Annotated in this window: 32 protein-coding genes; 20 read left to right on the top strand and 12 right to left on the bottom strand. The window is 45.3% G+C overall.

Annotated features, from left to right (window positions below; translation table 11 throughout):
• Positions 1-1424 precede the first annotated feature (1424 nt).
• Positions 1425-2396, top strand: coding sequence for a solanesyl diphosphate synthase (sds, locus tag QUA33_RS19275; RefSeq protein ID WP_333056988.1), 972 nt, complete (start codon positions 1425-1427; stop codon positions 2394-2396).
• A gap of 97 nt (positions 2397-2493) precedes the next feature.
• Here sds and QUA33_RS19270 read toward each other — a convergent pair whose 3' ends face one another.
• On the bottom strand, positions 2494-2958 hold the full coding sequence (locus tag QUA33_RS19270; protein WP_333150320.1) for a hypothetical protein: 465 nt from the start codon (positions 2956-2958) through the stop codon (positions 2494-2496).
• Between the two features lie 673 nt (positions 2959-3631).
• Between QUA33_RS19270 and QUA33_RS19265 the strand changes: the two genes are divergently transcribed.
• From QUA33_RS19265 to QUA33_RS19255, 3 genes are all read left to right on the top strand, one after another.
• Positions 3632-3982, top strand: a complete 351-nt coding sequence (locus QUA33_RS19265) for a hypothetical protein (RefSeq protein WP_333150318.1) — start codon at positions 3632-3634, stop codon at positions 3980-3982.
• 107 nt (positions 3983-4089) lie between these two features.
• The gene (ycf46, locus tag QUA33_RS19260; RefSeq protein ID WP_006635782.1) at positions 4090-5610 is read left to right on the top strand and encodes a stress-responsive protein Ycf46; all 1521 of its coding nucleotides are present in this window, start codon (positions 4090-4092) and stop codon (positions 5608-5610) included.
• Between the two features lie 130 nt (positions 5611-5740).
• Entirely contained in the window at positions 5741-6094 is a 354-nt protein-coding gene (locus tag QUA33_RS19255; protein WP_006635781.1) for a DUF1257 domain-containing protein, read from the top strand.
• A gap of 410 nt (positions 6095-6504) precedes the next feature.
• Here QUA33_RS19255 and QUA33_RS19250 read toward each other — a convergent pair whose 3' ends face one another.
• From QUA33_RS19250 to QUA33_RS19230, 5 genes are all read right to left on the bottom strand, one after another.
• Positions 6505-6609: a glycosyltransferase gene (locus QUA33_RS19250; protein WP_333150316.1), complete on the bottom strand. Its 105-nt coding sequence runs from the start codon at positions 6607-6609 to the stop codon at positions 6505-6507.
• 59 nt (positions 6610-6668) lie between these two features.
• Positions 6669-7373: a hypothetical protein gene (locus QUA33_RS19245; protein WP_333150314.1), complete on the bottom strand. Its 705-nt coding sequence runs from the start codon at positions 7371-7373 to the stop codon at positions 6669-6671.
• Between the two features lie 61 nt (positions 7374-7434).
• Positions 7435-8679 (bottom strand): exopolysaccharide biosynthesis GT4 family glycosyltransferase EpsE, encoded by a 1245-nt coding sequence (epsE, locus tag QUA33_RS19240; RefSeq protein WP_333150312.1) that lies wholly within the window; start codon positions 8677-8679, stop codon positions 7435-7437.
• A gap of 49 nt (positions 8680-8728) precedes the next feature.
• On the bottom strand, positions 8729-10018 hold the full coding sequence (locus tag QUA33_RS19235; protein WP_333150310.1) for a glycosyltransferase family 4 protein: 1290 nt from the start codon (positions 10016-10018) through the stop codon (positions 8729-8731).
• A gap of 46 nt (positions 10019-10064) precedes the next feature.
• A complete protein-coding gene (locus QUA33_RS19230) occupies positions 10065-11078 on the bottom strand; it encodes a glycosyltransferase (protein WP_333150308.1) in 1014 nt (337 codons plus the stop codon).
• A 182-nt stretch (positions 11079-11260) separates the two neighbouring features.
• Here QUA33_RS19230 and QUA33_RS19225 point away from each other — a divergent pair, with 182 nt between their 5' ends.
• Positions 11261-12388: a glycosyltransferase family 4 protein gene (locus QUA33_RS19225; protein WP_333150307.1), complete on the top strand. Its 1128-nt coding sequence runs from the start codon at positions 11261-11263 to the stop codon at positions 12386-12388.
• Between the two features lie 213 nt (positions 12389-12601).
• Here the strand turns inward: QUA33_RS19225 and QUA33_RS19220 are convergent, their stop codons facing one another.
• From QUA33_RS19220 to QUA33_RS19205, 4 genes are all read right to left on the bottom strand, one after another.
• Positions 12602-13117, bottom strand: a complete 516-nt coding sequence (locus QUA33_RS19220; RefSeq protein ID WP_333150305.1) for a serine acetyltransferase — start codon at positions 13115-13117, stop codon at positions 12602-12604.
• A 137-nt stretch (positions 13118-13254) separates the two neighbouring features.
• Positions 13255-13836: a serine acetyltransferase gene (locus QUA33_RS19215; protein WP_333150303.1), complete on the bottom strand. Its 582-nt coding sequence runs from the start codon at positions 13834-13836 to the stop codon at positions 13255-13257.
• A gap of 195 nt (positions 13837-14031) precedes the next feature.
• Positions 14032-15042: a glycosyltransferase family 2 protein gene (locus QUA33_RS19210; protein ID WP_333150301.1), complete on the bottom strand. Its 1011-nt coding sequence runs from the start codon at positions 15040-15042 to the stop codon at positions 14032-14034.
• 142 nt (positions 15043-15184) lie between these two features.
• On the bottom strand, positions 15185-16102 hold the full coding sequence (locus QUA33_RS19205; RefSeq protein WP_333098360.1) for a histone deacetylase: 918 nt from the start codon (positions 16100-16102) through the stop codon (positions 15185-15187).
• A gap of 77 nt (positions 16103-16179) precedes the next feature.
• Between QUA33_RS19205 and QUA33_RS19200 the strand changes: the two genes are divergently transcribed.
• The 4 genes from QUA33_RS19200 to QUA33_RS19185 all read left to right on the top strand — a co-directional run bounded on the left by QUA33_RS19200 (position 16180) and on the right by QUA33_RS19185 (position 25291).
• Positions 16180-16689 (top strand): hypothetical protein, encoded by a 510-nt coding sequence (locus tag QUA33_RS19200; RefSeq protein ID WP_333150299.1) that lies wholly within the window; start codon positions 16180-16182, stop codon positions 16687-16689.
• Between the two features lie 774 nt (positions 16690-17463).
• Positions 17464-22164 carry a response regulator gene (locus QUA33_RS19195; RefSeq protein WP_333150297.1) on the top strand — a complete coding sequence of 1567 codons (4701 nt, stop codon included), beginning with the start codon at positions 17464-17466 and terminating at the stop codon, positions 22162-22164.
• The gene (locus QUA33_RS19190) at positions 22130-24157 is read left to right on the top strand and encodes an adenylate/guanylate cyclase domain-containing protein (RefSeq protein WP_333150323.1); all 2028 of its coding nucleotides are present in this window, start codon (positions 22130-22132) and stop codon (positions 24155-24157) included. The genes QUA33_RS19195 and QUA33_RS19190 overlap by 35 nt, the downstream gene beginning before the upstream one ends.
• 243 nt (positions 24158-24400) lie before the next feature.
• Positions 24401-25291: an alpha/beta fold hydrolase gene (locus QUA33_RS19185; RefSeq protein WP_333150295.1), complete on the top strand. Its 891-nt coding sequence runs from the start codon at positions 24401-24403 to the stop codon at positions 25289-25291.
• A gap of 561 nt (positions 25292-25852) precedes the next feature.
• On the opposite strand, the gene QUA33_RS19180 is transcribed toward QUA33_RS19185, so the two are convergent.
• Complete coding sequence (locus tag QUA33_RS19180; RefSeq protein WP_333150291.1) at positions 25853-26734, bottom strand: Cof-type HAD-IIB family hydrolase; 882 nt, start codon at positions 26732-26734, stop codon at positions 25853-25855.
• A gap of 360 nt (positions 26735-27094) precedes the next feature.
• On the opposite strand from QUA33_RS19180, the gene QUA33_RS19175 reads away from it, so the two are divergent.
• The 7 genes from QUA33_RS19175 (at position 27095) to clpP (ending at position 37171) form a co-directional block, all read left to right on the top strand.
• Positions 27095-32623, top strand: coding sequence for an ATP-binding sensor histidine kinase (locus QUA33_RS19175; RefSeq protein WP_333150289.1), 5529 nt, complete (start codon positions 27095-27097; stop codon positions 32621-32623).
• A 48-nt stretch (positions 32624-32671) separates the two neighbouring features.
• Entirely contained in the window at positions 32672-34084 is a 1413-nt protein-coding gene (locus QUA33_RS19170) for an adenylate/guanylate cyclase domain-containing protein (protein ID WP_333150287.1), read from the top strand.
• A 135-nt stretch (positions 34085-34219) separates the two neighbouring features.
• Positions 34220-35440 (top strand): heparan-alpha-glucosaminide N-acetyltransferase domain-containing protein, encoded by a 1221-nt coding sequence (locus QUA33_RS19165; RefSeq protein ID WP_333150285.1) that lies wholly within the window; start codon positions 34220-34222, stop codon positions 35438-35440.
• 106 nt (positions 35441-35546) lie between these two features.
• A complete protein-coding gene (locus tag QUA33_RS19160; RefSeq protein WP_333150284.1) occupies positions 35547-35768 on the top strand; it encodes a hypothetical protein in 222 nt (73 codons plus the stop codon).
• Positions 35768-36127, top strand: a complete 360-nt coding sequence (locus QUA33_RS19155; protein WP_333150283.1) for a type II toxin-antitoxin system PemK/MazF family toxin — start codon at positions 35768-35770, stop codon at positions 36125-36127. The genes QUA33_RS19160 and QUA33_RS19155 overlap by 1 nt, the downstream gene beginning before the upstream one ends.
• 17 nt (positions 36128-36144) lie before the next feature.
• Positions 36145-36294 (top strand): DUF433 domain-containing protein, encoded by a 150-nt coding sequence (locus QUA33_RS19150; RefSeq protein WP_333150281.1) that lies wholly within the window; start codon positions 36145-36147, stop codon positions 36292-36294.
• 268 nt (positions 36295-36562) lie between these two features.
• Entirely contained in the window at positions 36563-37171 is a 609-nt protein-coding gene (gene clpP / locus QUA33_RS19145; RefSeq protein ID WP_006635758.1) for an ATP-dependent Clp endopeptidase proteolytic subunit ClpP, read from the top strand.
• A 207-nt stretch (positions 37172-37378) separates the two neighbouring features.
• On the opposite strand, the gene QUA33_RS19140 is transcribed toward clpP, so the two are convergent.
• Positions 37379-38374: a hypothetical protein gene (locus QUA33_RS19140; protein WP_333150279.1), complete on the bottom strand. Its 996-nt coding sequence runs from the start codon at positions 38372-38374 to the stop codon at positions 37379-37381.
• An 879-nt stretch (positions 38375-39253) separates the two neighbouring features.
• Between QUA33_RS19140 and QUA33_RS19135 the strand changes: the two genes are divergently transcribed.
• From QUA33_RS19135 to QUA33_RS19120, 4 genes are all read left to right on the top strand, one after another.
• Positions 39254-41620: a ribonuclease R family protein gene (locus QUA33_RS19135; RefSeq protein ID WP_333150321.1), complete on the top strand. Its 2367-nt coding sequence runs from the start codon at positions 39254-39256 to the stop codon at positions 41618-41620.
• A 393-nt stretch (positions 41621-42013) separates the two neighbouring features.
• Entirely contained in the window at positions 42014-42649 is a 636-nt protein-coding gene (locus QUA33_RS19130) for a flavin prenyltransferase UbiX (protein ID WP_333150277.1), read from the top strand.
• A gap of 174 nt (positions 42650-42823) precedes the next feature.
• Positions 42824-43708, top strand: coding sequence for a LapA family protein (locus tag QUA33_RS19125; protein WP_333150274.1), 885 nt, complete (start codon positions 42824-42826; stop codon positions 43706-43708).
• 22 nt (positions 43709-43730) lie between these two features.
• The gene (locus QUA33_RS19120; protein WP_333150272.1) at positions 43731-44282 is read left to right on the top strand and encodes a shikimate kinase; all 552 of its coding nucleotides are present in this window, start codon (positions 43731-43733) and stop codon (positions 44280-44282) included.
• The last annotated feature ends 128 nt before the right edge of the window (positions 44283-44410 follow it).

Here is a 44410-nt window from a genome sequence, read left to right as displayed (position 1 = left end):
CAAGTTACATCATCAAATATTTTTAACTGGTTTACACACTGCTGTTATTGTACCTCATCTTTCTGAGAAAGGCTATATATCATTTTTTTAATTAAAAATTACTTTTATGGCTCTCTAGCAAATTTTGTTGAGAATATGTGAACAAATGACAGAGAATATCTGCCTGCATCAGTCATTTAAGCAGCCTTTGATGAAATATGTGATAGCCGTGCAACTTTATGGATTGCTTCTGTTGAGCAAGTAGGTTACTATATTCAGCAATTTCGCGTTTTATTTCTGTAAGTTCTTGCCCTACAAAATAGGAATATTGAGATTTTTGGCACAATAACCGATAACTTCAAACTCAGCATTTTTGAGAGCACTTTAATAGCTTTCTCGGAACACTGGTCGGGTTTCCCTGACATGAAACTTGCTGTGAGCTATACAAGCTGCTACTCAATATAATATCTTGCCTCAGAGGCTGTGGGCATTTAACCTCGATAACTGTAGCTACGTGTTGCAGTAAGTAGCAGCCCAGAAAATCACGGTGCCCGTAATTGTAAATAATAACCCTGCCTTTGCGCGCAAGCATTCCAGGCAGGGTTATTATGGAGTATTCCGAATTCTCAAGGGTGAAGCGAGGACGCTACTGCCGACTTCGGCTGCCCAGCAGTACACTACTCGCCCAATCGAGTTATTTTAGCGCTGCGTTCGGCCAACATCAGCAGTACATAAATAGTCATTACATAGCCGGCGGCCAGAATGGGAATAATTAGAGGAATATCGCGATAAATCATAATTAGAACCAAAAGTCAAGGACGAGGAGGAGCAGGACAAGTTCAAGACCTACTACATTAAGTCAGCACGCAAGACCATGCCTTGGTTCTGAAGGCTGTTTTTCCATATCAAGCCTGCGGGAACCTTTAGGCGTTCCCGGTCATCAATAATGATTTACTGCTTTACAGATGCTTAAACAGCCTAAAACCATCCACTTGAGCTGCTTTGAGCTACCGTGCACATAAGATGCGCTACTCTTAACTTCTGATAAATTTTAGCTGCGAGGAACTAAAAATCTGTACCAGAAATTTTGGCTGCGATCGACTAACAAGGCTGGCTCTACGAAACTTTTACAGGCACCTAAAAGCTACCTGCCAGTCTGGCTGTACTTAATGTATAGAATTGTTTAAATCCTTAATACCCATAATAACACAGGGTTTCTGGGATTTAGAGATTTTTTGGCAGTGTCCTTAACAATTCGATACAATAGGGGCAACCCCTCTGGCAGCCGGCGACTCGCCTCTGGCAGGCGGGTGACTCCCATCGGGTGGCAGATGACAAATAACTGCCGATCGCCTAGATTTTTCTTTTCTATTGCAGAGAATTACCTTAAAATAAAGATATGATATGTAAAATTTTGTTACTTTACGGCTTGAGTCGGCGTATCCATGATCTCTAGCACTCTCCTATTTTCCTCGGTTGAAGAAGACCTGCGACTGTTGACAGAAAACTTAAAACAGTTAGTGGGTGCCCGTCATCCCATCTTGTACGCGGCTGCAGAATACTTATTCGGCACAAAGGGAAAACGAGTGAGACCCGCAATCGTTCTGTTGATGGCCAAGGCGACTATGCCCGATCGGGAAATCACGGAAAAACACCGCCGGCTCGCTGAAATCACAGAAATGATTCACACAGCTAGTCTCGTGCACGACGACGTGGTGGACGAGTCGGATCTGCGGCGGGGAGTGCCGACGGTTCACAGTCGGTTTAACAACCGAGTGGCAGTATTGGCGGGAGATTTTCTGTTTGCTCAATCTTCCTGGCATTTGGCAAATCTAGACAACCTGCCGGTAGTCAAACTGCTTTCAGAAGTGATTATGGATTTAGCTGAGGGGGAAATTCAACAGGGACTCAATGGATTTGACACCAGCTTGTCGATCGAAGCGTACCTCGAAAAAAGTTATTACAAAACAGCGTCTTTAATTGCCAACAGTTCCAAAGCAGCGGGCTGTTTGAGCGAGGTTTCAGCGGAAATAGCAGACGATTTGTACAACTACGGTCGCAACATTGGTTTGGCATTCCAAATAGTAGATGATATATTAGATTTCACCGCTTCAACGGAAACTTTGGGGAAACCTGCAGGCTCGGATCTCAGAAGCGGTAATCTGACAGCACCCGCACTATTTGCCCTAGAAGAAAAACCTTACTTGGAAGTTCTCATAGAACGCGAATTTGCCCAAGAAGGAGATCTAGAGCAGGCCCTGGCACTGGTAGAAGATTCTAGAGGCATAGAGCGATCGCGAGAACTTGCCACCAATCACGCACAGAAAGCCGTCGAATACTTAGCTGCGCTGCCTCATTCAGAGTCCCGTCAAGCTTTGATTGATTTGGCTGAATACGTTTTGAGCAGACTTTATTAGAGGTTAAAAAGTTACACTTTATTGGTAATGGGGAATTGGTAATGGGTAATTCCCAATGCCTCATGCCCTGTTACCAATTAATAGAAAATTGAGTTGTCTAGGCAATATCCGGCGGTGGAGCCGATCGATACTGTTGCAAGTAAACATTAATTAAACTCTGTACTTGCTCGCGAGGGATTTCCGTCCCGACTTCCTGATTTCCGGGACTTTCAAAAAAAACAATGCTGTCAAGACCTTCCAGAGCTATCATCTGAAATAAAATGTGAGTGACAGGCAAAAGTATCGGTCTGAGGCGATCGCCCCCAGCCGCCGCAGCCTGCGACGCATCTTTAAGACTGTTCCAAGCATAAATCACCCTCTTCTCCCGTCCCGGTTGCTTGAGATTGCTCAAAACCACGATCGCCCAACTTTGGTCTACCGCTTGCAGGATCGAGTATTCGAGGTGCTGTAGCTGTTGGGCAATTAACACCAGTGCCGGGGCGATCGCCTTTAAGATTTGTGGCGTCGAACCGTCGGGCGGAGCTTTTTCGATCAATGCTTGAATCTGTTGGTCTAAATCCATCAGTCAGTTCTTTGATATCTAAAATTAAAAATTTCAGGTTAGCGGGTCCGCATCCAAGTATATATTACCCAGCACTGCCCTATTAAAGATAAGCTGACACCCATCTAAATTTAATATTTTGCAGCCTAGAGTCCTTGTAGCGAGCATTTGGGCAAAAAAATTAAGTGCGTAACAGCTTACACAATGTCATCCCAAAAGTCTAACGGTAGGGTGCTGAGCGCTAGCGCTGTCAAGGCGTGTTAAATCTGAGGCGGATCAAAAGCCGAAAACGGTTATTTCACGTTCGGATTTTGCACGATTAAAGCTATAAAAACTGTTTGGGGGAGTTTGGTTTCAAAATAAAAACGCCCAAAGTTAGTAACCTCATGAGCGGGCTGGGTGTTTATGGCGCACCTTACCCCAGAGGGCGGCTCAAAGGATTTGTTGGCCGTACTCCTATATATCTATTGTTCATATTTATAGTTGGTCGATCGTCCTTGACGCTACCCCAACCTGCCGCTGCACCTCGGCCTCATCAGCTACACCCCTTACTTTTTGGTTGTTAACAATCCCAGAGTTACCTCAAATGTAACGAAATATTACAAGATGACGCTAAAGCTGCATAGAGGCTTGACAGCAAAGAATTAAGCGGCTAATCTGATATACATACCCGGGTAAGTCAATTCACTGTCATATGCAAGAAAAGCAAAAAGTTACATTGTATCTTCCACCAGAACTGCATCGCCAGCTCAAAATCCGAGCCGCAGTCGAAACTGAACCGATGTCATCAATTGCAGAAAGGGCAATTGTCTTCTACCTAGGAAATCCCGAACTGGTTGACGAAGTAGAAGCCTCCTACGGACAAACCCATCGGGTATACAACTGTCCAGAATGCACGGGTTCAGTAGTAATGCGAGATGGAGAACTGGCATCCGTAACAAGTCAGCCGAGCGTATTGGCTGAACAGGAGCTTCCAGTAAAGCAGGTGTCGGGCGTCAGCGCCAGCACGGCCAAACCGGGAGAGGAAGAATTGGTTCCCTGCTAAGAATGCCTTGCTTCCCCAAAAAGCTAAAACTGAAATTTTCAGTAAGAGGGCGAAGGGCAGCATTGAGATTCAGCAAAGATAGCACCGTCTCTAGTGGGTCGAGGACTATGCAAGAAGAGATCAGTATTCTAATCCAAGCTCAATATCCTCTGATCTACCTCGTGACATCCGAGGAAGAGCGGTGTGAGCAAGCAATTTCGACAATAGCTCAAGCAAAACCACAGCGACGAGTATTTATCTGGACTGTAACTCACGGCATTGTGGAGTATGGTCAACCCCGCACCACCACCCAACACAACACCGTCTCGCCAGAGGCAGCAATAGAATGGGTGATCAGGCAGCGAGAACCCAACAGTAACGCTAGCATCTACATTTTCAAAGATTTACATCCTTTTATAGATTCTCCTCCGGTAACGAGGTGGTTGCGCGATGCGATCGCCAACTTCAAAGGAACGCAAAAGACAATTATACTGATGTCTCCTTTGCAGCAAATTCCGATCGAGCTAGAAAAGGAAGTAGTGGTATTAGACTTCGCGTTGCCAGACATGAAGGAACTAAACCAAGTATTGTCTGGTCAGTTGGAGCAAACGAAATCGCGACGCATTACCACAGAAGCGCGAGAAAAACTTTTAAAAGCAGCCTTGGGATTGACCAAGGACGAAGCTGAAAAAGTTTATCGTAAAGCCCAAGTTTCGACTGGGCGCCTCACAGAAGAAGAAGTAGACATAGTTCTTTCGGAGAAAAAGCAATTAATTCGGCGCAACGGCATTCTAGAGTTCATTGAAGAAGACGAAACCCTGGATGCAGTCGGCGGTTTAGAAGAGCTGAAGCGGTGGCTGAGACAGCGTTCCAACGCCTTTACCGAAAGGGCGAGAGAATACGGTCTGCCCCAACCTAAAGGGATGTTAATTCTCGGCGTACCAGGATGCGGAAAATCGCTGATTGCCAAGACCACCTCCCGCCTCTGGGGACTGCCCCTGCTGAGGCTAGATATGGGTAGAGTCTACGACGGCTCGATGGTGGGTCGATCGGAAGCCAACCTCCGCAATGCCCTCAAAACCGCAGAATCCATCTCTCCAGCCCTCCTCTTCATAGACGAACTAGACAAAGCCTTTGCAGGAGGCACTGGTTCGGCCGACTCAGACGGAGGCACATCCAGCCGGATTTTCGGTTCCTTCCTCACTTGGATGCAAGAAAAGACTTCCCCAGTCTTCGTAATGGCAACAGCCAACCGAATCGAGCGGTTGCCGGGAGAATTCTTGAGGAAAGGCCGATTCGACGAACTCTTCTTTGTTGATCTGCCTACCAAAGAAGAACGCCAAGATATATTTAAGATTCACCTGTCAAAGCGGCGTCGGGAAATTACTCGCTTCGATTTAGAGCAACTTTCCAATGTTTCCGAGGGCTTTTCAGGTGCAGAGATTGAGCAAGCGCTAGTAGCCGCAATGTACGAAGCCTTCGCTCAAGATCGAGAGTTTACGCAGCTAGACATCATCGCGGCCATTAAATCTACAATGCCACTGTCTAAAACAATGACCGAACAGGTCACCGCCCTTCGAGATTGGGCTAGACAGCGTGCACGGCCCGCTGCGTCTTCCGTCGCTGAATACCAGCGAATGGAATTCTAAAAGCTTTCTCCTGGTCCAAACAGGAGCAAAGGCTAGCAACAGCTAGCAGTTCGATTCAAGAGCCGCCCAGCGGCACCGTTAAATCCAGACCGTTGTTGTTTCTCTCTCAGTTTTATTAGGAGGAAATCCAATGTCTCACTTTAGCACTCTGCGTACCAAAATCACCGATGCCGAAATCCTGAAAGCTTCACTGCGCGACTTGGGCATTTCAGTCAAGTCAGAAGCTGATGTTCGTGGCTATAACGGTCAGCGCGTTCGCTCCGACATCGTAGCGATTCTCGAAGGCGAATATGACCTCGGTTGGTCTCGCAATAGCGATGGTTCCTTTGACCTGATTGCCGACCTCTGGGGCGTCGCCAAAAAACACAATCAAACTGAGTTAATCAACTCCATCAACCAGAAGTACGCAGTTAACAAGACCTTGGCCGCAGTCAAGCAGCGCGGTTTGCAAAATGCCAACGTTAAGCTGGTAGTGCAAAACTAATTGATCTGCAGGTTTCCAAGCTCGCGGGTTAACCACACAAACGGGTTAACCCGTTTTTCGATCGCTAGGATGTAGAGGGGGGTCTTTGGGCCGCCACATACTTTTTTAGCACCCCCAAGCAGCAGCTCTCCACGTGAAAGCTGCTGCTTTATGGTTTAATGGTCGGCTACTTAATGCTTCAGGCAATCGTCGATCGTTTGTTGATAAACTTCAAGTATTCGATCGACTTTGCGTTCTCAATCAAAATGCTGCCGGACTTGTTCCCGTCCCGCACAACCGATACTCTGCCGCTATTCTGGTGAATGAGCCAGCTTGAGCATTGCATCTGTCAGTCCCTGGACAAATCCTTCTTTAGAAGTGGGTTCTACTAAAATACCGCAAGTGGAATTCAGATAATCTACCGGGCCGCTTCAGTTCGTTGCTATGACTAGCAAGCCCACTGCCATTGCCTCCATCACCACTGCCCCGCCGCATTTCCGCAAACTGGGAAAAACCATTGCATCAGCTTGTTGCATTTTGAGAGCGCACTCCTCTTGAGACAGCTACCCACTAAATAGAACGCTGCTGTCGATGCCTAAACGAGCTGTTTGAGCTTCAAGTTCCTCTCGGATGTGCCCATCACCGATCGCCACACCGAGAAATCCACGCCGTTTTCCACAAGTTCAATAATTTTATCCTGCACCCCAGATGCAAGTGCCTGCTTCGTGCGATCGTTTGCCACTAACAGCGTCTCGGCTTTGATTTTACCGGGAAAAAGACGATTGAAGAAATCGACGCCCTGGTGACCGATATCGATTAAAATATCAATGGTAGGATTTTGGCGCGATCGAAAAGCCAGAGGAAATTTAACCGACGTGTTCATCGGCCCGATAACTACCGGCACTCCCAATCCGAACATAAACGAAGGAACTGTTGCCGAGACAGGTGTCGGTTCGTGTACAACATCAATCTGGTGTTCGCTCACCAGCCGCCGGACAATACGACGCTGTAGCAATTGGGTGTACAAGTGAGTGAGAAGCCCAAAAGAAAAGTCATTCACTCTTTCAGGGATAAATCGCCCGCAATTGTTAAGCAGCCGGTGCAGCCAAGTGTCGGGTACAAAGTGCATCCGATCGCGCTCTTGTGGAAACAGCTCTGTGAGTTCTGTTTGGGTGCGGGCGTGCGCCACTAACCATGTCTCTATTTGGCGCGATCGAAGTATCCGAAAGTAGTTGAGCGGCAGCAATGACTCGCCGCCGAATTTAGTTGAGGCGTTCTGAGCACCAATTAAAATTCGCATAACTTGTATGGGAATCAACTAGATTTATGTACTCTGGGATTAAATTTCTTCTTTGGAATCACTAAGACGGGTTAGTTATTCCCAGTTTTTCCAAGCACTGAGCTAAAGTTTCTGCACTGCGCCCGTGGCTAAATTTGGCGATGATTTTTTTCCGAGCTTCCTGACTGATACTCAGAGCAAGTTCTGGATTTTGGAGGAGATTGGCGATCGCATCTGCCATTTCTTCGGGTTTTTCTGATTGGACTAATACAGCATCCACGCCGTCATCTACTAGCTCAGAAGTTCCGCCTACATTAGTAACTACCGCCGGAACCTCCATCGCCATTGCTTCCATCACAGCAACCGGAACTCCTTCATTCAAACTTGCCAAAGCGAAAATGTGAGCTGCTTCTAGACCTTGGCGAATTGCCTGTTCCGAAACAGCCCCAAGTAGCTCCACGCATTCGGACATCGATTTATCTTCAATCATTTTTTGTAGCTCTTGGTGATATCCGCTGCCCCCTTGTTCATCCTCGCCTGCAATTTGCAGCCTCACGTCAAATCCCCGATTTCGCAGCAATTCTACCGCCTCAACCAAGTATTTGTGACCTTTCACCGGGTTGAGGCGACCGCAAGCAAAAATCTTGCACGGACTTCCTTCTTGCCAAGGCGTGTAAGGGCTGCTGCGTTTAATTTCTGCAAAATTAACTCCCATTGGAGCAACAGCTAATTGTTTGGGAAGAAAGTTCGCTAATTTATTTTTGACATCATTGAGAAGCAGTTGAGATATCACGATCGCAAAAGCAGCATTTTTCCATTTTTGTTCCTGATTTGACCCGTACACTTCTAGAGTAGGTCCGTGAAGAGTCATACTGTAAGTACAGCCTGTAAGAATTGAGTTAAATAAGGCTATATTGGCGGCATTGGCACAGGAATGAACGTGGATGTGAGACCAACCTTTTGTTTTTGTTAACCCTGCTAGTTTGCCAGCCACAAAAATCCATGCCAAGAGTCGCACCTTTTCAGATAAGGATGTGCCACTCGCTTTGGCAATAACTGCAAGGCATTGCCACCATGCACCGGGACCAGCTTTGAGAAGCTCTAGGAATGAGTTAATAAAATCTTTCGCAGCAAAGGGAAATAGATAAACAGTATTTTTTTGAGCTTCTTCTGCCCATACGTGAGAAGCGATCGCTCTGGGGGGCGGTTGAGTTGATACTAAATCTGTTTCAATTCCCAGATCTGCAAGAAATTGTCGCTCCCGCCACAAAAATATGTGTGTTTGGCCTGGAAATTGTGGAATAAAGTATCCAATTTTTGCCTTCATTTCGTACCTGCTTTCTATTTTTTAACTAAACAATACCGTTCTACTATGTCTATGCACTAACACTTTTCTCACCGAGCATTTTTTCGTAAATCTCGACGATTTTTATGGCTTTGCTTTCCCACGCAAATTCTCTGGCTTTTTCGATCGCCTTAGCTGACATACGTTCCCGCAGACGATCGTCTTCGACCAACAGCTTAATTTTACTTGTCAACTCCTGGGTGAGATACTCTCTAGAAATCGGCTCTATCTTAAAACCAGTTTCTTCATTCACGTATTCACCAATACCGCCATTATTGGCAACGATGCAGGGAAGCCCGCAAGCCATAGCTTCCATTACCACTGCGCCGCCGAACTCTCGGATCGAAGGGAAGCAAAAAATATCTGCTTTCCTGTAATAATCCAGAGTTTCTTGTTGATTTACCCATCCCGCAAAGCTGATTATTTCCCCTAAATTAAGTTCCTTCACTCTGTTTTCCAAGTTATTTCTTTCTGAACCCTCTCCTACTATGGTTAAGCGTATTTTATTTTGAATTGCCTCCTCTAATTTCCCGATAGACTCAATGACAATATCGGCGCATTTGTAAGGAACTAATCGACCCACAAAAAGCAAATTGATCTGGCTGACATCTTTGTCAAGGATATTTGTCGGATTTAAAAATTTCTCCGAAATGCCATTTTCGTAGAACAAAGCAATTCTTTGATCGGGGATTGCAAACAAATCCTTGAGCATATTTAAAGTATAGGTTGAACCTGCTAAGATTTTGTCTGCTTTTTTGTAAGTTTCTACATAACCTGGAATTAATGCTCGACCAACTGCTCTCAAAAAGTTGAATTGAGCAAATTCTTGTCTGGCAGTTTCTTGAAAACCTGGTGGAAAGGGAATGCCCCCATTCACAGGTCCTAGAATAAAAGGAGTCTGCTGGCACACACTGACTACCTTAAACGGATACCGCGGCATCATCGGGGTAATTGCATGAACTATGTCATAATCTCCGTTGAGGATTTTTCCTTTAAATTTTTGATATACTTGTTGATTGAATTCTTCATAAATTGGGTAACTCAATGCATTATAAAGAGGCCAATTTACGCGCCCGTTGGCGGTAATTTTTTCAACTATCTTATAATATTGTTTGGTTAACTTTCCTTCCTCAAGGTAGAATATTTTTTCGTATTCTGGATGTTTTTCAAGAGCTGGTTTATTTCTAATATGGGTAACGAGTGTTGCATCAACTAAATTGTTTATTTGTTGAAAAAAGTTGTAGCCCACCAAAGGTACTGATGCCCAGTCAGGATTGCACTGCTCTACAATTAGTAAAACTTTTAATTTTTGATCGCTCATTTGTTTACTACTCAGGGGTGGACTTTCTGGGATGTTAGCTGTAATTCTAGCTGGCTGAATTAATAGACTTGGTGGTTTTGTATTCGATTAGCTTGCTCTGCTGCCCCAGCAATCGGCGCTGGTGAAACTGGATTTGACCTTGTAGCTGGGGAAATTTTGCTAATACACATGACAAAGCGTAGATGGCTGCCTCTTTAGTTGTGAGGTACCGATGCTTTATATAATAGTTATAGGTGCGATAGGTTGCTAAGGGGTAGCCACTCAATAGTAACAAGCTCCAGCCTTTTGTCGGCCATGTCATTGCCAAGCCTAGGGCTGGCAAGACTAAGCCCCAAAACCATGTGCTGCGCGTTTCTTTGACCCAATGGCGCTCTGGTTCGCTGCCGTGGAGCCAGGAGCCTTCGGCATAGGCGTAACCCGCTCTTTGAGCCCGCTTCCACCACTGTGCGAAACTCGTCATTTGCGCGTCGTGCAGGGTCATTTCTGCGTCTAAGCGAAGGATTTTCCAACCTTTTTGGCGCAGCCGCAAGCACAGTTCGGGTTCTTCGCCGGCTATTAGTGTGGGATTGAAACCTTCGACTTGCTCAAATGCTGCTACGCGCATCAGGGAGTCGCCACCGCAGGCTTTGGTTTCGCCGATGGGCGTATCCCACTCGATGTCGCACAATTGGTTGTAGATGCTTGCCTCGGGGTATCGCTCACGCCTGCGCCCGCAGACTGCTGCTACGTCTGGTTTGGCTACGAGTTCGCTGTAGGCTCGATCGATCCATCCATCAACTACTTCGCAGTCACCGTCCACAAATTGAACAAATTCGATGTCTGGCCCTAGTTCCAGCAAGCGGGCAAAGCCTTCGTTTCTGGCACGTGCTGCGGTAAACGGTATAGATAAGTCTAGTTCTACTGTATCGGCTCCGATCGATCGGGCTAACTCTAGGCTACCGTCTGTTGAGCCGGAATCGACATAGACGACGCGGGCAACTCTGCCTGTGGCGGAGACTAGGCATTGGCGGAGGCGCTGCCCTTCATTTCGTCCGATCGCCACTAATCCCATTTGTTTCAACCTTTACCTCTTGAATTCGACTCGCGAGTTGCTATTTTAATATTTTAGTGACACTTAAGGTAAGTTTACAATATCTTTATATTGTTAACTTACCTTAATCTGCGGTTTTTGGTGTTAAACTGTCTCTAACCTATTCTGTATTAAGAGCCACACAGATCATGTTAAGTAGAGCTTAGTTAACAATGCTAAATTTAAGTTCTTTCTTCGCACTTTACTGTACGAACCTGGGAGCCAGCCATACATTTTTTTCACTCTGCGAACAGTGGAACAACCCTGACTTTAAAGTCCGCATGGTTGTTCCGAATTGCGATCCGTCATGTCGCAGACCGAATCTTGTAGAAGCTGTACCCAGATACCTCAAATGGCTGTATTACCGCAGCGCTGACGGGCCTAGAGATTTTACAGAAAAGCGTTTCCTCAGAGATATCAAGGATTTTGATGCAATTTACTTGTGGCCTAACACTTCGATCGAAACCTTTAGGAAAGTGAAGCAGCAGAGCAAACCCATTTTTTTGGAGCGGATCAACTGCTATACAAAGCAGGCAAAATCTATTATGGATGATGCTTACAGCCGCTTGGGAATCGCTCCCCAACACCAAATTACTGCTGGTATGATTCAGCAAGAGGATGAAGAAATTAGTTTGGCTGATTTCATTTTTTGTCCGAGCCCCGATGTGAAAAAATCTTTTATGGGAGCGGGAGTTCCCGAACATAAACTGATCCTTACCAGTTATGGGTGGTCTCCCAAGCGCTTCCCGCCTTTTGTGAGCGACAAGCCAGTATCAGACACGATTACTGTTATCTTTGCGGGCAGCGTTTGCGTCAGAAAAGGAGCTCATTTACTGTTGCGGGCTTGGGAAAAAGCAGGAATTAAAGGCAGACTACTGCTTTGCGGAAGTATGGAGCCAGCAATTGCTGAAACTTGCAGCAGCATTTTAGCACGCTCAGATGTAATTCATAGGGATTACACTAGCGATATTGCCCTTGCTTATCGCGAAGCTGACTTTTTTGCCTTTCCCAGTTTGGAAGAAGGCAGCCCGCTCGTTACTTATGAAGCGATGGCTAACGGTTTGCCAGTTTTAACTTCACCTATGGGAGCAGGTGGCGTTGTCCGAGATGGCAAAGATGGCATAATTGTTTCGCCTTATGATGAAGAAGCGCTAGTGACAGGCTTGCAACAGTTAGCTGGTTGTGCCGATTTGCGGCTTCGGATGAGTAAATCTGCCCGCGAGCGGGCACAGGAATTTACGTGGGAAAAAGTGGCACGGCGGCGCGCTGAGTTGGTACTCGAAAAATTGAAACCAGGTTGAAAAGTGAGGGAGAAAACTTGAGCTTTTGGACGCTCCCGCGACTGAAAGCCACGGGTTTTTTATTTAATTTTAAATCCCAAATTCTAGCTGTTCGCAATTAATCCAATTTCTTTCAAGTTTTACCTCTTGAAAGCAACTACTGAGTAGTTCGTTTTATATTTTAATAAAAGTCCAGCTAATTTCATAATTTTTCTGCGACTTCTAGAAATTTTTTCAGACTTCCTGGGGTTTTTTTTCGATGATTTTTGCGGGAATTCCCACTGCGGTTGCACCCGGTGGCACATCACAAATCACCACAGCATTAGCACCAATCAAAGCATGATCGCCGATCGTTACGGAGCGAATAATTTTAGCTCCTGCACCAATATCGACATGACCGCCGATTTTGACATCAGCAACAATTGTCACCTGCTGAAGAATCAGACAGTTAGGGCCAATGGAAGCACTGGGATGAATGACAACGCCATTAGGATGAGTCAGCAGCAGTCCTCCTTGTATTTGGCAGTTCAAAGGGATGTCTGTTGCAGTGACAACGCTCCAAAATCGATGCTGGATCACGTTCCAACGGCATAAAATATATCCTCCAATTCCACCCTGCTGCTGCCACTTTTGATAGTTGCGGATAGATTTGAGCAGTTGGCGACTGGGTTCCCACCACTTGCTAAGTTTTTCGCGGCTCCAGTCTGGTTCTGTAGCAGAAATGATTGACTTAGTGATTGACTCAACCATTGTTTGTGCAATTTTTTGATGATGTAGACAATTGTGCCTATTTGTGCAGTTTATCTTAAGATGAATCTCTAACTTGGCTAGGGAGATTTATTGAATCTCCGCAGAGTTATAGCATAAGCCATAAGGAAGAAAATGATTTAAGCGTTGTTTTCAGCAGGCCGGGATTTGATAATTTTGGCAGGGATACCAACGGCAGTTTGACCGGCTGGAATATCTGATAAAACTACAGCATTGGCACCGATATTTACGTCGTCTCCTAGGTTGACCTTGCCGAGAATTTTTGCACCAGCGCCGACGTTAACCCGATCGCCCAATTGAGGGGATTCTAGCGGTTTGTCCAAATAGCGGTTTCCCAAAGTTACACCTTGGCGGATAATGCAGTCGTCGCCGATCGTACAATATCCGTGAATAATAATAGCGTTTTGATGTTCGATCACCACGCGACGACCGAGCTTCACAGTGTAAGGCAAGTCTATCCCGTAACTATTGCGGACTTTTCGGTAGAGCGATCGATAAATAATGCTCAAAGGTGCCCGAAGTAATTTCGGTTCTATTTGCATTCTCCAGACGCCAAAACGCTGCACTGCTACGGCGCGAAATCCCGGTTTTGTCCAATCTCGACCGTGAGCAATCCAGTCTTCTTTAATTTGCTGCCACAGTCCCAAGCCGGGGTCTTCTACTTGATTTTCACTGGTGATTAAGTTTTGCTCAGTGACCATAAGCTCTAATTCACACTATTTTTTGTTTACTCTATTGCTAGATGCCGACGATATTAATGGGTCTATCAGGTTTTTGAGGAAAAAGCAATCCGGTTTTATCGATCGATAATACTAATTTCTCGGCTGCATCATAAAATATTTTGCTTGCCTAAGTTAACCTGGTTTAGTTGGCTTTGACCGATTTACCAACTCCCTTTAAAAGTTTTTGGATTTTTCAATCTTACCCCCCTTAAAAAATACACTATTTAATACAAAATCCCTCAGCATTTGTGGTGGATCGCCATCGGGTTTGCCTTGAAGTACGCGGCGCACCCTCCAGGCTGCAAAACCCGAAGCCCAGGATACATCAGTTAAGGCTGTGTAAACCAAGCCGTAGTTTTTGATAAAGTACCTGCGCCGGGAATCAAACCAATAGGTGGGCAGCCTCTTGGCGGGCTTTTTGGTGTCAGTGACGCCTGAGCTTTGCCCGACTAAGTGGACAACGCGACTTTCGGGTACGTACCAGCAACTCCAGCCAGCTTTGTTCGCTTGCATACAAAAGTCCATTTCTTCGCAGTACATGAAATAAGCTTCATCCATCAAGCCAATCTTTTCAAATACTTCGCGACGGACGATCATGCTGGCTCCAGCTACCCAATCAGTTTGACAGGTTTCTTGGGAAATGGGAGGCGCTGCGGCCCAGTTGGCTAATAACTTGGATATAAAGCCTGTCCGCCAACCAAAATCGAGTTCGGTGAAAATGTTGTGAAACCGAAAAGCTGACTCCTGGGGGGTGCCGTCGGGGTCTTCTAAACGGCTGCCGGCGATGCCGGCTTCCGGATGAGTGTCCATGAAATCGACGAGGGCTTTTAAGGCACCGGGGCGAACTATGGTGTCGGGGTTGAGCAGCAGGAAGTAAGGAGGAGGATTGGTGGATTGGAGGGCGGGACGGATCAGGGCGTTGTTGCCGAAGGCAAATCCGCCGTTGCGGTTTAGGGGAACGAAGGATGCCCATTCATTCCAGCCTTCTGAGGCGATCGCACTACTAATTTCTTCAACGGAGCGATCGCCTGAAGCATTGTCGCCAACTACAACTCGCATACCGGGCAGCGATTGAACTTCGCTAACTAGAGAGCGCAAGCAGTCAATTGTCAAACTAGAGGTTCGGTAGTTAACAATGACAACCAGCAGTGGATAGGGGTGATTGGACTCGCTGGCCTTCGACATAAGTACCGTTGTTTGTTTAACAACTTTTTAGCTCAAGTTGTACCCATCTGGCAAGCTGGAGCGATCGCTAATAGTATTTTTATTTGTTTGGGTGAGGGAGACTGTTTTTTCGGCCATATTTCGGAAATCTGGCCACTCTCGATCAAAGTCGATACTGCCTGTAGGCTTGACTGGCGGCTCGGTGCAGGAGCGAATGCCGGTAAACTAACCCCTTAGCGTCATCGGAATAGCCCCCGCCAATCACGCAGGCAACGGGATAGCCACCAGCCAAACACGCCATCAAAACTTGCATTTCCCGGCGAAATAAGCCCGTATCAGTTAAAGCTAATTTTCCCAGTTTGTCACCGTGATGAGGGTCTACTCCAGCATCGTACAAAACTAAATCAGGCTTGACACTTGAGAGCAAATCTGGTAAAAATTTATCCAATGTTTGTAAATATTCGTCGTCCTCCATACCGGCAGGCAAAGGTACATCTAAATCGCCCTTTTGTTTAGTGCCGGGAAAATTAACTTCGCAGTGCATCGAGAAAGTAAAAACGCTGCTGTCATCTTGGAATATTACAGCGGTTCCGTCTCCTTGGTGGACATCTAAATCGACAATTAAAACTTTGCGAACTAAACCATTTTTTTGCAAGACGCGAGAGGCGATCGCCAAATCATTAAAAATACAAAAACCCGACCCAAAAGCCGGGAAGGCGTGATGAGTTCCGCCCGCAGTATTGCAAGCCAAACCGCAGTCTAAAGCGAGCTTGGCAGTTAGTACAGTTCCTGCAACCGCAGTGCAAGTGCGATTAGCAAGGGCGCGACTCCAAGGCAGACCAATTCGCCGAGTCGCTTTGTTATCGAGCGTCCCGTTGCAGTAAGCTTGAACATACGAGTGGTCGTGGACTAATTCAATCCATTCTTGAGGGGGAAGTTCGGGAGCGTGAAATTGCGATTCCTCTGCTACCCCGTCCGCGAGCAGCATCTGGTAAAGCATCCGAAACTTGGCCATCGGGAAGCGGTGATTCGGTGGCAGAGGTGCAATGTAATCTTCGTGGTAAATAATTGGTAAGTCCATTAAAATTATTGTATAACGAATGAATCTCCAATTGAAAGCCTGCAATCTCAAATTTAAATTCGCTGGAGAACCTGTATATGCAACAACTAAAAACAGTCTGGCAGTCCGGTAGCAGCCACCCCGAAAATGCTGACAATCTCCATAATATCAGTGAGTGGTGGGGAAACCTCAACGGTAAAGAAATTAGCTGGGTAGAGCGACTGATTCCGCAAATCGGCGGCCTGAGCGAAATTCACTGGCACCCCCAGCGTTTTGACGAAACATTTGTGATAGTCAATCCCGAAATTCGAGAGGAAACTCTCTATTGGTACAAGCCCGATTCTCCAGTCCAACGTAACAACACTGTTGACAAACTAGAACTTGACAACTTGCAACAGCAATTGTACATCTATCCTCAGTTGGAAGCAGAACTTGTAATTCGCGTTGGAATTTCCGAAGTTAAATATCAAACACTTGAATTAAATAATCCAGAAATCGCCTTGGGCGAAGATAATATGCTGCTGTTATGGGAGGCTGACCAAGAACTAGAAATTAAAATTTACTTTAGTCAGGAAAATTTTGCTAAACTTAAGGAATTGCTGGCATAGAAAAGACCTAGAAAAGAGTTTGTTTCGTAGGCTTTGGAGGCGAGTGGATGAATCTATAGCAATCCTTGCAGGAGTCGTAAATTTTTACCCTACCCGCAACCCTCTCCGAACCCGATCGGGAGTAAGAAATTAACAAATAATTGAGGATTGCTATATACTCTTAGTTACCTAGTAAATATCTTAAGGCTGATGGGCGGGTGGGTCAAAACCGAGGTTTTTCACCGCTAGACTTTGTTGCAGCGACAAGAGTAAAAAAAACGGTTTCTTCGCCTCGCAGTATGTCCAGGTGTGTATCTCTGCTAAAACCCTTTGAATGTGTTAACAGAATATCCATAAACTTGCGTTATCCTCCTGGGAGTTTTAATGCTAAGGTCAAGTAAAAAACTGTTTTGGGCGTATCAACCGGGTTCTACGAAAATATTTTGTCCCAGCCATTGAACAAAAATAAAAAACCCGGTTGCTTTGATTTGGAGTGCCTCAGCGAGGATTGTTGTTCTGCAAAGTTAATTAGGATATCAAATAATGGGATTTGTTTGGGCAATAAGATATGGTTAAATACGGTTAATTTGAGGAGAAACCTTAAGACAAGCAACCAATTAGCTTAAAAAATAGAATGTGCGTTAGTTGATTAGTTAATATCTAAAATTAATCCTCTATTTGCGGATTTTTAAAATGTTTAAAAGAATAATTATATGATGATGGAAGTAATCGCTAAATTCATTAAATCATCAATCTGCTGCTTGCACTAAAAAATTCACAATAATCGGACAAAAGATGATATTTGACAAAGAAACTATTCACATTTTAATTATTGACGATCAGCCCCACAACCTGCGTTTTATGTCAAACATATTGACGAAAGAAGGATATAAAGTTCAGCGGGCGATTTCGGGAGAAATGGCGGTCAATGCTAATTTTACTGTTCTCCCCGACTTAATTTTGCTAGATATTGCTATGCCCAAAATGAACGGATATGAAGTCTGTACTCGACTGAAATCCAACGAGAGAACGAGGGAAATCCCGGTTATTTTCTTGAGTGTTTTTGATGAAACTTTTCACAAAGTCAAAGCTTTTGAAGTCGGCGGTGTTGACTACATTACTAAGCCTTTTCAAGTGGAAGAAGTTTTAGTGCGTATCGAAAGTCAATTGACTATACAACAGTTATCAAAACAATTAAAACAGCAGAATGCTCAACTGCAACAAGAGGTAGAATTTCGCAAGCGGACAGAAGAATCACTCCGGGAAAGCAAAGCGCGGTTGCAGAAATTGGCGGTCAATATACCGGGAGTTCTTTATCAATTTATAAAGAACTCCCAGGGGAGTTTCAAGTTTGAATATATTAGTTATGCTTGTCGAGAGGTTTACGAATTAGAGAGTGAGGAACTATTAAAAAATCCTTACTTGTGCTTCGATCAAAATTATCCAGATGACCAAGAATATCTAGTCAAACAAATTACTACTAGCGCCCAAAATTTAGAACCTTTTGCCTGTGAATGGCGGATTATTACACCGTCGGGTAAACTCAAATGGCTGCAATCTAATTCTCGGCCAGAAATGCGCGATAATGGCGATATTGTTTGGTATGGGGTACTTTATGATATCAGCGATCGCAAGCACGCAGAAATAGAAATTGCTGGAGCTAAAGCTGCTTTAGAGCGGCAAGTTCAGCGAGAATTGCTGATTGCAAAAATAACTCAAGAAATTCGCTCAAGCTTGCAGCCAGAACAAATATTTCAAATAGCTGCAACTCAAATCGGTCTGGCATTCTGCGTCAATCGCTGTTTGATTCATACTTACGTTACTACTCCCCAAGTCACTATTCCTCTGGCGGCCGAGTATCTAGAACCCGATTGCGAATCTATTCGGAACGTACCTGTTCCAATTTGGGGCAATCCTCACGTCATACAAATGATGATACAAGATCGGGCGATCGCCTCCAACAATGTTTATTCAGACCCTCTGTTGAAAGCTGTTCAACCTATTTGCCAGAAGGTTGGGTTAAAATCGATGTTGGCAATTCGCACTTCCTACCAAGGCAGGGCAAACGGCGCTATCGGTTTGCACCAGTGCGATCGTTACCGGGAATGGACTTCCGAGGAAATCGACTTATTAGAAGCTGTGGCGGCTCAAGTAGGGCTCGCTATCGCTCAAGCCAAACTGATCGAACGAGAAAAAAACCGAATTCAGCAGCTCGATCGGCAAAATAAAGTGCTGCAAGCAGAAATTCGCACCCGCGTCCGCGCCGAGCAAGCTCTGCAAGAATCTGAAACTGAATTGCGGGCGATTTTTGCGGCCATGACTGACACAGTTTTAGTGAGAAATGCAGAAGGGCGCTGTATCAAAATCGCTCCGACAGCATCAACAAATTTGGTGAAACCTCCCAGCGAAATGATTAACAAAACCGCCCATGAAGTCTTGCCGGAACCTGTAGCAGATTTAGTATTAAATGCCATCCAACAAGCTCTAAAAACCAAGCAAAGCATCAATGTAGAATATAGCTTTAAAGTCGGAGATCGTGAAGTTTGCCTCGACGCTAAAGTTTCTCCGCTTACTCCAGATTCAGTAATTATCGTAGCCAGAGATATTAGCGTTCGCAAACAAACAGAATCCGCACTCAGAGAGAGCCAGCACTTCATTCAAGCGATCGCCGATTCCAATCCCAACCTATTGTACGTTTACGATGTAATTGAACAGCGGAATGTTTATACCAACCGACAAATTTCGACGCTACTCGGATACACAGCCCAAGAAATACAAGATATGGGTACAGCAATGATGCCAATTCTGCTCCACTCCGACGACTTGCCAAAGTTTTTTGACAGCATCCAAAAAGTAGATGAAGCCAAAGACGGTGAGATCATTGAATGTCAATACCGCATGAAACACAAAAACGGTGAATGGCGGTGGATGCACAGTTGGGATACAGTATTTCTCAGAACAGCCGATGGTAAACCCAAACAAATTCTCGGCACTGCTAATGACATCACTGACCGTAAATTAGCCGAAGAGAAACTGCTAGCATCGCAGCAAAGAATCTCGTTTTTATTGCAGCAAACACCCATCGCAATTATCGAGTTAAACCTCAATTTAGAAATTATCACTTGGAATCCCGCAGCCGTGGCTATTTTTGGCTACAGTGAGCAAGAAGCGATCGGTCGAGTCGCCTCGGATTTGATCTTACCTGAAAGCTACCACCCGCAATTATCTGATATTTTCAATCATGACTTGAATGCCAAATCCAGCGGCACTACCGAAAATCTGACCAAAGACGGCAGAATTATCATCTGCGAGTGGTACAATACTCACCTAATTGACGATAACGGTACAGCGATCGGCATTGCTTTAATGGCTGTAGATATTACCGAACGCAAGCAGGCAGAAACCGAACTGCAAGAAAGTGCTTTACGACAAAGGGCGATCGCCCGCATTATTGAAAGAATGCGGCAAACTTTAGATATCCGAGAAATTTTTCACGCTACAACCAGAGAATTGCGCCAAACCATGAAGTGCGATCGAGTCGCTATTTACCGTTTCAATCCAGACTGGAGTGGCGAATTTGTAGCTGAATCCCTTGACCGCAAGTGGGTTTCTTTCATCCAAGCACAAGATACCGATTCTAACCTTACTGAAGGCGCTTTAGATAGTGAACTTTGCCTCGTCCAAAAATTAGATAGTATCTCACCAGAAGTCCACGATACCTATTTGCAACAAACCCAAGGCGGAGCATACAGCAGAGGAAAGACTTACCTTTGTGTCCCAGATATTTACAAGCAAGGTTTCGATAATTGTTACATCCAATTGCTAGAAAAATTTCAAGCTAAATCCTACATTATTGTACCAATATTTTCCGGCAAAAAGCTCTGGGGATTACTAGCATCCTATCAAAATTCGGCTCCCCGCCAGTGGAGTGAAGCTGAAATCAACGTTGCAGTTGATGTTGGTACTCAACTAGGAGTAGCATTACAGCAAGCGGAATTGCTCGCCCGCACTCAAAGGCAGTCGATGGAACTGATTAAATCCAAAGAAAACGCCGAAGTTGCCAACCGCGCCAAAAGCCAATTTCTAGCTTCCATGAGCCACGAACTCCGCACACCCCTCAACGCCATTCTCGGTTTTTCCCAAGTCATGGCGCGCAATAGTTCTATCACAGAAGAACAAAAAGAATACATAGAAATTATTAACCGCAGTGGCGAACATTTGCTAGAACTCATCAATGATGTTTTGTCAATGTCCAAAATAGAAGCAGGTCAAATTACCATCAACCCCAGCCGCTTCAATCTCTACAACCTTCTCAACAGTCTCAAAGAAATGCTGCAACTAAAAGCCAACTCCAAAGGTTTGCACCTTATCTTTGAAAATGCCGAGGATTTGCCGCAGTACATTCAAACAGACGAAGCTAAATTGCGGCAAGTTTTAATTAACCTACTCGGCAATGCGATTAAATTTACTCAGCAGGGAACCGTTACTTTGCGCGTCAGCAGCCAAGCTAAACAAGACGCCACCGAAGAAAACAAATCCCAATTGTATTTTGAAATTGCCGACACGGGCCCCGGCATTTCTCCCTCAGAAATTGCCACATTATTTAAGCCATTTTTACAAACCGAAACGGGTCGAAAATCCATGCAGGGAACTGGTCTGGGGTTGCCCATCAGCCAACAGTTTGTCCAAATTATGGGAGGTGATATTGCTGTTGAAAGTAAACTAGACCAAGGCACAATTTTCAGTTTTAATATCTGGGTAAACCTAGTAACAGAAAGTGATGAACAAGAAAAACCGCCGATTAAACAAGTTATTTCTTTAGAAGCGGGACAAGAAATTTATCGGATATTAATAGTTGAAGATGTAGCGGAAAATCGCCAACTGCTGCTTAAGCTGCTGATACCCCTGGGATTTGAAGTTATGGAAGCAATTAACGGGCAAGAAGCAATTGCTTTGCATTCAACTTGGAAGCCGCACTTGATATTAATGGATATGCTGATGCCTGTGATGGATGGGTATGAAGCGACAAGACAGATCAAGAAAACTATAGAAGGTAAAGAAACAATAATTATTGCTTTGACTGCCAGTGCTTTTGACGAGCAGCGACAAATAATTTTGTCGGCAGGTTGTAACGATTTGATATGTAAACCGTTTCGGGAAGAGGTACTCTTTGAAAAGATAGCGCATCACCTCAACCTGCGTTATATTTATGAGAAAGAAAACTTATCTACTTCTTTTTCAACACCGACGCTGCTTAAAAGTTTGACCACCGAGGATTTGAGTGTAATGCCCACAGACTGGGTGGTCGAGCTGCACCGAGCAGCACTTTGTGTAGACGACAACCGCATCCTCGAACTGATCGAGGAAATTCCCGAAACTGAGGCAAATCTCGCTAACGCTTTAACAGATTTAGTCGATAATTTTCGGATAGATATCATTATCGATTTAACTCAATTATATGATGATGAACGACCATCGATTACCAGCGACTCCTAAAGACATTCTGATCGTTGACGATATGCCGGATAATTTGCGACTTTTATCCACTATGCTGACATCTTACGGGTATCATGTCAGGAAGGCTATTAACGGACACTTGGCTCTGCAAGGAGCACAAATATCTCCTCCGGATCTAATTTTACTAGATATTAATATGCCGCAAATGAACGGGTATGAAGTTTGCGAGCAGTTAAAGTTAAGCGAAAAAACTAAAGATATTCCGGTAATTTTTATTAGTGCGCTAGATGACGTGCTGGAAAAAGTTAAAGCTTTTCAAGTAGGAGGAGTGGATTATATTACTAAACCGTTTCAAGTAGAAGAAGTCTTAGCCCGCGTCCAAAACCAACTTTCCCTTCGTTCGCTGCAATCCAAACTGCAACTGCAAGCTAGGGAACTGCACGATCGCAATTCTAGATTGCAGGAAGAAATCGCAGAACGGCAGCGGGCTGAAGAATCAATCCGGTTTTTGCTGGAAACTACGCGGGCGATCGGCGAAGCTGTAGACTTTCACTCAGCTTTAGAAGTAATTTTGCACCAAGTTGGGGAAACAATCGGATGGGATGTAGGAGAAGCTTGGATTCCCGATGCAGAAGCAACTGTGCTGCAATCTGCCAGGGGCTGGTATGCCAGCAACGCGAGGATGGATGCGTTCCGCAAGCAAAGCGAACAACTGACATTTGCCATGAATATAGGGCTGCCGGGACGAGTTTGGGCATCCAAGCAACCGGAATGGGTAGAAGATATTTCCAAGGGCTACCCGCATTTTCTCCGAAGTAAAATAGCACTAGAACTCGGATTCAAAGCTGGTTTTGGCGTGCCGATTTTGGTAGGCAATGAAGTATTGGCAGTGCTAGTTTTCTTTAAAATTTCGTCTGCTGGGAAAGACGCACGATTTATAGACGTTTTTAATGCTGTCGGCACTCAATTAGGTTCTTTGATTCAGCGCAAACAAGCAGAAGAATTGCTGCGTATTGCTCAAGAAAAATATCACAGCATTGTAGAAAATGCGATGGAAGGCATTTTTCAAAGCACGCCTTCAGGAGGCTATCTCAGCGCTAATCCAGCTTTAGCAAAATTGTACGGTTACGACTCGCCAGAAGAACTGATGTCCGAGATTAAAAATATTGCTCAGCAACTTTACGTTGACCCAGAACGCCGCCTCGAATTTGTGGCTGCCATGGATGCTGAAAATGCCGTTTCGGGATTTGAATCTATGGTATGTCGGAAAGACGGGCGCCGGATTTGGGTGTCAGAAAATGTTCGGGCTGTTCGAGATTCCAAAGGTGAGCTGCTCTACTATGAGGGTACTGTTTCTGACATTACAGAGCGCAAATTAGCGCAAGAAGCGCTAAAAGTTCAACAAGAGCAAAGCGAGAAGTTGCTGTTAAATATTTTACCCAAACCAATCGCAGAACGCTTGAAGGCAGAGCAAAGCACGATTGCCGACAGTTTTGCCCAAGTAAGCGTTTTATTTGCTGATATTGTTGGCTTTACTGAGTTGTCTGCTAGAATGTCTCCCACCGAGTTGGTCAAGCGCTTGAACGTAATTTTTTCGCACTTCGACCAGTTAGCTGAAAAGTACGGTGTGGAGAAAATTAAGACTATTGGCGATGCTTACATGGTAGTCGGGGGATTGCCTACGCCGAGACAGGATCACGCCGAGGCGATCGCCCAAATGGCCCTGGGAATGCAGGCAAAAATAGCAAAGTTGTGCGCCGAGACAGGGGAAAAACTTGCAATTCGGGTTGGCATCAATTCCGGGCCGGTGGTTGCGGGAGTAATTGGTGTGAGCAAGTTTACGTATGATTTGTGGGGAGATACGGTGAATGTGGCGGCGAGGATGGAAGCTACGGGTTTTGCAGGCAGCATTCAAGTTACTGATGTTACTTATGAGCTTTTGAAAGATAAGTATTTGTTTGAGAGGCGAGGCGTGATTCCGGTAAAAGGTAAGGGGGATATGATGACTTATTGGTTGCTAGGAAAAAAGTAAAAATTCGGAATAGGGAAGAAAGAAGTTCGGCAACGAGCACTGTACAAGATGTAACGGATGTCAGTCGGAAGAAGGAAGAAGGAAAAAGGGGTAGAAAGAAGGAAGTATGTTTATTTATTTAACCTGATATCTTCCATCCTTCTCAAGAGTTGAATGTTTGTGTGCGGCGTTGCTCCGGCGCCGCCCGTAGAGGGATTGTGCTGCTATGATGAAAGAAGTTAATGAAAATTTACATTTAGAGCCGTGACAGCACAACAGCTAGTATCTGCAACAAGTTTTGAAAAGCTAATTTGGACTTGGAAAGGTCACAAAATCCAATATACCGTCCAAGGAACCGGCCGCCCTCTGATCTTGATTCACGGATTTGGCGCTTCGATCGGACATTGGCGGCAAAATATCCCCGTACTCGCAGCCGGCGGCTATCGCGTATTTGCTCTGGACTTGCTGGGATTCGGTGCTTCTGCCAAACCAGCCCTAGATTACACTCTGGAATTGTGGGAAGAATTGCTGACTGATTTCTGGGCGGATCTGGTACAGGAACCGGCGGTATTTGTCGGGAATTCGATCGGCGCTTTGCTGAGTTTGATGGTAGTCGCCAACCATCCAGAAATATCAGCAGGCGGTGTCTTAATCAACTGTGCCGGCGGGCTCAACCACCGGCCGGACGAACTCAATTTCCCGCTGCGAGTAGTGATGGGGACTTTTACTAAATTAGTTCGATCGCCCCTGATCGGCCCCTTTGTCTTCAACAACATCCGCCAAAAACACCGCATCCGCAACACCCTGCGCCAAGTCTACGGGAACCGCGAAGCCATCACCGACGAACTCGTAGAACTCCTGCACGCCCCCTCCTGCGAGCCCGGAGCTCAACAAGTGTTTGCCTCGATTCTCACAGCCCCAGCAGGCCCTCAACCGTCAGAATTGCTGCCAAAGGTCGATCGTCCGTTATTGGTACTTTGGGGCGCAGACGACCCCTGGACGCCCATCGCCGGCAGCCAGATTTATCAACAATTGGCCGCCAACGATAAACCAGTGAAATTTGTTTCAATTCCCAACACAGGCCACTGTCCCCACGACGAGCGGCCGAGTGAAGTCAACGCTCTGATTTTGGACTGGCTGCAGGAAGTGAAGTAAAATTTTTTCTGCTTGAGGCAACCCTTGGGCGATCGAGTCAAACCCTTGCAGTGCAAAAGTTTTGCCTCACTCCACCGCACCGACCACCCGGCAGCAGCCGACTCAAAAAACAATTTTTGGAAAAAGTATTGACACAATTTACTGAGTCAGCTATATTGATGGACGTGTGAGGAGCGAACCAGTAAGAGCACCGAGACGAAACACGGCCAGTCGTCGGTGCTCTTTCTGTTGGAACCCATTTTTAAGAATTTGAAATTATCTCTAAATTCACATCCAGAAGATCTGTAAGCCCGCCCCGCCTTCTTCATTTCTTCCTTTGCGTTCTTAGCGTCTTCGCAGTTCGTTAAATAAATATTCGGATATTGCAAACAAAGTAATTGACTTGACTTAATCTCAAAAAATCAGAAATTGTGGATTTTTTTTTGAATCAAAACTTGATTGCATAGAACTCAAAACTAGACAGTTATATAATAATAAAGTGTCGCGGGGTCGGGGCGAGTTGATATACATTTTTTTCCAAATGTGGCTAAACCCGCCCCTGCGGTATTCGTGCTACAAATATCAACGATCGCCCAAAACAAATTGTTCGATCGCAGCAGCCACCCCATCTTCCTCCACATCCGGCGCCACCCAATCAGCAGCAGCCTTCACGCCATCAGGAGCATTGCCCATAGCCACGCCCACGCCCGCGTAGGCAATCATTTCTACATCATTAAAATTGTCGCCGATCGCCATCACGTTCGCCGCCTGCAAACCCAAAAGTTCCTCCGCTAAATACTGCACCGCATCTCCCTTATTCGCCAAAGGATGCGTAGCTTCAAAAAAAGTAGCAACGGATCGAGTCAAATAAAGCTCCGCAGGCGTGTAGCGCTGCCGCATACTGCTGAGCAAGCCGTCGAGTACCCCAGGATTCTCGCACAAAGCCAAAACTTTCGTCGGTTCCCCCGGAAGATCTCGCCGCAAATCTTTAATTACCATTGGTTCAATGCCCGATCGTTCGGCATAAATTCGGGTAGCTGCGGTAATTTCCGGCACGTAAAGTTGATCCTCAATGTAGAAATGGATCGAAAGGAGCGGTCGCAACTGCGGTTCTTCAAAATGATCTAACAGTTGCAGAGCAGTTTGTTTCGACAGCGGCAAGTGCCGCAGCCGTTTTTGAGTAGCGCGATCTTGAATCCACGCGCCCTGGTAGCAAATCAGCGGCAAGGTTGAGCCGATGTCGCGGTGAAAACGCAAAGCTGAGCGGTACATCCTGCCCGTAGCGACGGCCACTTTCACTCCCCGCGACTCGGCAGCCAAAATTGCCTGCTTGACAGGTTCTCGGATGGTATTTGACAAACCTGCGATCGTGCCGTCTATATCCACTACCAGCAATTGAATGTCTGCGGTGCCAAAAGCGCGATCGGTCGCATTAGCTGGATTTGAGGCAGTTATATTCTGCATGATTTTTTTAGATTTTAGCTGTTGATTTGCACGCACCCGTTTATTTTGGCACTGGCGGGATAGCAAAGTGCGACTTCTGATTTTTTGAAGACTAAAATATAGATAACTAAATAAGCGACAAAAAAAGTATCTAGGGGGGCCCTTTAGGGATGTATTTAGCTAAGGTATATAATAGTAGCGAGTTTACTGCCGTAAAAACCGCACTCGACCGGGGATGTGTATTTTAACTTACTTAATAATACTTGTGGTCAACAACAAGAATGCAACTGTAGGTCAGAGCTAAAGCATTCTGTCATCAATCCTTCTCTATCTAACCTTTAAAATTGTATAACAGCATCTTTTAAATTACCCCTAACTATCATGATTTCTATTCCGGGATACCGCATTGACGGAGAACTTTATACAAACTCTCACACCGTTATTTATCGAGGTATGCAGCTTGAGGAACAAAAACCTGTTATCCTCAAAACTCTCACGCCTCCATACCCTACCCCAGCCCAAATATCCCAACTGCTGCACGAATCCGAAATTCTTAAAAATTTGAATGTCCCCGGTATAGTCAAGCTTTGCAAAATAGAAACATACAATCACTTTCCTGTTTTAGTTTTAGAAGATTTTGGCGGTATTTCCCTAAAAGACTTTCTCAGCAACAAACAGCTAGAGTTAGAACAATTTCTGCATATTGGCATCAAACTAGCAGAAACTATTGGGCAACTTCACGAACACCACATTATTCACAAAGATATTAAACCCAGCAATATTATTGTCAATATCAAGACAGGAGATGTCAAGATTGCTGATTTTGCGATCGCCTCCCTGCTACCGGGCGAAAACGCCGCCCCCAGCCATCCCCATTTACTCGAAGGCACTCTCGCCTATATGTCTCCTGAACAAACGGGACGAATGAATCGGGCGATCGACTACCGCACCGATTTTTATTCTTTAGGCGTCACCTTTTATGAAATGCTTTGTGGCGAATTGCCTTTTCAGGCGATCGATCCCATGGAATTAGTACACTGCCATATTGCCAAAACGCCAGTTTCTCCTTGGGAAAACAGAAAGCAAAAAGTAGAAAGCAGAAGCATCGAAGGCAGAATCAATCAAGTAGGAACCAAGGAGATTCCTCAAGTCGTTTCCGATATCGTCATAAAACTCTTAGCAAAAACAGCCGAAGACAGGTATCAAAGTGCTTTCGGACTTTTGTACGACTTGGAAAATTGTCTCGATCAACTGCAAACAACAAGCGAAATTTCCCACATAACCCTCGGCGAGCAAGATCAGTCAAGTCACCTGCAAATTTCCCAAAAATTTTACGGGCGAGAAGCAGAAGTTAATATGCTTCTCAGTATCTTCCAGCGGATGAGGCGAGGCAATACAGAAATCGTGCTAATTTCTGGTGGTGCCGGTGTGGGAAAATCTTCGTTAGTATATGAAGTTTACAAGCCGATTCGGCGGGAAAACGGGTATTTTATTGACAGCAAATTTGAGCAATTTAAGCGCGATATTCCCTACGCTTTTTTGCTCCAAGCTTTTCAAGATTTGTTGCGGCAAATTTTCACCGAAAATGCCGCAGAAATCCATGTTTGGAAAGAAAAAATTTTAAAAGCACTCGGCGGTAACTGCCAAGTAATTATTGAAGCTATTCCCGAATTAGAACTGATTGTTGGGCCGCAGCCCCCCGTCCCAGATTTAGGAGCAAATGAATCTCAAAATCGCTTTAATTTAGTATTTCAAAACTTCATCCGCGTTTTTGCTCAAAAAGAACACCCCCTAATAATTTTCCTGGACGACTTGCAGTGGGTCGATTCAGCATCTCTCAAGTTAATAGAACTGCTAGCAACTGACCTGGAAACTCAATATTTATTAATAATTGGAGCTTATAGAGAGCAAGAAGTAGATCCAAATCATCCTCTAATGGTGACCGCCTCAGCCATTAAAAAAGCAGGCGGCACTGTAAGGGCGATCGCCCTTTTGCCTTTAGATATAAGCAGCGTCAACCAATTCCTTGCCGATACTTTGAACTGCGCCCCCGAAAACTCGCTAAGTTTAGCCGAGTTGCTTTATCAAAAAACTGATGGAAATCCATTCTTTTTAACTCAATTAATAAAATTTTTGCACTCAAAAAGTTTGATTAAATTTAAACTTTATCCATCGAAGAGTGTGAGCGATTTAGCTGAAACTAACCAGTCGGGTTTAGCACAACCAATCTCAAAAAAAGTTGTGAACAAATGCCATATCACAGGTGAATGGCAGTGGGATATCGAACAAATACAAGAAATGGGAATAACGGACAATGTTGTAGAATTAATGATAGATAACATTCAGAAACTTTCAGAGAATACCCAGGAACTGCTTAAATTAGCCGCTTGTATCGGGAACAAATTTGATTTAAAAACTCTCTCGACAATCGCCGAAAAACCTCTGGCGTCCGCAGCAACAGACCTCGGTGAGGCACTTCAGTCCGGTCTGATTTTGCTCGTGAATAACGCCTACAAAATTCCGATCGCACTAACAGCAAGTACAGAAGTAACAGACACAATATCTAGAGATTTTAGCGACAAATTTTCCCTGCCAGTGGCGAATATTTCTAGCGAAACTTACAAATTTTTGCACGAGCGAGTGCAGCAGGCAGCTTATGCTTTAATATCCGATTCTCAGAAACAAGAAATCCATCTAAAAATAGGCAATTTTTTACTCAAAAATGCACCGCCAGAACAATTAGAAGAGCATATTTTTGATACCGTAAACCAACTAAATTTTGCCAAAGAGATCATCACCAGCCAATTAGAAAAATTTCAATTATGCCAATTAAATTTAATGGCAGGTCGCAAAGCAAAAGCAAGTGCAGCTTACGAGCTTGCCCTGAAATATTTAACCACAGGTATTGAACTGCTGGCACCCGAAAGTTGGCAAACTGACTACGACTTGACTCTTGCACTTTACGAGTCAGCAGCAGAAGCTGCTTACCTCAATACCGACTTTGAGCAAATGGAAAAATGGGCTGAAATTGTTCTGCAACACGCAAAAAATGAACTAGACAAAATTAAAGTGTTTGAAATCAGAATCATAGCTTGTGGGATGCAAACCAAACTCCAAGAATCGGTAAAAATTGGTCGCGAAGCGCTAACAATGTTAGGGATAAACTTTCCCGAATCGCCGATTCCCCTCCACATTCAGCAAGCACTGGCTAAAACCGCAGCTTATTTAACCGGAAAGAAAATAGAAGATTTAATTAACTTGCCCATTATGACAAATTCGCATAAATTAGCAACTATGCGCGTGCTTTCCAGTATGTTTTCAGCTACATTTATAGTTGAACCTGTGCTGCTGCCGCTGATTGTGTGCGAGCAAGTTAATTTATCTATTAATTACGGAAACTCTACTTTTTCTGCCTTCGGTTATGCTAATTACGGAGCAATTTTAAAAGGAATAGTTAGAGATATTGAATCGGGCGATCGCTTTGGTCAATTAGCTTTAAATTTGAGCGATAGATTAAATGCGTTAGAATTCAAAAGCAAAACGCTTAATTTAGTAGCATTCATTTTGATGAACGGCAAGCATCACGTTAAAGACTCTTTGCCGCTATTAGAGGACGCCTATCAAAGCGCGCTAGAAAATGGGGATTTAGAATGCGTCGGATATTCAGCCGTAAATATTTGTCAGTCTTTGTATTTTATCGGTCAAGAATTGCCACAACTGGAACGGAGAATGGTAAGTTACAACCATTTGCTGTTTCAACTCAAGCAAGAAACTGTATTAACTTGGAACCAAATATATCGGCAAACTATTTTGCAATTGATGGGAAAATTGGAAAGTCCGCACATTGTATTAGGTGAAGCATACAGCGAAGAAAAATTGTTATCGCTGCTGTTGAAAGCTAACGATCGCGTGGGACTCCAGCACTTTTATTTGCAAAAATTAATAATAGCGTATTTATTTGGAGATACTGCTACAGCACTAGAAAATGCAGCGCAAGCCGAAGTATATTTAGACGGAGTTGCAGGCTTTATCAATGTTTCTGAATACCATTTTTACGATTCTCTAGCCCGCCTAGCCGCCTATCCATCTGCAACAGAGGAGGAACAAGAAGAGCATATTTTTTACGCTGTAAGTAATCGAAAAAAGCTGCAACAAAAAGCGCTTTCGGCGCCCATGAATCTTCAGCACAAATGCGACTTACTTACGGCAGAAAAAGCGCGCGTTTTGGGCAATGTGGTGAGAGCAATGGAATATTACGATCGCGCAATTGAAGGAGCTCAAGAAAACGGATACATACAAGTACAAGCACTAGCAGCAGAATTGGCAGGAGCATTTTATCTATCCATAGGACGAGAAAAAAATTCTAAAACTTACTTAACAGAAGCGCGTTATTGTTATCAGCGCTGGGGAGCAACAGCCAAAGCAGCGCATTTAGAATCAAAATACTCGCACTTGCTAACTTCAGGCTCGATTTTAACTAATATTGAAACTCACAAATCTACCAGCAGCGCTTCCACTACCAACGACAGTGCAGGCGTGCTAGACTTGACCACAGCAGTTAAAGCATCGCAAACGTTAGCCGGCGAAATAGTTCTAGACAAACTGCTGGCAAAAATGATGAAAATTGTTATTGAAAATGCCGGAGGACAAACAGGCTTTTTAATACTAGAAAAAGAGGGTCAATGGGTGATTGAAGCATCAGGATCTGTAGATGTCGATCGCGTTGCTGTCATGCAATCAATTCCGATAGATTTTGTAGCCGACGATCGAGAAGTAACTTTGCTGGCAGTTGCAGTTGTGAATTACGTCGCCCGCACCCAGGAAAGTATAGTTTTAAACGATGCCACCCGCGAAGGACAATTTACTCGCACACCCTATATAATGGCAGTTCAACCTAAATCTATTCTTTGCACTCCGTTAATTAATCAAAGCCAACTCACTGGCATTCTATATTTAGAAAACAATCTGACTACAGGCGCTTTTACACAAGACAGGTTAGAAATATTAAAACTGCTGTCTTCTCAAATTTCTATCTCCATCAAAAATGCTCAACTTTACGCCAACTTGCACCAATTCAATCAGAATCTCGAAAATTTAGTACAGCAGCGTACCTCCGAACTCTCCCAAACTTTAGAAGACTTAAAATCGGCTCAAAATAAACTGGTAGAGTCGGAAAAAATGGCTGCCCTCGGCGGTTTGGTTGCAGGTGTTGCTCACGAAATCAATACTCCCATCGGCATCGGCATCACCGCCGCCTCCCTGCTTGCTGAAAAAGCCACAAAGTTTTTTGAGGTTTACAGTAACGGCCAAATAAAACGTTCCGAGTTAGAAAAGTTTCTGGATACCGCCGTGCAAAGCAGTAATATGATTTTATCTAACCTCACGCGGGCAGCCGACTTGATTCACAGTTTTAAAGAAGTAGCTGTAGATCAGTCAAGCGAGTTAAAACGCACGTTTAATGTTAAAAACTATCTAGAGGAAATTTTGACATCCTTAAGTGCAAAACTCAAAAGAACTAAGCACAAAATAGAGATTAAGTGTGATGAAAATATTGTAGTGGACAGTTATCCCGGCGTAGTGTGTCAAATTGTGACAAATCTGGTGTTGAATTCGCTAATTCACGCCTACGATGGAGAAGACGAAGGAGTTCTGGCTTTTGATTTCAAACTAGAGGGCGATCGGCTAATATTTGAATATGCTGATAACGGCAAAGGAATTGACCCAGAAAATCTCAGTAAAATTTTTGAACCGTTTTTTACCACCAAAAGAGGTCAGGGAGGCACAGGATTGGGACTGCACATTATTTATAACCTTGTTACTCAAAAACTAAAAGGCACAATTAGCTGCACAAGTCAAGTAAATAAAGGCACAAAATTTATGATTGAATTTCCCGCTAAAATGAGCAGTTAGTTATTAGACCGCCAACATGGATATAACTTTTATATAGGAGAACGATATATGTCAGAAGCTAGTAAAAACTTGTTGGCTGCAGGCGATGACGAATTAATCGCCACAGACGACGATGAATTAATATTTGCGAAGGAAGACGAGGCGGAAGAAAAACCGCTCGAAGAAAGTTGGAAAATATTAATTGTAGATGATGAAATAGAAATTCACAATATTACTAAACTAGCGTTAAACGATTTTAAATTTGAAGGAAAAAGTATAACCTTTATCAGCGCTTACTCAGGAAAAGAAGCTAAAGAAATCATTCAAAATAACTATGACATAGCATTGATTTTACTCGATGTAGTTATGGAAACAGAAGAAGCAGGCTTGGAAGTAGTTAAATACATCCGCGATATTTTAAATAATCAAGTAGTGCGGATTATTTTACGCACTGGACAGCCCGGACAAGTACCAGAAGATGTAGTAATTGTCAGCTACGATATCAATGATTACAAAACCAAAACAGAACTTACTAACAAAAAATTATTTACCACGGTAGTTACCGCACTGAGAGCATTTAGATCCCTCAATCAAATCGAATCCAGCAAAAGCGAACTTGAAAAAATTGCAGTTGCATCAGCCCGTTTTGTACCCCGTGAATTTTTGAAATTTCTCAAAAGAGAAAGCATCGTTGATGCCAGACTGGGAGATTCTGTACAAGCAGAAATGACGATTATGTTTGCCGACATTCGCTCATTTACAAGTCTGTCAGAAAGTATGTCTCCCCGAGAAAACTTTGAATTTCTTAACTCTTACTTAAGCCGAGTTGGCCCAGTTATCCGCGAGTACAACGGTTTTATAGATAAATATATTGGTGACGGGATTATGGCTTTGTTTCCTAACAGGGCTGAAGATGCTGTGCAAGCAGCAATTGAGATGCAGCAGCAAGTGAAAATTTATAACAGACACAGGCAAAACAGTGGCTATCAACCTATTTCGATAGGGATTGGCTTGCATACTGGGACTTTAATGTTAGGTACGATTGGCGAAGCGGAACGAATGGAAAGTACGGTGATTTCTGATGCCGTTAATTTAGCTTCCCGCGTGGAAGGATTGACAAAGCTTTATGGAGTTGCTATTGTAGCTAGCGTCCAAACCCTTTGCCGGATAGACGATCCTCAACATTACAAGTGCCGGTTTCTCGATCGCGTTCAAGTCAAAGGAAAACAAACACCTGTTGCGGTATTTGAAATTTACGATGGCGACTCGCCGACAATGATCGAACTAAAAGCACAAACTCAAACTTATTTTGAACAGGGAATTTTTTTTCACTACCAGCAGCAATTCGCGCAAGCAAGGCAAATGTTTCTGCGCGTTTTACAAATCAACAAGTATGATAAGGCAGCATCTTTTTATGCAGAACGCTGCGATATGTTGATGAAAAATGCAGTCATAATGACTCTGGAAGGTATTGAAATTTAGCTAATGGGTAATTGGGCATGGGACATGGGGCATGGGGAATTGGGAATTGGGCCGAAAAGAATTAGGAAATGGGCATCCGCTAAGATAGTGAACAGTGGACGGTGAACAGCGAAGAGTGAACAAATAACTTAATTTATGCGCTTCAAATCCCTTGATGTTTTTCGCGGAATTGCGATCGCCTCGATGATTCTAGTCAACAACCCCGGTAGTTGGGAACACGTTTATCCACCGCTAGATCACGCAGAATGGCACGGCTGCACCCCGACAGATTTAGTATTTCCGTTTTTCTTGTTCATCGTTGGCTGCGCGATGTCTTTCTCGCTGCCTAAATATATTCAAAATTCTCCAAAACCTGGAATAGAAACCTCACAAATTACACAAACAAAGGAAAAATCAGAATCTGCTAAAAACCCTCTTTCTTCTTCCTTTTTTCGTCTCCATTGTTCAAATATTTACTGGCGAATTGCGCGCCGCGCCGCGATTCTATTTATATTAGGATTGCTGCTAAATACATCTTCGATCGCCCTTGACGTACTTCTCAACAGCGCCCCGGTCGAAAACTTCGGTAAAATCCGCATCATGGGAGTATTGCAGCGCATCGGCTTAGCTTATTTCATCAGTGCGATCGCGATTCTCAACCTTTCCCCCCGCAATCAAAAACTGCTCGCTGTTGCCCTACTTTTGGGCTATTGGGGCGCACTAACCGTATTTGCTGTAGGGGGGTACACTGCCGGCGAACTCACGCCAGAAGGAAATTTAGGGGGATATGTCGATCGGCTAATTCTCGGTAGCCAACACCTGTACAAAGGCGGCCCCTTCGATCCCGAAGGATTGTTGAGTACCTTACCCGCAGTTGTCACAGTCCTGATCGGCTACTTTACAGGAGAGTGGGTGCGCGTGCAGCCAATCAAAACCCGCACCAGTATCAACTTAGCAATCTGCGGCCTCAGTTGCGTGGTAATCGGCCACTTGTGGGGATTTTTATTTCCGATAAACAAACAACTTTGGACAAGTTCTTATGTAGTTTTTACTGCTGGTTGGGCCTTGCTATTGCTAGCAGCTTGCTACGAAACAATTGAAGTGCGGGATTGGAAATGGGGGAGGCCGTTTGAAATCATGGGATTGAATGCAATTTTCCTGTTTGTCGCCTCCGGTATAGTTGCCAGAATTCTCTTAAAAACTCATATCGGTACTGGTGCAAATGCTCCAACAACATACACTTGGATTTATGAAAACTGGTTTTTGCCGTGGGCGGGGCCGCTCAATGGTTCTCTAGCATTTGCTGTGACTGCGGTATTATTTTGGTGGTTAATTTTGTATGGAATGTACCGCCGTGGTTGGGCGATAAAAATTTAAGTAGTTTCGTCTGTAGTGGATATACCTCTTCTCATGATATGAGAAAAGGGCGAGCTTCCGATCGAGACGCCTGTTTAGGTTACAATTGAAGGCAGGAGGATTTTTTATGCCGACTACTGCTCAAGAAATCTATATTCAAGTTGTCCACACTTTGTCACCAACGGAACGGTTACGCTTGGCAACTCTGATCCTCAACGAGTTATCGCAGCATAATGTCGCTGTCGTCGAACAAAGTGATACCTGGACTGAGGAAGATTGTTTCGATGTAACAACCTTTTCTTTGCAATACGCAGCTACACTTTTCCCGGAGAGTGAGGAGATGGATTAGTGAAATTCAATCCTAGTGATGTAGTAACAGCAGATTTTCCTGGTGTCACAGGTGTTAAACGTCGCCCTGTTGTGGTTTTGTCTTCGACTACTTATCATAGAAACCGCCCTGATTTCATAGTTGGGTTAATCACTACCCAGACAACAAATCTTGGCTCTACTGACTATACTCTGCAAGATTGGGCATCCGCAGGTTTGAGAATTGTATCTGTTTTTCGCAGTTTCATTCTTACTTTACCGCCTTCTGCCAACCTGATTTTGATAGGGCATTTATCCGAACGTGATTGGAGTGCTGTTCGCGCCTGTGTAAAACTAGCTTTAGTAGAATTGGACGATCGCCCACCGTCATCAGATTCATGACTCCCAAAAATTTTTATATGACATCCATACTACCTATCATTCATAGCGACCCCGATATTTTAGGGGGAAATCCAGTCTTAATCGCCACTCGCGTCCCGATCGAGACTCTGCTTGATTGTCTCGAAGCTGGTGATTCGCTAAATGAGTTTCAAAGGCTTTTTTCCTAGTGTCAGCCACGATCGAGCGATTTCAGTTCTCCCAATGATACGATCGCCACATAACAACGTTTATTGATGTCAGCTTCCTCAACATCGATCGCCTGCAGGATCGGATTTCCGATCGCACCCCCGCCACAATTTCGACAAATTACCGCCCCAACCCCGCCCAGCTAAAGGATTTTGCCGATTTCTCGATCGCAGGCCACCGATCGCTAACTATAACTGAGCCCTAATCGCTAAAATTAAAAAAAGATACGTAATAGGCAGGCAGGCGTCAATGATCCCAACAGTTATAGAACAATCCGGTCGCGGCGAACGCGCCTTTGACATTTACTCGCGACTCCTGCGCGATCGCATCGTCTTCTTGGGCCAACAGGTTGACTCAGACTTGGCTAACCTGATCGTTGCCCAATTGCTATTTTTAGACGCCGAAGACCCGGAGAAAGATATTTACCTCTATATCAACTCCCCAGGGGGTTCGGTAACAGCAGGTATGGGCATTTTTGACACGATGAACCACATCCGCCCCGACATTTGCACTATTTGTCTCGGTTTAGCAGCCAGCATGGGCGCTTTTCTGTTGAGTGCCGGCGCTAAAGGCAAGCGGATGAGTTTGCCTCACTCCCGGATTATGATCCACCAACCTCTAGGCGGAGCTCAAGGACAAGCAACCGATATTGAAATTCAGGCCAAAGAAATTTTGTACCACAAACGCCGCCTGAACGAACATCTTGCCAACCATACCGGTCAGCCGCTTTCCCGCATTGAAGAAGATACCGAACGGGATTTCTTCATGTCGGCTGAAGAAGCAAAGGACTACGGATTAGTCGATCAAGTGATCGATCGCCGTCCTTCCGCCAGCCGCCCGATCGCCGCTGTCGTCTAAATAAAAAGTTAAAAATCAAAAATGAGGAAATATTTTTCATTTTTGATTTTTAATTTTTAACCGTCATATAGCAGTTTTCAGTCGAGTGAATTACAGATGCTGCGGCCCATGATACGCCGTCATAGTTTAGTCCTTACTGTTTTTCATACAATTGAAAACTGCTATATGTAGCTTTTTTTAAATCACACCTAGAAACCTACAGAATTACTAGGGCAAAGATTCGAGATATTGCAGGAAGTCGAACAATTCTACTTGAGTTAAGAAATGGCGCGCTTCTTTGCCATAACCTTGTTTGAGATAATCTTTTCCTTGGTTGGGGGTCCAGTTCAACCGCTTGATTTCCTCAGTAGTTCTGCTGTAGATTTCCAGATATTCTAGGAAATCTACCAACTGTTCGCTAGAAAGCTCTCTCTGCGACGACTTGCCGTAATTGTGTTCGAGACAGTCGCTTTCCTGTTTTTTCTTCCATTGCAGCCGTTTGAGGATGGCGTCTATTTGGGCGATCGTATCAGAATTATCCTCGATCGCATCGCTGGGAATTCCCACTGCGATCGGTTGCAATTCCCTGACCTCGGCGGCACCCTGTAGCAGTTCACTTTGGCTAGCAGTCGGTACCTCCAGTTCCTGAAGTGGTTCGCCGTAGCTAGAAGAAAGCCAAGCGTCCGAGTCTAACTGCTTTGGTACAAATCCCGCAGCCTCCGCGCGATCGACCTTTGGTGGCAGCGGTTCCGGTACAGGTGCGATCGGCTCTTCATTTAATTTCGCTTCAGTATTGACAAAATTGCTTTGATGTGTTTCCGGCAATTTGTCAGAAACAGGCATTTCTAGAACAGGAAGAGGAACACTTGTCGGGCCAACAGGAACCGGAACAGCAGGAGGGGGAGGGGGAACAGCAGCAACCGGGGAAACAGCAGGAGGAGGGGGAACAGCAGCAACCGAAGCAACCGGAGCAACCGGAGCAACCGGAGCCGGATCAACACTCGCGATCGCACGATCGGGCGCAGCAGATCCAAGGACAGCGATCGCTCGCAACCGGGCGCGGTCTTCAGCATCCTCAACAGACTCAGCAGCCGACATAGCCGTAACAAGAGTTTTGCCGTCAACCTGAACCAGACAGCGAACAACAAACTTACCGTGATGAACAGTCAGCAACTCACAGATTAACTGTCCAGCGGGATAAAGGGCGCGAAATTCAGCAAACATAATTTTTTGACCCCGAAACCAGAAGGGGCTTATGACTTAAGTGTAGTACAGCCTAGAGAAAACAATTTTCTCAAAGCACCTATTCAACATACAATAAATTAAAGGTGAGTCATCCGCGCCACCTTACACGCCACTAAACCCCATGCCACATCCAGCGGTTTAAGCTAACAAGCATCGGGCGTCATTATCTATATATAGAAGATGACACAGCAACTAAGCAAAAGTAGTAAAAGTCTCCGGTTTTGTGTACCTTGCACTTTCTACAGCACAGATTGCTCCCGACCCGCTCGTTGCACCTCTGTCCGCAAGGGCAGATCGCGTGCAAAAAAACAGGGGCATCGCAGCGGCGAGCTACTAGCAATTTTGCCTCGATCCGGTAAGTTCTTTGCTAAAGCAAGAGGCAAGAGGCACTTCAAAAGGAAGAAGGAACAAGGCAGAAGGAAACAAGGCAGAAGGAAGAAATGCACATTTTCTCCATCTCCATCCGTCCATCGGCTCATCCTCGACTCAAGCCGTTGCTTTCAGTATCGAGCCATCTTTTAAGAACCGACAGGGGCTTTCTAATTCGCGAATTGCTCGGCGCTGCTGACCTAAAAGCAAACAAACCAACGCTAAAAAATTGTATTGGGGAATAGCGTGCGGGACATTTGTCTGCACCGTCAGCAGTCAGTTCAAGACAGACAGCAGACAATTAGCACCAAGCCGGTGTCGGGAGAGAATCTCAAAAAAACCTCGCGATGAAACAAGGTGGCTGTGCTCGCGTCTCCACCTATCAACCCGCGCATTTGTTGGGAAGAAGGCACTACGAGGGCCCGAGGGGGTGCGGCTGATTTCGCCAAAATTAGACTAATTGCTGGAAACAAGAGGATCGATCGCTACATGGAATTTTCTATCGCTGCACTGCTGGCAAATTTTACAGAAGACAAATTAGTGGCCCCAAAAGCATTGGAGAAAAAACTCGACTGCAACGACGCCACCAGTCAACTCAAACTTCAAATCGCATTAGAAGCTCTAGAGAAAATTGGCATATTAGTCAAAGACAAAGGCCGCTATCGCCGAGTAGCTGAAGACGACGTAGTAGAAGCAAAACTGCGCTGTTCGAGCAAAGGATTTTGCTTTGCAATTCAAGACGCCGAAGGCTCAGAAGACGTTTACGTGCGGGAAAGTCACCTCTCGACAGCTTGGAATGGCGATCGAGTCTTAGTCAAAATCATCAAAGAAGGTAGCCGCCGCCGATCGCCCGAAGGCGAAGTCATGCTCATCCTCGAACGCGCCAACCCCTCGGTACTGGCGCGAGTCAAGCAAACCGCCACCCCCACCGGCCGCGTCAGCTACAGAGCAATCCCCCTGGACGATCGCCTGTTGTTTGAACTAGACTTGCTCGCAAACGGCACAAATCTCCAAGAGGCGATCGACCACCTAGTACACGTCGAAGTCAAACGCTACCCCCTCGGCACGCACCGCCCAGTCGGCAAAGTAGTACAGGTACTCGGTTCCGACGCCGAAGCCGCTGACGACCTCGACATCGTATGCTGCAAACACGACTTGCCGCGATCGTTCCCCGCCGCCGTCATCAAAGCAGCCGAAAATTTGCCCAGCAAAGTCAAAAAAACAGACATCAAAAAACGCCTAGATTTGCGTAACATTCTGACTGTTAGCTTCAGCAAAAACGAACCGGGAACAACTAACAGCGAAAACAATGCTCCTCAAGCCCCGGAGGAAAATCTCTCCGAAGGAGGAGGCGAAAACGAGTTTGATCCGACATCCTTCCTCTCCGATCCTCCAGTGGAACGCGCTTTGTCGATCGAAACCCTGAAGCCCGGCCGCTGGCAAATAGGAATCCACATCAGCGACGCCGCCGAGTACGTGCAGCCAGAAACCCCGATCGACCGCGAAGCCCGCAAGCGAGGCACCGCCGCCCATCTGGGAGAAAAAATCATCGCCGTACTGCCAGAAACCCTCAACGAGCGCTGCTCCCTGCTGCCAGACACAGAACGGCTGGCCTTCAGCATACTGCTCACCCTAGACGAATCTGGAGAACTCCTAGAATACGAAATTCAAACCAGCGTCATTCAAATTGACTACCACCTCACCTACGAGCAAGCTCAAGCAATTCTCGAACCAGGCGATGCCGAAGAGCACCCTTTATCCTCCGCCCTCCGTCCTTTCCTCGATCAACTCGGTGCCGCCTCACAGGCTGCCCGACAGACAAGGCTCAAGCGGGGAGCTTTTGAACTAAATTTGCCCGATGCTAACTCTCACTTCGACGACGAAGGCGAATTAGGAGCTTTTGCAACGGCTCCCCCCGCCCAGTCGGCTGTCTCCGAGTTAGTCGTACTCGCCAACCAAGCTGTCGCCACCCACCTGCAAGCCTTGGGAGTCCCAGCAATTTACCGCGTCCAGCCGATGCCAGACCCGGCAGACATTCAAGAGTTCATCAAACTCTCCAACAACCTCGGAGGCGAACTGTACCTCGAAACCGAGGAAGAAGTCTTGCCCTTAGACTTTCAGCGATTTACCCAGCAGTTTGCCGGCCTTAAGTCCGAAAGAGTTCTCACCTACCTGCTTGAAGACACCATGAAGCCCGCTGTTTACAGCACCACTCCTAAGCCACACTTCGGTTTGGGCCTGTCAGAGGGTTACACGCGCTGCACTTCGCCGCTTTCCCGCTACGCCGATTTGCTGGTACTGCGGGTGTTGCAAGCGGTGTTCGAGCAAGGCCGCAGCAGCCGCACAACACGGGCTAAGGAAAAAGTTGACTTGCACCATTCCTCCTGTCACGGTCAAATTACTTGGAATGTTCTCCCGCCAGATTTGCACCACGAATTTGAGACAGAGTTTGCATCGGCCGTGGTACACCTGACGGAACGCGAAAGGGTTGCTGAGGATGCCGAAAGCGATTTGCAGGGATTGAAGAAAACCGGATTGATGAAAGAACGCACCGGCCAAACTTTCCAGGGTTTGATTACAGGCGTGCAGTCTTATGGTTTCTTTGTGGAAATTGAGGTGCGGCCGCCGGAGAGCGACATCCTGCGAGTTGAAGGACTGGTACACGTTTCTTCGCTGAAGGATGACTGGTACGAATATCGATCGCGCCAGCAAACTCTAGTGGGGCGGAAAAACCGCAATCAGTACCGTTTGGGCGATCGGGTAGAAGTTCAAGTCAAGAGTGTTGACTACTACCGCCAGCAAATTGATTTAGTTGCAGTTGGCGGCGGCAGTCAAGCTTTTGATGATGATGAATAATCTGTTGACTGTTGACTGTTAACTGTTAACTTTTCTAAATACTTAGTTGTCATTGTCTGGCAACTAAGTATTTAGAAGTGGGCGGCAAACTGTACTAAGCAATCATCAATAAACAATTAATGACTAATATCCAATCCGATAGCATCGTCTGGCGTAAAATCCAGTCAAAACTAAACAATTACGGACTGTGCAACCGCAATTTATCTAATTTATCTGGGTTAATCTGTGTTAATCTGCGGTTCAAAAAATAGAATTTGTTAACCGCAAATGACAAGGTATGGACGCTGATTCACGCAGATCAAGAGAAGAGAGATATGAATAACTCCGATGCTAACAGATTTGATCTAACAAATAATTACTAACAACAGTCAACCAACAAGTAACAAATAACTAATGACGAATAACTACCCCCTAATTGTAGGAGTGACTGGTGCATCGGGACTGATTTATGCGGTGCGAACATTGAAATATTTGTTGGAAGCCGATCGCGCGATCGAACTGGTCGCTTCCAAGTCTACTTACATGGTTTGGCAAAGCGAACAGAACACCAGAATGCCCGCAGAGCCGACGCTTCAAGAGGAATTCTGGCGGGAACAAGCAGGAGTAGCCACAATGGGTAAACTTCGGTGCCATCCCTGGCAAGATGTCGGTGCTAATATTGCTAGTGGCTCCTTTCGCACCCAAGGAATGATCGTTATTCCCTGTAGCATGAGTACGCTGGGCAAATTGGCGGCTGGCTTGAGTTCGGATTTGCTCGAAAGGGCGGCCGACGTTCAGCTCAAGGAAGGGAGAAAATTGGTACTCGTGCCTCGCGAAACGCCTTTTAGCTTGATTCACCTGCGGAATTTGACTACCTTGGCGGAAGCTGGAGCTAGAATTGTACCAGCGATTCCTGCTTGGTATCACAATCCGCAAACTATTGAAGATTTGGTAGACTTTGTGGTGGCTCGCGCTTTAGACCAGTTGGGGATTGATTGCGTTCCTCTCAAACGCTGGAAGGAAGAAGGTCAGTTGACAGTTGATAGTTGACAGTTGGCAGTTGACAGTTGACAGTTGACAGTAACAACCAATAACCAATAACCAATAACCAATAACCAATAACTGACAACAAACAACCAATAACCAATAACCAATAACCAATAACCAATAACTGACAACAAACAACTGACAACTGACAACAAACAAATTCCCAATATTTTTAATATGCGACCTGTATTTTTGCTAGTAATTGTGGTGGGGCTGACTATTTTTGCCCTGCAAAATGTGGAGCCGGCATTATCGCTGGTGTTTTTGGGAGTTCGATCGCCTGCTTTGCCCTTATCTATTTGGATTTTGCTCAGCCTGGCGGTGGGAGCTCTCACATCTTTATTGATTTCTGGTTTGCTGGCTTTTTCAAATTACCTATCTGCAACGCGGACCCGCACCGGCCGCGACAGTCGCAGCCGTCCCGATACTTTCCCCGAAGACGGGAGAACACCTTACACGCCACCTCCCCCTCCTAGAAAAGAGGGAATTGACCCGGATATGAATAGGGAAAATAGCCAAACTCAGACTGCTGGTTCCTACCGAACAGACTACGGTACGCCGGCGGGTTACAGTTCCCGGACTTTCCTGCAAGAAACTCCGAACCCGGATGGGGCGAAGGATTACGCTCAGCCGGGGAGTTATGCAGCTGCAGACGATGAGGATGATTGGGTCTCAGATGGCTCAAAATCCGGCTCTCAAAGGGGTGATGACGATTGGGGGGACGATCGCGATTTTCCCGATCGACCGCAGGTAAATGATGTTCCAGCGGCAAATCCGAGGGCTTACGAAGCTCAGCAGGAACCGAAAAGCAAATCTTGGGCTGGCTCAGTATATTCTTACGGCTATCGAGATCCGAGCCAGTCTGGGGTGGGGCAAACTGAGTCTGTATACGATGCGGAGTATCGAGTCCTGGTTCCTCCGGGAGGGGAGATTCCTAAACCCGCAGATGAAGCACAAATAAATCCTCTTGCAGAAGCAGAGGATGATTGGGGATTGGATGAGGGTGATGAGTTTGATGACGAGGATAGCCCCAGTGGCGGCTCGATTAACCTGAAAAAATAGAAAAATATCGGAGGATTTGGCCGTGGAGGGGTTGAGGGGAGTAAATATTTATCTCGTCGGGATGATGGGTGCGGGAAAAACAACGGTAGGGCGGATTTTGGCAAGAAAATTAAAATACCGTTTTTTTGATACTGATGAACTAATTGTTCGAGTTGCTAATCAGTCAATTGCTGAGATTTTCGAGCGAGAAGGGGAAGAGGCATTTCGGGAACTAGAAACTAAAGTCCTCGGTGAGTTGTCTGCGTATCAAAATTCGGTCGTGGCTACGGGCGGCGGTATTGTGACGCGATCGATGAATTGGGGTTACTTGCACTACGGTGTAGTAGTTTGGCTGGATGTGCCTGTAGATCAATTGTACGATCGACTGCGTTCGGACACCGCTCGACCCCTACTGCAGGAGGGCGAGATCAAATCTAAGCTGCACAGCCTTTTGAAAGAGCGAGAGCGTTTCTACATTCAAGCAGATGTCCGAGTCTGTGCTGGTGTGGGGGAAAGGCCTGAAGCAGTGGCGACTAGGGCGATGGAGGAAATCCAAAAAGTTATCAAACCAGAAACCGGGCCCGATCTCAATTGATACATTGAGAAATTGGGTTGCTGACAAAATAACAGGTTTCTGAGGAATTTTGGGCGTTGCTGAACTATGGTATGATGAAGTTGTCCTCTGAGCGTCAAAAATAACACATATTTCCAAAAAAATATTAT

The sequence above is a fragment of the Microcoleus sp. Pol14D4 genome (genome assembly GCF_036701245.1).
In the GTDB taxonomy this organism is placed as follows: domain Bacteria; phylum Cyanobacteriota; class Cyanobacteriia; order Cyanobacteriales; family Microcoleaceae; genus Microcoleus.
Note: the sequence above shows the minus strand (reverse complement) of the source record. Positions and strands in the feature narration are given on the sequence as shown.

What these genes read in the sequence shown, in the direction of transcription:
- QUA33_RS19165 (WP_333150285.1), top strand. Translation starts at nt 34,220, where the DNA reads ATGCGCTTCAAATCCCTTGATGTTTTTCGCGGAATTGCGATCGCCTCG.
- QUA33_RS19150 (WP_333150281.1), top strand. Translation starts at nt 36,145, where the DNA reads ATGACATCCATACTACCTATCATTCATAGCGACCCCGATATTTTAGGG.
- QUA33_RS19245 (WP_333150314.1), bottom strand. Translation starts at nt 7,373, where the DNA reads ATGCGAATTTTAATTGGTGCTCAGAACGCCTCAACTAAATTCGGCGGC.
- QUA33_RS19170 (WP_333150287.1), top strand. Translation starts at nt 32,672, where the DNA reads ATGTCAGAAGCTAGTAAAAACTTGTTGGCTGCAGGCGATGACGAATTA.
- QUA33_RS19200 (WP_333150299.1), top strand. Translation starts at nt 16,180, where the DNA reads ATGCAACAACTAAAAACAGTCTGGCAGTCCGGTAGCAGCCACCCCGAA.
- QUA33_RS19265 (WP_333150318.1), top strand. Translation starts at nt 3,632, where the DNA reads ATGCAAGAAAAGCAAAAAGTTACATTGTATCTTCCACCAGAACTGCAT.
- QUA33_RS19250 (WP_333150316.1), bottom strand. Translation starts at nt 6,609, where the DNA reads ATGCAACAAGCTGATGCAATGGTTTTTCCCAGTTTGCGGAAATGCGGC.
- QUA33_RS19190 (WP_333150323.1), top strand. Translation starts at nt 22,130, where the DNA reads ATGATGAACGACCATCGATTACCAGCGACTCCTAAAGACATTCTGATC.
- QUA33_RS19205 (WP_333098360.1), bottom strand. Translation starts at nt 16,102, where the DNA reads ATGGACTTACCAATTATTTACCACGAAGATTACATTGCACCTCTGCCA.
- QUA33_RS19195 (WP_333150297.1), top strand. Translation starts at nt 17,464, where the DNA reads ATGATATTTGACAAAGAAACTATTCACATTTTAATTATTGACGATCAG.
- QUA33_RS19160 (WP_333150284.1), top strand. Translation starts at nt 35,547, where the DNA reads ATGCCGACTACTGCTCAAGAAATCTATATTCAAGTTGTCCACACTTTG.
- QUA33_RS19220 (WP_333150305.1), bottom strand. Translation starts at nt 13,117, where the DNA reads ATGGTTGAGTCAATCACTAAGTCAATCATTTCTGCTACAGAACCAGAC.
- QUA33_RS19130 (WP_333150277.1), top strand. Translation starts at nt 42,014, where the DNA reads ATGACGAATAACTACCCCCTAATTGTAGGAGTGACTGGTGCATCGGGA.
- QUA33_RS19210 (WP_333150301.1), bottom strand. Translation starts at nt 15,042, where the DNA reads ATGTCGAAGGCCAGCGAGTCCAATCACCCCTATCCACTGCTGGTTGTC.
- QUA33_RS19255 (WP_006635781.1), top strand. Translation starts at nt 5,741, where the DNA reads ATGTCTCACTTTAGCACTCTGCGTACCAAAATCACCGATGCCGAAATC.
- QUA33_RS19235 (WP_333150310.1), bottom strand. Translation starts at nt 10,018, where the DNA reads ATGAGCGATCAAAAATTAAAAGTTTTACTAATTGTAGAGCAGTGCAAT.
- ycf46 (WP_006635782.1), top strand. Translation starts at nt 4,090, where the DNA reads ATGCAAGAAGAGATCAGTATTCTAATCCAAGCTCAATATCCTCTGATC.
- QUA33_RS19125 (WP_333150274.1), top strand. Translation starts at nt 42,824, where the DNA reads ATGCGACCTGTATTTTTGCTAGTAATTGTGGTGGGGCTGACTATTTTT.
- QUA33_RS19225 (WP_333150307.1), top strand. Translation starts at nt 11,261, where the DNA reads ATGCTAAATTTAAGTTCTTTCTTCGCACTTTACTGTACGAACCTGGGA.
- QUA33_RS19135 (WP_333150321.1), top strand. Translation starts at nt 39,254, where the DNA reads ATGGAATTTTCTATCGCTGCACTGCTGGCAAATTTTACAGAAGACAAA.
- QUA33_RS19215 (WP_333150303.1), bottom strand. Translation starts at nt 13,836, where the DNA reads ATGGTCACTGAGCAAAACTTAATCACCAGTGAAAATCAAGTAGAAGAC.
- QUA33_RS19270 (WP_333150320.1), bottom strand. Translation starts at nt 2,958, where the DNA reads ATGGATTTAGACCAACAGATTCAAGCATTGATCGAAAAAGCTCCGCCC.
- QUA33_RS19180 (WP_333150291.1), bottom strand. Translation starts at nt 26,734, where the DNA reads ATGCAGAATATAACTGCCTCAAATCCAGCTAATGCGACCGATCGCGCT.
- QUA33_RS19140 (WP_333150279.1), bottom strand. Translation starts at nt 38,374, where the DNA reads ATGTTTGCTGAATTTCGCGCCCTTTATCCCGCTGGACAGTTAATCTGT.
- clpP (WP_006635758.1), top strand. Translation starts at nt 36,563, where the DNA reads ATGATCCCAACAGTTATAGAACAATCCGGTCGCGGCGAACGCGCCTTT.
- epsE (WP_333150312.1), bottom strand. Translation starts at nt 8,679, where the DNA reads ATGAAGGCAAAAATTGGATACTTTATTCCACAATTTCCAGGCCAAACA.
- sds (WP_333056988.1), top strand. Translation starts at nt 1,425, where the DNA reads ATGATCTCTAGCACTCTCCTATTTTCCTCGGTTGAAGAAGACCTGCGA.
- QUA33_RS19175 (WP_333150289.1), top strand. Translation starts at nt 27,095, where the DNA reads ATGATTTCTATTCCGGGATACCGCATTGACGGAGAACTTTATACAAAC.